48 protein-coding genes and 1 tRNA gene are annotated in these 49,351 nt (G+C 61.7%); 11 read left to right on the forward strand and 38 right to left on the reverse strand.

The annotated features are described in order from the left end of the window. Nucleotides 1–85: 85 nt before the first annotated feature. The gene (locus tag ABCN01_RS07845; protein ID WP_342996092.1) at nucleotides 86–2,989 is read right to left on the reverse strand and encodes an ATP-dependent helicase; all 2,904 of its coding nucleotides are present in this window, start codon (nucleotides 2,987–2,989) and stop codon (nucleotides 86–88) included. Nucleotides 2,990–3,321: 332 nt separating this feature from the next. Next, nucleotides 3,322–4,296: an undecaprenyl-diphosphate phosphatase gene (locus tag ABCN01_RS07850; protein WP_342996093.1), complete on the reverse strand. Its 975-nt coding sequence runs from the start codon at nucleotides 4,294–4,296 to the stop codon at nucleotides 3,322–3,324. A 247-nt stretch (nucleotides 4,297–4,543) separates the two neighbouring features. On the opposite strand from ABCN01_RS07850, the gene ABCN01_RS07855 reads away from it, so the two are divergent. Next, on the forward strand, nucleotides 4,544–4,981 hold the full coding sequence (locus ABCN01_RS07855; protein ID WP_006235921.1) for a universal stress protein: 438 nt from the start codon (nucleotides 4,544–4,546) through the stop codon (nucleotides 4,979–4,981). A gap of 201 nt (nucleotides 4,982–5,182) precedes the next feature. On the opposite strand, the gene ABCN01_RS07860 is transcribed toward ABCN01_RS07855, so the two are convergent. The 4 genes from ABCN01_RS07860 to ABCN01_RS07875 form a co-directional block, all read right to left on the reverse strand. Continuing rightward, entirely contained in the window at nucleotides 5,183–6,226 is a 1,044-nt protein-coding gene (locus tag ABCN01_RS07860) for a sensor histidine kinase (RefSeq protein WP_342996094.1), read from the reverse strand. Nucleotides 6,227–6,235: 9 nt separating this feature from the next. Continuing rightward, entirely contained in the window at nucleotides 6,236–6,907 is a 672-nt protein-coding gene (locus ABCN01_RS07865; RefSeq protein ID WP_342996095.1) for a response regulator transcription factor, read from the reverse strand. Nucleotides 6,908–7,076: 169 nt separating this feature from the next. After that, complete coding sequence (locus ABCN01_RS07870; protein WP_342996096.1) at nucleotides 7,077–8,207, reverse strand: aminotransferase; 1,131 nt, start codon at nucleotides 8,205–8,207, stop codon at nucleotides 7,077–7,079. A 24-nt stretch (nucleotides 8,208–8,231) separates the two neighbouring features. After that, nucleotides 8,232–9,263: an ornithine cyclodeaminase family protein gene (locus ABCN01_RS07875; protein WP_342996097.1), complete on the reverse strand. Its 1,032-nt coding sequence runs from the start codon at nucleotides 9,261–9,263 to the stop codon at nucleotides 8,232–8,234. A gap of 217 nt (nucleotides 9,264–9,480) precedes the next feature. Between ABCN01_RS07875 and ABCN01_RS07880 the strand changes: the two genes are divergently transcribed. Further along, the gene (locus ABCN01_RS07880; protein ID WP_342996098.1) at nucleotides 9,481–10,662 is read left to right on the forward strand and encodes a PucR family transcriptional regulator; all 1,182 of its coding nucleotides are present in this window, start codon (nucleotides 9,481–9,483) and stop codon (nucleotides 10,660–10,662) included. 18 nt (nucleotides 10,663–10,680) lie between these two features. Here the strand turns inward: ABCN01_RS07880 and ABCN01_RS07885 are convergent, their stop codons facing one another. Both ABCN01_RS07885 and purH read right to left on the reverse strand, forming a co-directional pair. Continuing rightward, nucleotides 10,681–11,415, reverse strand: coding sequence for a hypothetical protein (locus ABCN01_RS07885; RefSeq protein ID WP_342996100.1), 735 nt, complete (start codon nucleotides 11,413–11,415; stop codon nucleotides 10,681–10,683). Nucleotides 11,416–11,638: 223 nt separating this feature from the next. Further along, nucleotides 11,639–13,246 (reverse strand): bifunctional phosphoribosylaminoimidazolecarboxamide formyltransferase/IMP cyclohydrolase, encoded by a 1,608-nt coding sequence (gene purH, locus ABCN01_RS07890; RefSeq protein WP_342996101.1) that lies wholly within the window; start codon nucleotides 13,244–13,246, stop codon nucleotides 11,639–11,641. Between the two features lie 278 nt (nucleotides 13,247–13,524). Here purH and ABCN01_RS07895 point away from each other — a divergent pair, with 278 nt between their 5' ends. After that, the gene (locus ABCN01_RS07895) at nucleotides 13,525–14,166 is read left to right on the forward strand and encodes a GNAT family N-acetyltransferase (RefSeq protein ID WP_342996102.1); all 642 of its coding nucleotides are present in this window, start codon (nucleotides 13,525–13,527) and stop codon (nucleotides 14,164–14,166) included. Between the two features lie 139 nt (nucleotides 14,167–14,305). On the opposite strand, the gene ABCN01_RS07900 is transcribed toward ABCN01_RS07895, so the two are convergent. Beyond that, on the reverse strand, nucleotides 14,306–16,249 hold the full coding sequence (locus tag ABCN01_RS07900) for a DUF2207 family protein (protein WP_342996103.1): 1,944 nt from the start codon (nucleotides 16,247–16,249) through the stop codon (nucleotides 14,306–14,308). Between the two features lie 556 nt (nucleotides 16,250–16,805). On the opposite strand from ABCN01_RS07900, the gene gluQRS reads away from it, so the two are divergent. Continuing rightward, nucleotides 16,806–17,816, forward strand: a complete 1,011-nt coding sequence (gene gluQRS / locus ABCN01_RS07905) for a tRNA glutamyl-Q(34) synthetase GluQRS (RefSeq protein ID WP_342996104.1) — start codon at nucleotides 16,806–16,808, stop codon at nucleotides 17,814–17,816. A 15-nt stretch (nucleotides 17,817–17,831) separates the two neighbouring features. Here gluQRS and ABCN01_RS07910 read toward each other — a convergent pair whose 3' ends face one another. Beyond that, a complete protein-coding gene (locus ABCN01_RS07910) occupies nucleotides 17,832–18,557 on the reverse strand; it encodes a metallophosphoesterase family protein (protein ID WP_342996105.1) in 726 nt (241 codons plus the stop codon). 85 nt (nucleotides 18,558–18,642) lie between these two features. After that, nucleotides 18,643–18,882: a hypothetical protein gene (locus ABCN01_RS07915; protein ID WP_342996106.1), complete on the reverse strand. Its 240-nt coding sequence runs from the start codon at nucleotides 18,880–18,882 to the stop codon at nucleotides 18,643–18,645. A 553-nt stretch (nucleotides 18,883–19,435) separates the two neighbouring features. Here ABCN01_RS07915 and ABCN01_RS07920 point away from each other — a divergent pair. The 3 genes from ABCN01_RS07920 to ABCN01_RS07930 are packed head-to-tail and all read left to right on the forward strand — an operon-like array spanning nucleotide 19,436 to nucleotide 22,061. Then, on the forward strand, nucleotides 19,436–19,978 hold the full coding sequence (locus ABCN01_RS07920; RefSeq protein WP_022093856.1) for a UBA domain-containing protein: 543 nt from the start codon (nucleotides 19,436–19,438) through the stop codon (nucleotides 19,976–19,978). A gap of 18 nt (nucleotides 19,979–19,996) precedes the next feature. Then, a complete protein-coding gene (locus tag ABCN01_RS07925; protein ID WP_342996107.1) occupies nucleotides 19,997–20,782 on the forward strand; it encodes a response regulator transcription factor in 786 nt (261 codons plus the stop codon). Continuing rightward, a complete protein-coding gene (locus tag ABCN01_RS07930; protein WP_342996108.1) occupies nucleotides 20,766–22,061 on the forward strand; it encodes a sensor histidine kinase in 1,296 nt (431 codons plus the stop codon). The genes ABCN01_RS07925 and ABCN01_RS07930 overlap by 17 nt, the downstream gene beginning before the upstream one ends. A 75-nt stretch (nucleotides 22,062–22,136) precedes the next feature. Here ABCN01_RS07930 and ABCN01_RS07935 read toward each other — a convergent pair whose 3' ends face one another. Together ABCN01_RS07935 and ABCN01_RS07940 are read right to left on the reverse strand one after the other, a co-directional pair. Then, nucleotides 22,137–22,511 (reverse strand): VOC family protein, encoded by a 375-nt coding sequence (locus ABCN01_RS07935; protein WP_117802785.1) that lies wholly within the window; start codon nucleotides 22,509–22,511, stop codon nucleotides 22,137–22,139. 11 nt (nucleotides 22,512–22,522) lie between these two features. Then, nucleotides 22,523–22,810 (reverse strand): PTS sugar transporter subunit IIB, encoded by a 288-nt coding sequence (locus ABCN01_RS07940; protein ID WP_148332642.1) that lies wholly within the window; start codon nucleotides 22,808–22,810, stop codon nucleotides 22,523–22,525. Between the two features lie 163 nt (nucleotides 22,811–22,973). Here ABCN01_RS07940 and ABCN01_RS07945 point away from each other — a divergent pair, with 163 nt between their 5' ends. The 3 genes from ABCN01_RS07945 (at nucleotide 22,974) to ABCN01_RS07955 (ending at nucleotide 25,488) form a co-directional block, all read left to right on the forward strand. Next, the gene (locus ABCN01_RS07945; RefSeq protein ID WP_342996111.1) at nucleotides 22,974–23,597 is read left to right on the forward strand and encodes a hypothetical protein; all 624 of its coding nucleotides are present in this window, start codon (nucleotides 22,974–22,976) and stop codon (nucleotides 23,595–23,597) included. Nucleotides 23,598–23,628: 31 nt separating this feature from the next. Further along, nucleotides 23,629–23,713: transfer RNA gene (locus tag ABCN01_RS07950), tRNA-Leu, on the forward strand. Nucleotides 23,714–24,186: 473 nt separating this feature from the next. Next, on the forward strand, nucleotides 24,187–25,488 hold the full coding sequence (locus ABCN01_RS07955) for an ATP-binding protein (protein ID WP_343014247.1): 1,302 nt from the start codon (nucleotides 24,187–24,189) through the stop codon (nucleotides 25,486–25,488). Nucleotides 25,489–25,629: 141 nt separating this feature from the next. Here ABCN01_RS07955 and ABCN01_RS07960 read toward each other — a convergent pair whose 3' ends face one another. The 6 genes from ABCN01_RS07960 to larC2 all read right to left on the reverse strand — a co-directional run bounded on the left by ABCN01_RS07960 (nucleotide 25,630) and on the right by larC2 (nucleotide 31,049). Then, nucleotides 25,630–26,634: a Ppx/GppA phosphatase family protein gene (locus ABCN01_RS07960; RefSeq protein ID WP_342996113.1), complete on the reverse strand. Its 1,005-nt coding sequence runs from the start codon at nucleotides 26,632–26,634 to the stop codon at nucleotides 25,630–25,632. Between the two features lie 20 nt (nucleotides 26,635–26,654). Continuing rightward, nucleotides 26,655–27,416, reverse strand: a complete 762-nt coding sequence (locus tag ABCN01_RS07965; RefSeq protein WP_342996114.1) for a hypothetical protein — start codon at nucleotides 27,414–27,416, stop codon at nucleotides 26,655–26,657. Nucleotides 27,417–27,612: 196 nt separating this feature from the next. Continuing rightward, nucleotides 27,613–28,902, reverse strand: coding sequence for a phosphopyruvate hydratase (gene eno, locus ABCN01_RS07970; RefSeq protein WP_195503585.1), 1,290 nt, complete (start codon nucleotides 28,900–28,902; stop codon nucleotides 27,613–27,615). Between the two features lie 189 nt (nucleotides 28,903–29,091). After that, nucleotides 29,092–29,952, reverse strand: a complete 861-nt coding sequence (gene mazG, locus ABCN01_RS07975) for a nucleoside triphosphate pyrophosphohydrolase (RefSeq protein ID WP_342996116.1) — start codon at nucleotides 29,950–29,952, stop codon at nucleotides 29,092–29,094. A gap of 2 nt (nucleotides 29,953–29,954) precedes the next feature. Next, complete coding sequence (yfcE, locus tag ABCN01_RS07980; protein WP_117785984.1) at nucleotides 29,955–30,503, reverse strand: phosphodiesterase; 549 nt, start codon at nucleotides 30,501–30,503, stop codon at nucleotides 29,955–29,957. A 60-nt stretch (nucleotides 30,504–30,563) separates the two neighbouring features. Then, nucleotides 30,564–31,049 (reverse strand): nickel pincer cofactor biosynthesis protein LarC2, encoded by a 486-nt coding sequence (gene larC2, locus ABCN01_RS07985; protein WP_342996117.1) that lies wholly within the window; start codon nucleotides 31,047–31,049, stop codon nucleotides 30,564–30,566. Nucleotides 31,050–31,350: 301 nt separating this feature from the next. Here larC2 and ABCN01_RS07990 point away from each other — a divergent pair, with 301 nt between their 5' ends. Continuing rightward, the gene (locus tag ABCN01_RS07990) at nucleotides 31,351–32,262 is read left to right on the forward strand and encodes a PHP domain-containing protein (protein ID WP_342996118.1); all 912 of its coding nucleotides are present in this window, start codon (nucleotides 31,351–31,353) and stop codon (nucleotides 32,260–32,262) included. A 147-nt stretch (nucleotides 32,263–32,409) separates the two neighbouring features. Here the strand turns inward: ABCN01_RS07990 and hisE are convergent, their stop codons facing one another. The 19 genes from hisE to ABCN01_RS08085 all read right to left on the reverse strand — a co-directional run bounded on the left by hisE (nucleotide 32,410) and on the right by ABCN01_RS08085 (nucleotide 49,171). Further along, a complete protein-coding gene (gene hisE, locus ABCN01_RS07995) occupies nucleotides 32,410–32,727 on the reverse strand; it encodes a phosphoribosyl-ATP diphosphatase (protein WP_006235893.1) in 318 nt (105 codons plus the stop codon). Between the two features lie 46 nt (nucleotides 32,728–32,773). After that, the gene (gene hisI / locus ABCN01_RS08000; RefSeq protein WP_342996120.1) at nucleotides 32,774–33,103 is read right to left on the reverse strand and encodes a phosphoribosyl-AMP cyclohydrolase; all 330 of its coding nucleotides are present in this window, start codon (nucleotides 33,101–33,103) and stop codon (nucleotides 32,774–32,776) included. Continuing rightward, nucleotides 33,104–33,886, reverse strand: coding sequence for an imidazole glycerol phosphate synthase subunit HisF (hisF, locus tag ABCN01_RS08005; protein ID WP_342996121.1), 783 nt, complete (start codon nucleotides 33,884–33,886; stop codon nucleotides 33,104–33,106). Between the two features lie 3 nt (nucleotides 33,887–33,889). Then, nucleotides 33,890–34,633, reverse strand: a complete 744-nt coding sequence (locus ABCN01_RS08010) for a 1-(5-phosphoribosyl)-5-[(5-phosphoribosylamino)methylideneamino]imidazole-4-carboxamide isomerase (RefSeq protein ID WP_342996122.1) — start codon at nucleotides 34,631–34,633, stop codon at nucleotides 33,890–33,892. Continuing rightward, complete coding sequence (gene hisH / locus ABCN01_RS08015) at nucleotides 34,630–35,331, reverse strand: imidazole glycerol phosphate synthase subunit HisH (RefSeq protein ID WP_342996123.1); 702 nt, start codon at nucleotides 35,329–35,331, stop codon at nucleotides 34,630–34,632. The genes ABCN01_RS08010 and hisH overlap by 4 nt, the downstream gene beginning before the upstream one ends. 137 nt (nucleotides 35,332–35,468) lie before the next feature. Next, nucleotides 35,469–36,056: an imidazoleglycerol-phosphate dehydratase HisB gene (gene hisB / locus ABCN01_RS08020; protein WP_118385322.1), complete on the reverse strand. Its 588-nt coding sequence runs from the start codon at nucleotides 36,054–36,056 to the stop codon at nucleotides 35,469–35,471. Beyond that, nucleotides 36,057–37,172: a histidinol-phosphate transaminase gene (hisC, locus tag ABCN01_RS08025; protein WP_342996124.1), complete on the reverse strand. Its 1,116-nt coding sequence runs from the start codon at nucleotides 37,170–37,172 to the stop codon at nucleotides 36,057–36,059. Nucleotide 37,173: 1 nt separating this feature from the next. Beyond that, on the reverse strand, nucleotides 37,174–38,607 hold the full coding sequence (hisD, locus tag ABCN01_RS08030) for a histidinol dehydrogenase (protein WP_342996125.1): 1,434 nt from the start codon (nucleotides 38,605–38,607) through the stop codon (nucleotides 37,174–37,176). Between the two features lie 105 nt (nucleotides 38,608–38,712). Further along, the gene (hisG, locus tag ABCN01_RS08035) at nucleotides 38,713–40,428 is read right to left on the reverse strand and encodes an ATP phosphoribosyltransferase (protein WP_342996126.1); all 1,716 of its coding nucleotides are present in this window, start codon (nucleotides 40,426–40,428) and stop codon (nucleotides 38,713–38,715) included. Between the two features lie 262 nt (nucleotides 40,429–40,690). Beyond that, complete coding sequence (locus ABCN01_RS08040; protein WP_161144580.1) at nucleotides 40,691–41,752, reverse strand: SIS domain-containing protein; 1,062 nt, start codon at nucleotides 41,750–41,752, stop codon at nucleotides 40,691–40,693. A 267-nt stretch (nucleotides 41,753–42,019) separates the two neighbouring features. Further along, nucleotides 42,020–42,865 carry a sugar phosphate isomerase/epimerase family protein gene (locus tag ABCN01_RS08045; protein WP_117770651.1) on the reverse strand — a complete coding sequence of 282 codons (846 nt, stop codon included), beginning with the start codon at nucleotides 42,863–42,865 and terminating at the stop codon, nucleotides 42,020–42,022. 113 nt (nucleotides 42,866–42,978) lie between these two features. Further along, entirely contained in the window at nucleotides 42,979–43,812 is an 834-nt protein-coding gene (locus ABCN01_RS08050; protein WP_006235883.1) for a PTS system mannose/fructose/sorbose family transporter subunit IID, read from the reverse strand. Beyond that, nucleotides 43,793–44,566, reverse strand: a complete 774-nt coding sequence (locus ABCN01_RS08055) for a PTS mannose/fructose/sorbose/N-acetylgalactosamine transporter subunit IIC (RefSeq protein WP_006235882.1) — start codon at nucleotides 44,564–44,566, stop codon at nucleotides 43,793–43,795. Before ABCN01_RS08055 ends, ABCN01_RS08050 begins: the two co-directional genes overlap by 20 nt. A gap of 294 nt (nucleotides 44,567–44,860) precedes the next feature. Then, nucleotides 44,861–45,343: a PTS sugar transporter subunit IIB gene (locus tag ABCN01_RS08060; RefSeq protein ID WP_055252644.1), complete on the reverse strand. Its 483-nt coding sequence runs from the start codon at nucleotides 45,341–45,343 to the stop codon at nucleotides 44,861–44,863. Nucleotides 45,344–45,400: 57 nt separating this feature from the next. After that, nucleotides 45,401–45,820, reverse strand: a complete 420-nt coding sequence (locus tag ABCN01_RS08065) for a PTS sugar transporter subunit IIA (RefSeq protein WP_342996128.1) — start codon at nucleotides 45,818–45,820, stop codon at nucleotides 45,401–45,403. A 21-nt stretch (nucleotides 45,821–45,841) separates the two neighbouring features. After that, nucleotides 45,842–46,903 (reverse strand): SIS domain-containing protein, encoded by a 1,062-nt coding sequence (locus ABCN01_RS08070; protein WP_117770657.1) that lies wholly within the window; start codon nucleotides 46,901–46,903, stop codon nucleotides 45,842–45,844. Between the two features lie 275 nt (nucleotides 46,904–47,178). After that, nucleotides 47,179–47,892: a GntR family transcriptional regulator gene (locus ABCN01_RS08075; protein ID WP_006235877.1), complete on the reverse strand. Its 714-nt coding sequence runs from the start codon at nucleotides 47,890–47,892 to the stop codon at nucleotides 47,179–47,181. Beyond that, complete coding sequence (locus ABCN01_RS08080) at nucleotides 47,877–48,644, reverse strand: GntR family transcriptional regulator (protein ID WP_342996129.1); 768 nt, start codon at nucleotides 48,642–48,644, stop codon at nucleotides 47,877–47,879. The genes ABCN01_RS08075 and ABCN01_RS08080 overlap by 16 nt, the downstream gene beginning before the upstream one ends. Nucleotides 48,645–48,679: 35 nt before the next feature. Then, nucleotides 48,680–49,171, reverse strand: a complete 492-nt coding sequence (locus tag ABCN01_RS08085) for a hypothetical protein (protein ID WP_161144583.1) — start codon at nucleotides 49,169–49,171, stop codon at nucleotides 48,680–48,682. Nucleotides 49,172–49,351 lie beyond the last annotated feature (180 nt).

Genomic DNA, 49,351 nt, shown 5'->3' on the forward strand with positions numbered 1-49,351 from the left:
GGAGAGCACTTAATGTGCTCTCCGTGCGAGCAGGACTGTCCGAGCAGGCGACCAAAGCCCCCGGCGCGCCCGGTCAACCTCGCAGTTAGGCATTCAGCTTGACGATCGGAGCGAATCCTTTCATCAGCTTTTTGGTCTGGCCGGTCTTTTCGAATTGAACCTCGATCATGTCTCCGGCGACCGAGATCACGGTGCCCGTGCCAAAGGTCTTGTGGCTCACGGTATCGCCCGCGGAAAAGTCCTGCGATGCGCTGGCGCGATCGACCTTGCGCTCCACCGTCGGCGACACCTTGGATGACGGCTTTTTGGCTCGCGGCGCGCCCGAGCCAAAGGTCGAGGCAACACGGCCGGCGTCGGGCGAAACCCCACGATGGCGCTCGGTGCCATAAGTGCTGCCGCCAAAGAAGTCATCGAAGCTCGATCCGCTACGCGATCCAGAGCCGCCGGTCGAGCGCGTATGCGAGCCAAACACCTTGCCGCCATACATGTCCGAGCCCATACCCGAGCCAAACGTGCCGTGACGGTCGCCGCGCTTCTCCCAGCCCGTGCCCTCAAAACCGGCAGAACCGATACCGCTAAACTCGATGTCCTCAAACGGAATCTCGTTGAGGAAGCGCGAGCGCGGGTTGGCAGAGGTCGAGCCGTAGGTGCGACGCGTGGCCGCATAGGTCAGGAACAGGCGCTTACGGGCGCGCGTGATGGCGACGTAGGCTAGGCGACGCTCCTCCTCGAGCTTGCCCGGATCATCGCTGCCGCCAAAGTCATGCACGTGCGGGAAGATACCCTCCTCCATGCCGGCCACGAAAACCGCCGGGAACTCCAGGCCCTTGGCGGAGTGGATGGTCATCATAGTGATGGCATGCGTCTCGCCGGCCAGGGAATCCAAGTCGGAGCGCAGGGCCAGCCACTCCATGAGTGCCGGCAGCGCCTTGCAGGTGAGCGGGCCGTAGGTGCGCTCGATCTCGTCGGCATGCACGGCGCCCGCCGGCATCTCCGTCGGCGCGGCATACGCGTTGCCCGCGATGGCGGCGGCCAGAGCATCCTGCGGAGACAGCGCCGGAGCGGCCAAGCTATCGAGCGGATTGGAACCTGCGGCATCGCGCGCGCCGACGAGTGCCTCAAACGAAAACGCGGGCGCAGACGGGCCGGGCTCGGGCGCAGGCGCGCTCACCACAACGGGCTCGGGCTCAACGTCGGCGGGCACATCGGCAACACCAGCAGCGCGCAGCTCTTCTAAGCTCTCGAGCGTACCCTCGATATCCTCGTGCGTCTCCTCAAATTCGGCGGCGACGCCCAGGAATTCCTGGATGTTCTCGGCGCGGCTCTCGGACTCCATGGTGCCTTCGGCGCGAAAAGCCTGCAGCAGGCCCGTCTTATCGACAATCATCTCGACGACGTCCTTGAGCTCGCCGTCCATGCGACGGCCCTCGCGCACCAGCGACACAAAGCTCGACAGGCCGTTACGCACCTTGGCGCTAAACATGCCCGTCTCGGCTGTTGCGATCTCGCAGGCCTGGAAGAACGAGCAACGGTTGTCGCGCGCCAGCTGCTCGATCTTTTGGATCGAGGTGGAGCCGATGCCGCGACGCGGCGTGTTGATGACGCGCTTGACGCTCATCTCGTCTGCCGGGTTCACGATCATCTTAAGGTAGGCCATGACGTCGCGGATCTCGGCACGGTCGAAGAATCGCGTGCCGCCCACGATCTTGTAGGGCACGCCTGCGCGCAGGAACATATCTTCGAGGATACGCGACTGGGCGTTGGTGCGGTAGAACACGGCGATATCGTCGTAGCTCGTGCCTTTGGCATGCAGTTTTTCGATCTCGCCGGCAATCCAGCGGCCCTCGTCGCGCTCGTCGCTTGCCTGGAAGGCCTGGATCTTCTCGCCATCGCCCTCGGCCGTAAACAGACGCTTGTCCTTGCGCTGCGAGTTGTGGCGCACCACGGCGTTGGCGGCGCTCAGGATATGACCCGTAGAGCGGTAGTTCTGCTCCAGCTTGACGGTCTTGCAGTTTTTAAAGTCCTTCTCAAAGTCCAGGATATTGGTGATGTCGGCGCCGCGCCAGCTATAAATGGACTGGTCATCGTCGCCTACGACCATGAGGTTTTGGTACTTGGCGGCCAGCAGGTTGGCGATCTCGTACTGGACGTGGTTGGTGTCCTGATACTCGTCGACGCTAATGTAGCGGAAGCGCTCTTGGTACTTGTCGAGCACCTCGGGGCGGGTGCGCAGCAGCTCGAGCGTGCGCACGAGCAGGTCGTCGAAGTCCATCGCGTTGGCGGCGCGCAGGCGGCGTTCCAGCTCCAGGTAGACCTGAGCGGCCTTTTTGTCGTTGGGGCTGTCGGCGGATTTAAGCATGTCCTCGGGGCCGATCATGGCGTTTTTGGCCGAGCTGATCTTGCTGCGGATCATGTTGATGGGGAACTGCTTTTGCTCGATGCCGAGCGCCTGCATAATGTCGCGCACCATGCGCTTTGAGTCATCGTCATCGTAGATGGTGAACTGACCGGTGTAGCCCAGCAGGTCGGCGTCCTCGCGCAGCATGCGCACGCACATGGCATGGAAGGTGCACACCCACATGCCACGGGTGCCGCTGGGAATGAGTGCCGCCAGACGCTCGCGCATCTCTGCCGCGGCCTTGTTGGTAAACGTGATGGCAAGAACCTGCCAAGGTTTAACACCCAGGTCGCCGAGCATATGTGCGATGCGGAAGGTCAAGACGCGGGTCTTGCCCGAGCCGGCGCCGGCGAGCACCAGCAACGGGCCCTCGGTGGACAGGACCGCCTCGCGCTGGGCGGGATTAAGGCTGTCAATGTCGACGAGCGGCTTGGCGGGCTTGGGCGCCGGCGCGGGAGCGTCGTAAATGTCGAGCGGGACGAGCTCGGGCTCCGGCGCAGCATGGGCGGTGTATGCATCGAGCGGCACGGGTTCCGGCGCGGGCGGCACGGATACCGCGGCGTTCTTTTCCCAGGGCAAGGGCTGGGTCATGGGCGACTCCTCATCTGACGGACGGCGCGCCTGCGGGCGGCGCCATAGTTTGAGCCGTACCAGTATACCGAGCCGCGCGGACACCGACGCAAATCACACCACGACTCCGTGCGTCACCGTCAGGCCCGCCCCAGCGAATTTGGCGCAATGGGGTCAGGTTGGTCTGCACCAATCAATTGACAATCACGAAACCGCCGATGTCATGGCAGCAGCAGCGAGCGGTGGCCGGGGCGAACAAATTGGCATGAAAAGGGGCGGCATAGACCTTCTGGTCATGCCGCCCCCTTTGAATGACAAGTTGTCGCCCCGGCCGCCGCGCAGCGTCGACTAAGTTAGAGGCCGAGCATCGGCTCCAGGACAAAGAAGTACGCGAGCACCACGATGCCCAGGATGATGCGGTAGACGCCGAAGCACTTAAAGTCGTGACGGCGCACGAAGCCCATAAGCCACTTGATGGCAATGAGCGACACCACAAAGGCGACGACGCAGCCCACGCCCAGGATGGCGATTTCGTTGGTGCCGAAAGTACCGCCCTTAATAAAGTACTTGACCAGCTTGAGCGCGCTCGCGCCAAACATAACGGGAATAGCCAGGAAGAACGTGAACTTAGACGCCACCGAGCGCGTGCAGCCCAGCAGCAGGCCGCCGATGATCGTGGAGCCGGAGCGCGATGTGCCCGGAATCAGCGAAAGCACCTGGAAGCAACCGATACCCAGCGCGGTCTTCCAGCTCAGATCCTCGAGCGTAGTGATGGAGCCAAAGTCCAAGCTATCGTCATCGTCTGCGGCGGCAGTCGCAGCGGGCGCGGCAAAATGCGCACCGGCGGGACGTCCGCCCGCCACCACAGCACGCGAACCAAACGAACCGGCAAGAGCAGCCTGGTCGCGCTTGTTCGCGCGCCAGTTCTCGATCACGATAAACAGCACGCCGTACACAATGAGCGCCAACGCCACGACGGGAGCATTGTAGAAATGCTCCTCCATCCAGTCGTTAAGCGGCAGACCGATCGCCGCGGCGGGAATGCAGCCGAGCACAATCTTGCCCCATAGCACCCAGGTGTCGCGACGGCCCTCCTTGCCCTTGCTGGGCGAGAACGGGTTGAGCTCATGGAAGAACAGGACGCAGACGGCCAAAATGGCGCCAAGCTGAATCACGACCAGGAACATGTTCCAGAACGTCTCGCTCACGTTCATCTTAACGAACTCGTCCACCAAGATCATGTGACCGGTCGACGAAACGGGCAGCCATTCGGTGATGCCCTCGACCAGGCCCATGAAGGCAGATTTTAGAAGCTCGATGATATCCAAAGGGACCCCCTCGTTAGACACCCGCCGATATTGTTCTGCGGACGGTGCGGGCGATGTCCCATTATCAACCGTTCAGGCGCGTCTGCGCCTACCCTTACCAAAAAACTCGTCCGTTCACAGAATTGCGAGCGGTCAAACCGAAATCCTTGGGTATAACTGCAACAAGATAAAGTGTCCGGCGGCCAACGCGCCCGCGCCCGCCCGATGCACGAGCCCCGCGCCCGTGCGATAGACCAAGGAGGAAACCATGAACGAGGGCTACACCAAGGTATTTGTTTCACTCGACGGTACTGAGCAGCAGGATTTTGTGCTCGCACGCGCCATCAAGGTCGCCGCGAACAACGGCGCCAAGCTAATCATCGGCCACGTTATCGATTCCACGGCGCTCGAGAGCGCCGGTTCCTATCCGGTTGATCTGGTCAACGGCCTAGAGGAGGCATTTAAGAACTCCATCGCCAAGCAGCTCGAAGAGGCCAAGGCCAATCCCGACATTCCCGAGGTCGAGGTCATGATTCGCGCCGGCCGCATTCGCGAGACGCTCAAGGACGAGATGCTCGACGTGGTCAAGCCCGACCTGGTGCTCTGCGGCGCCCGCGGCCTGTCCTCGATCAAGTATGCGCTGCTGGGTTCGATTTCGACGTTCCTGCTGCGCAACACGGACTGCGACATCTTGGTCGTGAAGTAGGTTCCTTCCCGCCGGCGCAAGGCCTGCGGGGTTATCACGCCGACGTCCTCGCCGCTTCGCGGCTGCGGGATGTCGGCTTAGATAACCCCTCCCGGCCTTGCGCCTTCGTCACCGCACCTCAGCGAGTTGGCTGATAAAAGATGGCGTGCCGCCCCGTTTGGGGCGGCACGTTTTTGTTTGGGCGGACGTCTGCCGCGTGCGTTACTCGAAGTATTGGAATTTGTTGGTCGAGAAGGCGAACGTTACGACGAAGCCTTCGCCGGGCTCGGATGCCGCGGTGACGTCGATGCCCATCTTGGAGCACAGGCGCGCCACCAGATAGAGACCGATGCCCGTTGCGCGCTTGGTGGTGCGGCCGTTGTCGCCGGTAAAGCCCTTCTCGAACACGCGCGGCAGGTCTGCCGCACACACGCCACAGCCGTTGTCGGCAACGGTAAGCTCGATGCGCTCGCTTGCCAGACCCTCGTCCAGCAACGCACCCGAAAACACGATCTTTGCGCCGTCCTCACGCGCATATTTAATGCTGTTCTGAATGAGCTGGCCCAGAATAAACTCGAGCCACTTCTCGTCGGTAAAGACCTCAAAGTCGAGGTTCTCGCACACCGGCGCCACGTGTGCCGCGATGAGCTCACGCGCATTGGCCTTGATTGCGCCCGTCACCAGAGCCTTGAGGTTCCAACGTCGAATCAGGTAATCGCGCTCCACAACCTCCGAGCGCGCATAGTAGAGCGCCTGGTCGATATAGCGCTCCACGCGGGCAAGTTCGCGTGCCAGGTCGTCCACGCGCGACAGGTCGTCTTCGCCGCTGTCTAGGTTTTCCAAAATCAGGTGAGCCGCCGCCAGGGGCAGCTTGGCCTCGTGGACCCAGCTCTCGATATAGTCGCGATAGTCATCGGTCTGACGCCGGCCTTCGGCAACCTCGTCGCAAGCGGCTTTACCCACGCGACGCAAGACCTCGTACTCGAGCTCGCCCTCGGCATAGGTCGGGCATTGCACCATCTCCTGCACCCATGCGGGACTCTCGAGCTCCTCTGCCGCACGCTCCAGCTGACGCAAAAAACGACGGCGACGCGCATACTCGATCACGATGCCGAGCATACCAAAGATAAAGGACACGCCGACCGCCACGACCACAATAGAGACGGGTGCACCGGCGACCGTCAGCACAAAGCAGCTCAGCAGCACGCCGCACGCCCACACGGCGACGGGAAGTAGCGCGTCTTTAAAGAACTTGGCAAATGACATAGCCGGCCCCTAGACCGAATAGCCCTGACCGCGGTGCGTGGTCAAATACCCCTTGATGCCGATTTTTTCGAGCGTAGTACGCAGGCGGTTGATGTTGACGGTGAGCGTGTTGTCGTCCACGAAGGCGTCGGAGTCCCACAGGTCCTGCATGATGGCCGAGCGCGAAACGATCTTGCCCGCGCGGCTCAGAAGCAGTGAGAGGATACGCAGCTCGTTTTTGGTGAGCTCGGTGCTAGTGCCGGTTTGCGTGTTGGTGACCATTGAGCGGGCGAGGTCGAGCTCCAGCCCCTTGTGGACAAGCGTGCTGCGCTCGCCTGCCACCGCGGTGCGACGCAGCAGTGCGTTGATGCGCGCCACGAGCACACGGGCGCTGTAGGGCTTGGGAACAAAGTCGTCCGCGCCGAGCGTCATGGCCATGACCTCGTCGATCTCGGTCGTGCGCGACGTGAGAACGATGATGGGGACCTCGGATTCGCGACGGACCTCATGGCAGATGTGCTGGCCGTCTTTGACAGGGAGCGTGAGATCGAGCAGCACCAGGTCGGGCGCGGCGGCGAGAATATCGCGCGAGACATGCTCAAACGATTCGCAGGCCTCGATTTCAAACCCAGCGCGGGCAAGGATGTCGACAAGCTCACGACGAATGGGCTCGTCGTCCTCAACGACATAGATCAGCGCCATGTGTCCTCCCATTTCGCGTAACTTGCACCTTCCACACCATTATGCCCACGGCGTCGCAGCGATACGACCCCGTGGGCACCTAATATGACAAAAGTGTTCGGTAGCCTTGAGAAAAAATAGGGGGCCTCGGTCCTAAATCGATCGACCCCATCACTTCGCCCTCGAGCCTCTACTCGAGCGTACGCATGTACGCAGAGATGGCATCCAGGCCCTTCTGCAGGTCGTCGGTGTTATCGGAATATGCATAGCCGATGCGCATGCTCTTGGGCTCCTCGAAGCAATCGCCCGGGGTGACGAGCGCGCCGGACTTCTTAATCATGTCGATGCAGAACGTCCTGGAGTCGATGTCGTAGTCGTAATACACGAGCGCGGTGGTACCCGCCTCGGGCTTGACAAACGACAGGTGCGGCTCGCTCTCGACCCACTTCTCCAGAACAGCAAGGTTCTGACGGACGATGCGACGGCTGCGCTCAAGGATCACGGAAGCGTTGCCCAGAATCAGCTCCGCCACCGTCTCGCTGAATATGCCGGCGGAAATCAGGTTGTAGTCGCGATGCGAGAGCAGCGCGCGACGAAGTTCCGAGCTCTTGGTGACCGCCCAGCCCAGACGCAGGCCGGCAAACGACCAGACCTTGGACATGGATGCGGTGACGACGGCCTTGTCGTACAGGTCGATCACGGACTCGCAGTACTCATCCGTCTGAGTAAGCAGACGGTAGACCTCGTCGCAGAGCAGCCACGCGTCGTGTTTGCGCGCAACCTCGACAATCGCCTTGAGCGTATCGGTGTCGAGCAGGGCGCCCGTGGGGTTGTCCGGGTTATTGATGCAGATGAGCTTGGTATCGTCGGTCACCAGGGCATCGAGCGCGTCGACGTCGACGTGATAGCCGTTCTTGCGATCGAGCTGAAGGATATCGACCTTCGCACCGCACATCTCGGGAATCGAGTAAAGCTGCTGGTAGGTGGGCTTGACGGAGACTACATGATCGCCCGGTTCGACGAGCGTGGAAATAACCAGGGAGTTGGCACCGGTCGCGCCGTGCGTGGGCACGATATGCCCGGGCTCGACCGTCTTATAGAGACGCGCGACCCCCTCGAGGAAGCCGGGCTGCCCCTCGATGTCTCCGTAGGTGAATCGGCGCGAGCACAGGCTGTCGAGCCACACCTTCTTGTCGGTGTTCGTAAGCTCGAACAGCTGGTCGAGCGTGAGGGAGTAGACGCACGTCTCCGCAACGTTGTGGGTGCACTTGGTCTCCCACTCGTTCATCCACTGCTCGACGGCGAAATCCTTGATCTGCATTGCCGTTTCCTTTCCTTGACTTTCTTACAGTTCCACCACGGTGCCCAGCCCCGCCTCGACGGCGCGGTCGTAGGCGATTTTCGATGCCGAAAGGTCCTGAACGGCGATGCCCGACGTATCGAACACCGTCACCTGCTCGTCATCCGAACGACCCGTAGCCGTGCCGGCGATGACTTCGCCGAGCTCCGCTTTGATGCCCTCGGGCGTGATGGCACCCTCGGCAACCGGAATCTCCAGCTCACCGGACGCGACCGATTGCTCGCGGTCGTCGACGTAAACAGCGGAACGGGCGACAAGCGCCGAGGCGAGCTCCTGCTTGCCGGGCATGTCGGCACCGACGCAGGAGATATGCGTACCGGGGCGCACCCATGCATCGGGGATGATGGGCTTGGTCGCCGGCGTGATCGTCACGATGATGTCGGCCTCTGCCGCGGCACCTTGGCCGTCGGCCGTCGCCTCGATGGAATAGGTGGATGCCTCGCGAGCATGCTCGCAGGCGCCCAAGATATGGGCGACCTCGTCTCGCATGCGCTCGACGCGGGCCTCGGGCGCGGCATCGGAAACCGGATCCCACACCCTGACCTCGCTCACTTTGGGACAGGCGGCGAGCACGCCTGCCACCATATAGGTGCTCATATGGCCGGCACCCGCAACAAGCAGTTTCGACGCATCCGCCCGAGCCAGCCACTTGGCACCGAGCGCAGCGGCGGCACCGGTGCGAAGCCCAGTGACGGCGGAGGCATTAAGCAGCGCCAGCGGCTCGCCCGTCGCGTTGTCGCACAGCAACGTGGTGCCAAAGATCTCGGGCAGTCCCTTTTTGGGATTCTGAGAGAACCAGGCAGTGAGCTTGAGACCGAAGAGGCCGCTTCCCGCCAACTCGCCCGAGCGGATATCCATATCGGCCACGCCGGGTTCGAACTGCTCATATACCATTGGCCACGCAACACCCTTGCCCGTTGCCTTCTGGCGATACGCATCCTCCACGGCAGCGATTGCATCCTCGATCGTCAGCACCCTGGAAACTTCCTCGGCCGAAAGCACCACCATATGCCCCATCATCGCTCCTCTCAGCGAAAGTTTTACGTTGCTTCACTGTACGGTTTAGTAACGATGCCGCCAAGGATCATTTCTTGTTGGAATCTACAACGATTCTCAATCTAATTTTTCGTTTTATCAGCATGTATTTGAACTATTTCTCGCATCAACAGCATACAGATGTGCGATTATCCTATTTATACCTGTACTTATTGTAGCTATTTACAAGGTGATGTTGATGCTATACACCATCTCGGACTTCTCACGGGAATATGAGGGGTCGGTCCGCCTAATCGCCGGCAGCGATGGCGTCTCGCGTGCCGTATCCGGCGTCGGGATCCTCGATTACGAACTCATGCCCGGCCTCAAGAACAAGTACCAGCGCGTCAACTTCAGCCCAGACGAGATCGTCCTCAGCACCTTCCTCTATGCGAAGGACGACCCGTACCTCATCACTGAAGCCGTGAAATACCTCGTCGCCAAGGGGACGAGCGGTCTTATCATCAAAAACGTCCTGCACATCCCGATTCCCGACCAAGCCATCCGCTATGCCAACGCGCGGCACTACCCGGTCTTTCTCACGACCGACGACTCGCTGTTCTTTGACAGCGTCATCTATGAAGTCAAACGGCATATCGAGCAGCTCGCGTCCATCGACTTCGCACAGCGCGAGATCGATGCCCTGAGGACAGACGTATCGCCTGAGTCCATCTGCCGACGCATCCGAGGCCTCAACCCGTCATTTCTGGACGAAGCGATCGCCCTGTTCACATCGTTTGCAGAGCCCCTCGACCCGCGTACGTTTTTGCAAATCGAACGTCTCTGTGCAAAATCGACCCTCGCCGGATGCCACAACATGCTGGCGCCCTATGACGGAGGTTTGCTATTCGTAGCGACAAGCGACTCGGAGCAGGCGCTCGATGTGGAGCGAATCGTACAGGCGCTCACGGAGCTCATCGAGGCTAGCAGTATCGATGGCGGAGCGGAAGGGCTCGGCATCAGCGATATTCTGTTTGGAGACGAGGCGGTGGCGCAGGCGATCTCGCAGGCGATTTACGCACAGCGCCTATCTTGTCAACGAGCCGAGGGTCCCGTCCGCTATACGCAGCTCGGCATCCTGAGAACCGTGATGCCTTTTGCGGAAACCCCGGAGATGCGATCGTTTTCGGAGGCGATTCTCTCGCCGATACGCGAGCACGACAGCGAGCATGGCAGTGAGTTGGAATCCACACTCGCCGCATTCATCGAGAACGACCGACGTATCGAGCAAACCGCCAAGCAGACGAGCCAGCACCCGAACACGATTCGATATCGCCTCGATAAGGTGACGGCTCTCACCGGACTGAGCTACAAATGCGCCCCGGAGATGGAGCAGTTGTCGCTCGCCTACGCCATCGAACGCGCTCGCTCGCTTCAGTAAGCCCACCCCGCCTTGAGGTTAGGAGCGGCGGGCGCGGAGCTTTTCGTAGCCTTCGGCAAAGAAGGCGACCGTGACAGCGTCGACCTCGGCGGCGTCCGTCTCGGTCGCGGGGACCACGCCGTGCTCGTCGCTCACCAGGAACAGCGCGCCCTTAAGCTGCGCGGGAATGTCTACGCGCGTGACCGGGATGCCCTTGGTCTGGGCCAGCTGCTCGATGAGCGTCGCCGTGCCACACAGGCACTCGTCCGCCGGCGCCACAAAGGCAAGTTCGCCGTTGTTGACGGCGGCGAGCAGCTCGGGCGCCACGCCAGTTTCGTCAGCCTCGGAGCGGGCCTCGGCGGAGCGGGCGCGCAGCGCCTTGGCCGACGTATCGGCCAGCGGCTCGTACTCCCCCACCGTCATGGCGGCGTTGCCGTTAATGTCGATCACCAGCATGAGCACGCCGTCGCGTGCGGTGTAATCGCCCTCGGCAAGCGACCACTCAACGTGCTGTTTGGCCCAGCTGAGCATGTTATGGGTAAGCGGCTCGCCCTGCACCAGGCGCTCGGACAGCGCGCGGATGTGGCGGTTGAGCATGGGCACCTTTTTGTTGGACATGCGCCAACGGCAGACAAGCGCGGGCTTGTCGAGCGTAAACTTCTCGACCGCCTCCTGATTAGCGCAAAAGTCCTCGTACGCACGCTGATCCTCGGCATTGCCAAACAGCTCGGCATCATCAATCTGGGGCATGGTCATACCTTTCGTGTTAGTCATTCCGTCCTCTTATACCAAAAAGACGGCCCTCCAAACGGAGCAGCCGTCTTTTGCGGAGATTATTTTGACGATATGGTCAGGCGACCGATCAGCTTAATGGGATAGAACAACATTCCATTAAGGGTTTTCCAAGTGCCCGAGATTGCCCCGAAAGAGGAGCGCCGCGTACTAAATGTACGCAAGCGACGGTTTGAGGGGCAAGATCGGGTGCTTGGGAAAGCCTCTAGTGCCTAAAATGCCTGGCCCCCGTGAAGACCATCGCAATACCATGCTCGTTGCAGGCCTGGACGCTCTCGTCGTCGCGCTTGGAGCCGCCGGGCTGGATGATACAGGTCACGCCGTGCGCGGCAAGCACGTCGACGTTGTCGCGGAACGGGAAGAACGCGTCGCTTGCACAGGCAAAGCCGCCCTTCTCCACGCCCTCGCGCTCGCAGAAGTCCTCGGCGCGCTCGCAGGCAAGCAGTGCAGAGTCAACGCGGTTGGGCTGACCCGGGCCCATGCCAATGCCGGCCTTACCCTTGGAGACCAAGATGGCGTTGGACTTGACGCCCTTACAGACCTTCCAGGCAAACTCGAGCTCGGCCATCTCGGCGTCGGTGGGCTTGCGGTCGGTGGGGAACGTGAAGGTCGCGGGATCCTCGGTCACGTGGTCGACTTCCTGTACCAGCATGCCGCCGTCGACGGAGCGCAGCTCCACCTGGGCGCCGTGGTCCACGCCGCCGGTAGCCAGCACGCGCAGGTTGGGGCGCTTGGCCATGCGCTCGAGCGCCTCGGCAGTGTAGCTCGGGGCGATGATAACCTCGACGAACTGCTTGTTCTGATCGGCAAAGTGCTCAACCAGCTCAAAGGGAACCTCGCGGTTGCAAGCGATGATGCCGCCGAAGGCGCTCTTGGGATCGCAGGCGAAAGCGCGGTCGTAGGCGGCCGTGATGTCCTCGGCCACGGCGGAGCCGCAGGGGTTCTGGTGCTTGAGGATCACGCAGGCCGGCTCGTCGAACTCGCGGACCAGGTTCCAAGCGGCGTCGGCATCCAGATAGTTGTTGTAGCTGAGCGGCTTGCCCTGGATCTGCTCGGAGCCCACGAGCGGGAACTGCGAGCTCGCGGTGTTCTCGCAGCCCTCGGCAAAGCGATAGACCGTGGCCTTCTGCTGCGGGTTCTCGCCATAGCGCAGGTCGTCGACCTTCTCCAGCGAGATCTCGAGCTTGGCAGAGGTGTCCGCCACGTCGCTTGCCTGAGCGGCAAGCCAGCGGGAGATGGCCGTGTCGTAGGCGGCGGTGGTCTGGTAGACCTTCACCTGCAGGCGACGACGGGTGGAAAGCGTGGTGCAACCGCCGGTCTCGCGCATCTCGGCCAGAACGGCGTCGTAGTCGGCCGGGTCGGAGATGACGGTAACGCTCGTGGCGTTCTTGGCGGCAGAGCGCAGCATGGAGGGGCCACCGATGTCGATGTGCTCGATGGCATCCGCGAAGGTGACCTCGGGGTTGGCGACGGTCTTCTCGAACTCGTACAGGTTGACGACGACCAGGTCGATCAGCTTAATGCCGTGCTGAGCCGCCTCCTGCATGTGCTGCTCGGAATCGCGGCGGGCCAGCAGCGCGCCGTGGACCTTGGGGTGCAGGGTCTTAACGCGGCCGTCCATCATCTCGGGATAGCCAGTGAACTCCTCGATGGGGGTTACGGGAACGCCCGCGTCCTCGATGGCACGAGCCGTGCCGCCCGTAGAGATGATCTCGACGCCAAAGTCATCGACCAGCGTCCGTGCGAAATCGACGACGCCCGTCTTATCGGTAACCGAGATCAACGCGCGTGCGATCTTCACATCAGATCCCATGCAGTCCTCCTGTCTGGTACGCCGCCGTGCTCTGTGAGTCGGTGATACGTCGATCTGCAGCGCTCGCGCAGCGGCATTGAAAATACTGATTTAATGTAGCGCATCGAGCGCATCGATGCACCCCGCAACGCACGCATGTGCAGAAAAAGTTTGCGAGCGGAGGGGGGTGAGCACGGCACCGGGCACGGTGAGTTCATGGAACACAGGGGCACCATAATTAGATGCCAATAGCGTGGTAGAACTGTGCTCAATATGCATCCGCGAAAGAAAGAGGCACCATGGTCTCGCGGGTTCTCTACCGACCGTTTGATACCGAAGACTTCGACGCCATCGCGCTGATTCTGCAGCAGCTTTGGCATAACAATTCGGATAACGATGAGTACAACCGCCTTGAGGCCGCGTGCGACCTCGCCTATTGCCTTTCGTCGTCGACGTTTTCGCAGGTTGCCGTAATCGACGGTCAGGCACGTGGCATTGCGCTCGCGCGTGCGGGGCAGAGTTCCGGCGCCACCGTCAAGGAACATTGGATGGATACCGAACGCGCGTTGCTATCGCAGATGCGCGAGCTGGAGCCCGATGCCTGCGCCGAGTACCTCTCATTTGTGCGCGCAACCATCCGAACCAACAACCGCCTACTCGAGAGCAGCCCGCTGCCGCACGACAACGAGGTCACGCTGCTTGCCGTTGATCGCGACGTCCACGGCCTGGGCGTTGGCTCGGTGTTGCTCGACGCCGCAATCTCGCATCTGTCCTCGTGCGGGGCGACCAGCGCACACCTGTACACCGACTCCAACTGTTCGTGGAAGTTCTACGAGTTGCACGGCTTTAAGCGCACCGCCACGCACCGCGCCAACCGCGAAGAGCGCCGTCACGACATGCCGCGCGAAAGCTTCCTCTACGAACTTGACCTAACGGCCTAGGCCCAGCAGCCATACCTAGTCATTTAGGAACGTCCCCAGTGACTAGTCGTTGGGGACAGTCTTCGTAGGTAGCGCATGAAAAAGGGATGGGCTTCCCCCGACGGCTGTCGAGAAAAGCCCATCCCATAATTTAGGACCGCTAGAACGTTCCGCCGCCGCCTCCGCCGACGCCGCCGCCTCCGCCGCCCGAGAAGCCGCCGCCACCGCCGCCGCTCGAGCTATCGGAACTCGAAGCCAGCTCACGGATGCTCTCGTGATACACGTCATCGAATGAATCGAGCGGGGACTCGGTACCGTAATGATGGTAGTACCACCAGTAACAGGGGTAATTGTCGTAGAAACCGTCGGCCTCGCGCACCTCGGGAGGAACAGCCTCGGCAAGCTGACGCAGGACTTCCTTCGAAACGCCCAGCGCCGCACCCATCACCAGAAGTTTATTCCACAGGACCAGATCGCCGGGGACGGCTTCCTTTAGACGCGTGAAGTCCTCAAGCCAATGCTTAAGCGCCTTGCAGCGAGCCGCCACCTCGGCACCCTCCGGCGTAAAGCGGCGGAACGTAAGGCCCACGCCAATACCCACCAGTACAATCGGCACCGAGATAACCGCAGCGATAATGTTCGCCTGTGCGCCGTCGGTAAAGAAAATGGATCCCACGGGAACAAAGGCGATCAGAATACCAAGAACCAGGCAAAACACCATTGCGACAATGCCGTCCGAGGCAACGTACTCGCTATCGGCCAGCTTGCCCTTAACGGTGTTCTGATAGTCCTCGAGCTTGTCGCCCACGGGCGTAGCGTGCTGCTTGACGTAGTGCTGCAGCTCGTCGAACGTGCGCGAACGATCACCGTTCTCGTCGGGCTTAGCACCGGCAAAGAAGACCTTGAGCACCATGTGGTCAATGCCCTTGGTCGACTTCCAGCCCGCATCACTCACCGTCACGCGATACGTCTGCTCTTCTTTTTCACGCCCCAACAGACCCTTCTTGGCCTTGGTCACGGTCGCCTGCTCCAGCTTGATCACACGGTCGTCGGTGAGCTTCATGAGCGTGGCGATATATGCCTGATCGGGCACCTCGTTCCAGCTCATGAGGGCCGAAAGCACGGCGGGATGGTCGGCCGAAGGCACATCGCGGAAATACTCGTCCTGGAAAAGCGGCTTGGGCTTGCGCTTACGCAGCTTGAGCACAACAATTGTGCCGGTAAAGGCCACCGCCGCGACAACACTTAGCACGGCAAGTGCATTGGCGATCATGTGAGCGTGAGCACGTCGGGCGTTAGCTTCGTCGGCCCATTCTTTCTCTTCGCTCAGGATCGTTGACATGCGCTCTTCGCCCGAGGCGGCAAGCTGCGGTACCCAGTCGCTGGGGAAGGCGATACGTGCCTCGGCAAATTCGCCCTGATGCACGCAGGGAATGGTGTAGGTGACCATGGGTTCGTCCGCATCGAGCGATACGTCGCCCGTCAGCGGGCCGTGGCCCCATGCGCGGAAGTTATCGCCCTTGACGGCCGCCGTCCCGGCAGCGGCATTTGCAAAGCGCACTTCCATCTCAACATCGTCGGAATCCGCGGACCAGCCGTCGCCAACGAACTTCCAGTAGAGCTCGGCGGTATCGGCCCAGTTCATAACCGCACCGGTCATGGTGTAGCTCACGTAATAGATCACGCTGTCGCCGCTCTCGTGGGGGCTGAACACCTTGATCTTTACGCCGTCACCAGTCTGCTCGACCGTGTAGACGCCAGAGTCACCCTTGTTCGCGCTATCGACTTTGTTGAACGCGGTGTCATCTTCCTCGACGCTCAACACATTGACGCCCGCCGCGCCGCCCTGCTGATTAGAGCCTGTATTGATCTCCCAAAACACGCCGTTGATGTCGTCATCGAAATCAAACTGGCGTCCCTCGACAACGGTCAGCGAGCCGTCGGCCTCAACCGTGGCGCCGATATAGGTTTGGGTCATGGAGTAGCCGTCGGCGTGCGCGGCGACAGGCAGTAGCAACAACGCGAGCGCGACGAGCACGCAGACGGAAGCGAATCGCGCAAACAGGCAGCGCTGCCGACTGACTTTGGCGACGAGGGTGTTCATAGGCACATCCTTTATCTGTGGTACCGACAGCGTTATTGTCCCACGTTTGCGAGCGTACGACACGACCGTCTAGGCAAGCGGAACGTCAAATGGGACAAAAGTCCCACCCTCGGCCGGCACCTAGAAAATGATCTATTGGGGACGGAGGAAAACGGATCATTGGGCTGAACCGACGGACAGCAACAAATTTGTCGTTTAGGACGCTCTTTGGCCGAATCCCGCGCCAACAATAGATACCACTTCACAGCTCCGTCACAGGTGTAGCGGCTTTGTGTGGGCGCGGCATGCGCTGATTGAGCCACCAGTCGAGGGGCATAAAGCAGTTGAGCGAAAACGGTTTGCCCCTTTGCCGTCCGCTCGAGGATCATGTCCCCCTTTTCCGCGGAAACCCCGGCAGTTGCGAAGAGCTGCCGGGGTTTCTGTTGTCTAGGGTGCCAAGTTGATAGACAGGAATCAAAGCACCGAGCCTGCGGCCCACCATACGCAATGCGGGGCCTCGACAACTTGCGGACCACAATGACGCCTCCCCATCGCGCCCCGCGCTATACTCGTCCGCATGGATATCAAAACACGCAACATAGCAACGCCCGCCGCGGATGCGCCAACGACGCAACCCGTCTCCGTTCCTGCGCCCGTCGTGGGGCGCTTTGCCCCGTCGCCATCGGGCCGCATGCACCTGGGCAACGTGTTCAGTTGCCTGTGCGCGTGGCTTTCGGCCCGCAGCCAAGGCGGCAGCATTGTGTTGCGCATCGAGGACCTGGACGATCGCTGCAAGCGCCCGGAACTTGCCGCTCAACTGATTGACGACCTAGCCTGGCTGGGACTCGAGTGGGACGAAGGCCCCTACTACCAGCACGATCGCCTCGACCTGTACGAGAGCGCCTTGCGCCAGCTGCAAAACGCCGGCCTCACCTACCCCTGTTTTTGCACGCGCGCCGAGCTCCACGCCGCAAGCGCGCCGCACGCCAGCGACGGCACGCCCATCTACCGCGGCGCCTGCCGAGGTCTTTCTGCCGAGGAGGTTGCACGCCGCAGCATCCTGCGCGCTCCGGCCACGCGCCTGCGCGTGCCCGCCGTCGACGACCTCGCAGACGATGTGGTCGAATTCGTGGACCGCACGTACGGGGCCCAATGCGAGGCACTCGCCACCGAGTGCGGCGACTTTTTGGTGCGCCGCAGCGACGGCGTGTTTGCCTACCAGCTGGCTGTGGTGGTCGATGACGCCGCCATGGGTGTTACCGAGATCGTACGCGGATGCGACCTGCTGGGCTCCACGCCGCGCCAAATCTACCTGCAGCGTCTGCTGGGATTGCCCACGCCGCACTACGCGCACATTCCGCTGCTCATGTCGCCGGACGGCCGCCGCCTTTCCAAGCGCGATCGCGATCTGGACCTGGGCGAGCTCCGCGCCCGCTTTGGCACACCCGAGGCACTGCTGGGCTGGCTCGCCGGGCAAACAGGCATCGCGCCGGACACCACGCCGCGTTCCGCCGAGCAACTGGTAGAGCACTTTAGCTGGGACGTCATCCGCGCGCACCGGGAGAACATCACCGTAACGACCGAGTAGCCGCTCACTCCACCCCTACGCAACATCCCAGGGCTGGAGCTCGTCACCCAGGCGAATGATGCAGTCGTAGAGCACGGTATGGCGCTCGGCAGGGTTGGCATCCCGATGAAAATGGCCGTAGTACCAGCGCTTGTAGTCCAAGCGATCTTCCAGCTCATCGAAAAATGCCGTAAGTCGGTCAACACCGGGGCAATTCCAGCCGGGTGCCGGATAAAGCGTGGGCGAAAGCATGCGCGTAGAACAGGTGTGGGTGATTACGTAGTCGACCTTCCAGCCCACGCTGTCGAGCTTCGTCCGTGCCTCCTCAAAGTTGCGCTCGTCCGGCAGCTCCTGCGGCCACCAGCTGGAATACGGGATGCGGTATTCCCTATCCACGCTCGTGGCGCCACCCATGGTAAAGATCGTTGAGCCGTCGAGCTCGAAAGCCTCGCCGCGCGTCAGGCGCCGTATGGGAGAGGTGTCCGACAGACGCTGCGTCAGCCCACCGTGCCACAGCTCCATGGGACGCTCCGCCCAGTGATCGAAACGCTCGTGGTTACCGTCGACGAACAGCACGGTATAGGGGCGCGACTCCAGCCAAGCGATGTCGGCACATTCCTCGGCAGAGAAACCCCACGGAAAGCCAAAGTCGCCCGCGACAATCAGATAGTCGTCGCCCGTCAGACTATCCCCAAGGTCCCAGTCGCGCAGCTTTTGCATGTCGAGGCCACCGTGAATATCGCCCGTCACATAGACCGTCATCGGATCACCACTTCCCTGTAAGTCGCCAGCCCGCATTCTGCACGATCGCTAAGCTAACCGTTCCAGCCCTTCCATCCCTTAGGGCTTACCCCTCGTTCTTCCATCCAAACGGGTCAAGCACCCAAAAAACCAGATCAAGCACGCCGCCGGTCATCATGGCGCCGGCAAGGGCCATGCAAACGTGCAGAGAGACGGCACTTCGGAGCACGTCGAACGGCCCCAGAACAGCCAGCAGCGCGACCGCTGCGCCGGCAAGGCACAGCGCGAGGCACGGCCCCGCGTCCTTGACGCACTTCTTTGCGAGATGCCTGGTGTTGTCGCTCATCAAAATCGAACTCCTTAGAGGGTCATTGTTCAGATGCATGCCGCCGCGGCAGAGCAGGGCGGCAGGGTAAGTGTCACATGTCGTGCGGACATCAATGGAGAAACCGCCTGCTCGACCAACCTTTGACGCCGTTTTGCACCGGCACCACATCCCCCGTTATCGAGGTCTAATACTTTTCCCGAGAAGTGAACGGCTGTTTTTGGACCCCTGAAACATCCGCATTTTCCGGCGGCAAAATCGCAGGATTTCAGCGCCGAAACCGCAGGAAGCGGCACCTTTAAAGTGTCGATGCTTCGGGGGTCCGTTTTAGCTCGTTCACTTCTCGGGAAAAGCATTAGGCCTCGCTGCTAGCTATCCAAAAAGACACCCCTCCCTTCCCCACCGCCGCGCAAAAACTCATCCAACATTAATCTTGGCTCAAGAATCGCTTAATCTATAACCTGCACTATAGAGTTCGACCAAGGGCGGGGCGGCGCAACGCAGACCGCCGAACGCAACGCTCGCGCCCGGGCAGATTGCCCGGCGCCGCGCCCATCGAACGAAAGGATAGGTCATGGACGACCTCGAAAAAGTTGAAACCATCCGCACCAAGTGCAACGTAAGCTACACCGATGCCAAGGCCGCACTCGACGCCGCCGACGGCAACGTTTTGGACGCCATCATTTGGCTCGAGTCGCAGGGCAAGACCCAGACCACGTCGGCGCACGCCGCCACCGAGTCCGCGCCAGTCGACGAGCCCTCGGCCGAGATGGTCGCCGCGCAGGCCGCCTACGAAAAGTCGAGCGAAAAGACCGACTTCTCCAAGAAGATGGACAGCGTGTGGGAGTACCTCAAAAAGTTATTCCGCCTGAGCCTGGACACCAAGTTTATCGCCACGCGCCGCGATGCGATCATCCTCAACATCCCCATTCTGATCCCCATCGTCGCGCTGTTTGCCTGGGGCGCCACGATATGGCTGATGCTGATTGGCCTGTTCTTTGGCATGCGCTACCGCATCGACAGCGACGGCGACGTGCCCGGCAGCATCAACAACCTTATGAATCACGCTGCCGATGCCGCGGACGACATCAAACAAAATCTGAACGACGACAAGTAATCGCAGACGGGGGTACGCATGGCACGGATTCTGATCGTAGAGGACGAGGAGAAAATCGCTCGCTTTGTGACGCTCGAACTGGAGCACGAGGGCTACCAGGTGGAGCACGCCGCCGACGGCCGCACCGCCGTAGACCTGGCGCTGAAGCGCGACTACGATCTGATTCTGCTCGATGTGCTGCTGCCGCAGCTCAACGGCATGGAGGTCCTGCGGCGTGTCCGCAAGCACAAGGACGTGCCGGTGATCATGGTCACCGCGCGCGATGCCGTGATGGATAAGGTTGCCGGGCTCGATGCCGGCGCCGACGATTACCTGACCAAGCCGTTTGCGATCGAGGAGCTGTTCGCACGGATCCGCGTGGCGCTGAAGCGCTCTGAGGCCGTGCGGGCGGCTTCGGGCGTTGGCGGCGCCGGGGCCGGGGCGGGCATGGCGAGCAGCGTGGACGGGAGCGCCGCCGCGATGCCCCCGGTCAGCGACTCAACCCAAGTTTCCGCTTCGCCCTCCCCCACCACACTCACCGTTGACTCGGTTGTGCTCGACCCCGACCGCCGCGAAGTCACGGTCGGCGGCTCGCCCATCGTGCTGACTGCCCGCGAGTTCGACGTTCTCGCCCTGCTTATGGCGCATGCCGAGACTGTGCTCACGCGCGAGCGCATCGCGCACGAAGCGCTGGGCTACGAATACGTAGGCGACACCAACAACGTCGACGTACATATCGCGCACCTGCGTGCCAAGATCGAGGACGCCGGTGGCGCCCGCATCATCCAGACCGTGCGCGGGGTGGGCTATGTCTGCCGTGCGTAACGCCGAGGCCAAGCGCGTCACCTCCATCGCCCGCGCCATCAACTGGGGCTATATGTGGCGCCGCCTGATGAGCTACGTCTGGCTCGATCTGCTGCTGATGGTGATTGCGGCGGCGATCCTCGTCTATGGATACAACCAGACGCTGCCCGACAGCGCGTTTACCGCAGGCTGGATTCCCGGCGCCACCGTTCACGGCATGTCGCTGACGCCCGCACGCGGCTGGGACCCGGCCACGCTCACCTATACCGTCGAGCTTGCGCGTACCACCAAGACCTTCCCCCTCGCGCAGGACCTCGTCGCGCTATGGCCTCTCTACCTTGTCGTTGTGGGTTGGCAGGTCATCAGCGTGCTCAACATGCTCGGCGGCGCGAGGCGCGTGCGCCGTACCATGGCACCGCTCAACGATCTGGCCCTGCGCGTGGACGAACTCGGCCGCATGCAGCTCTCCGGCGGCAAGATGGAAACGCTGGAGCAGGCCATCGAGCGCGCAAGCGTCGACTCGCCGAGCGTCACTACCGGCGACGCCGACCTGGCAAGCATCGAGGTCGCACTCAACCGTCTGCTGCGTCAGATGCAAGAGGCCAAGCTGCAGCAGATGCGCTTTGTCAATGATGCAAGCCACGAGCTACGAACGCCCATCGCGGTGATTCAGGGCTACGTAAACATGCTCGACCGCTGGGGCAAAGACGATCCGGACGTGCTGGCGGAGTCCATCGCGTCCCTCAAGGCCGAAAGCGAGCACATGCAAGAGCTTGTGGAGCAGCTGCTGTTTTTGGCGCGCGGCGATGCCGGACGCACGGTCCTGCGGCGCGCAAATACTAACCTTGCCGCACTGGTCGGCGAGGTATGCGAGGAATCGCAGATGATCGATACCGAGCATACGTATCGGCTGACCTTTGACGCTGCGCTTGTCAGCGACCCGCGCTGCGACGCGCCCGTCGACGTGGCGCTCGTGAAGCAGGCTCTGCGCGTGATCGTGCAAAACGCCGTCAAGTACTCGGATGCGGGAACGACCGTCACATTTGGCGTAGCGCCGGATGCGGGCGCGGGCACGATCGACATAAGCGTTGAGGACGAGGGCATCGGCATGAACCAGGAATCCGCAGCTCACGCGTTTGAACGGTTCTACCGCGCCGACAATGCACGCGATGCCGGCGCACAGGGCTCGGGTCTGGGGCTTGCCATTGCCAAGTGGATCGTCGATAGCCATGGCGGCGTCATTGGCGTGACCTCAGTCGAGGGCGTCGGCAGCCGCTTTACGATTCGCCTGCCGCGCTAGGAAGCCCCTCGGCATAAATAAAGGGATAGGGCCACACGGCCCTATCCCTTTTTGCTAGCTATGGCAGCTTGTGCGCTACTCGCGGCACAGATGCACGGCGAAACCGGCGAACTCGCGCTTAAAGTACACGAGCTTGGTGCTACCGTCGGGCAGCAGCGCGCGCGACTCTTCGTTGACCTCGAGCCCGCGCTCGGCAAACCACTTCTCGGCCGCATCAATGTCGTTGACGGCAAAGCCGATGTGGCCCTTGGTGCCACGACCATTCTGCTTCATGACCTCGACCAGCGAATCGTTAAAGTACGAAACCGGGGTCTCGATAACGGGCAGACCCATCATCGTCGAGAACAGCTCCGCGATCTCCAGGGCGTCTGCCGGGTCGGTGGCGTTAATGCCCACATGGGCAACGCGCATGCCAAAGAGCTCGACCGGATTGGCGTTCTGTTCACTCATGCAGTCAGCGCCTACTGAGCCATGACGTCAAGAACGGCCTTCTCGGCAGCGACGCGGTTCATGCCGGTCATGAAGGGCACGCCGCTCACGTACGGGCAGGTAAGGCCCTCGGGGGCAACGGTGGTGGCGATCAGCAGATCGGCGCCCTCGTCGCAAACGTCCTTGGCCTCGGAGATGGCGCACTGCACGATCTCGTACTTGTCGGCGTAACCGTTGGCGTCGAGCATGGTGGCGACCTTCTGGGCAACGAGCGTGGAAGTAGCAGCGCCAGCACCGCAAGCCAAAACAATCTTCTTCATAGGTAATGTCTCCCTTCATGGTTTACTTTAGGTAAGTGTACCGCAGCGAGCGATGGCGCTCGGCCTCGATGCGCTTTTATGCCAGTTTGCTTGCACGCCGCGTATAATACATCTAGCACGTGTTGTCATACCGCTCGCTTTACGAGCGACTAAGGACTCTAAAATGCCCGATTCCCGCACCCTCTGGACCGCCGTCGTCATTATTTGTATCGCCATATCGGTGTTCTTTAGCGTAAAAAAACGCACCACGTTTAAGCGCCTGCAACAGCTTATGGCTGCCAAGCAGTGGGACGAGTTCGATCGTTTGCTCGATGGCAAACTCACCAGCATGCTGTACCCGCGCTATAACCGCGACTACCTGCGCCTGAACTCCTATCTGCTGCGCGAGGACCACAAGCGCGCCGACGAGATGTTCGATTTGCTGCTGGGACTCAATCTGCCCAAGATGCAGCGCGTCGACCTGGTGATTAAGGCCTTTAACTACTACGTTGGCCAGGAGGACCGCAAAAAGTCCAAGGAGCTGCTGCACGAGATCAAAGGCTTTGAGGGCGGCCAGGCCGAGGCAGTCGCACACGAATGCCAACTGATGTACGACACGATGATCCTCAAGCGCCACAACGACATTCCCGAGCTGGAGCGCATGCTCAAGGAGGCCGGTGACGACAAGATCAAGAGCTGCCGCTTGGAGTATCTGTTGGCTCTGCAGTACAAGAACAAGGGCGACGAAGCCAAGTTCCAGGAGTTCCTGGAGAAGTCGGGGCAACACTCGATGGCCGTCAACGCGTAACGGACGGCTTGTGCTAGACTTCTAGTCTCACGGGGGCGTGGCGGAATTGGCATACGCAGGAGACTTAAAATCTCTCGCCGCAAGGATTGTGGGTTCGAGTCCCACCGCCCCTACCATGTATTGCTTACGAGCTCGTCTCCCTTTGGGATTCGGGCTCGCTTCTTTTGGACGCCGGTGGGGCTCGAACCCGCGAGGGGGCGAGCGTTAAGCGGACGCGCAGCGTCCGTAGCGAGCCGGCGAGGGCGCCGACAGGCGGCCGAAGCCGGTGCGTATTTGCGCAGCAAATACGCAGACGTCCCACCGCCCCTACCATGTAGTGTTTACGAGCTCGTCTCCCTTTGGGATTCGGGCTCGCTTCTTTTACACGCCGGCGGGGCTCTAAGTTGCGGTGGAATAGTTCCTGTTTTGGCAGTTTACCAGCCCATTTAGGAACTATTCCACCGCGACTTAGGTTGGTGTTCCCACATTTTCCGATGGAAAAACGTGGTTGTCTCCCACATTTTCCGATGGAAAAACGTGGTTGTCTCCCACATTTTCCGATGGAAACTCCCAAATGGCCTTATACTAGCCGAGAGGGTTGGGAGGCAATATGCAGCGACAGCTTATGATTGAACTTATCGCTTGGAAATCAAGGGCGAATCGCAAACCTCTCTTGCTTAAGGGAGCCCGCCAGACAGGAAAGACTTGGCTTCTTAACGAATTCGCAAGCCAGCAGTATCGAAACGTCATTCGTTTTGACTTTATGCTCGAGCCGAGCACACGCTCGCTGTTCGATGGGAACCTCGACCCCAAGCGCATCATCTCCCAGATAGAACTCCTACGTGGCCAAACCGTAACGCCGGAAGACACGCTCATCATCTTCGACGAGATCCAAGAGGCGCCACGCGGGATCACCTCGCTCAAGTACTTCAACGAGCTTGCACCCGAATACCACATCGTAGCAGCCGGTTCCTATATGGGCCTCGCGCTCCGACGCGAAAACGAGTCATTTCCCGTCGGCAAGATCGACCAGCTCACCATGCGTCCCATGGGGTTTGCTGAGTTCGTTCGTGCCGTCGACGGCAACCCGCTCGCCGACGCCATCCTTGCCGCAGACATGAACCTTCTGGCAAACGTTACCGAAAAGCTCGAGCACTTGCTCAAGGAATACCTTGTTGTCGGCGGTATGCCCGAAGTTGTCTCCACTTTCGCCGAGACACGCGACTTCATCGAAGCCCGAAGGCTTCAACAGCAAATCATCGAGGCTTACGAATCCGATTTTGGCAAACATGCACCCGCCCGCATCGTCGAGCGCATGAGGTTGGTTTGGAAATCCCTTCCCGGCCAGCTTGCAAAGGAGAACAAGAAGTTTGTCTATGGCGCCCTTCGTCCCGGAGCGCGCGCACGCGATTTCGAGGAAAGCCTCCAGTGGCTCACGGACTACGGAATCGTTCATAAGGTGCCACGTGTTTCCGCTCTAAAGGCGCCGCTCTCGAGCTACGAAGACCTCTCGGGCTTCAAACTGTTCTGCATCGACACCGGCATCCTCGGAGCGCTCTCCGGTCTCTCTCCGGCCATCGTTCTTAACGGATCCGCTGTTTTTACCGAGTTCAAAGGTTCGCTGACCGAACAATACGTCGCGCAGGAGCTTTTGCTCCAGGACAAAACTCCCGCGTATTGGTCCTCTACCTCCGGCAATGCCGAAACCGACTTTGCCATCGACCATGCGGGAACCGTGCTTCCGCTTGAGGTCAAGGCGGCAGAGAACCTTAAAGCGAAGAGTCTGAAAATAGCCTGCGAAAAATTCAAACTCGAGCGTTGCGTGAGGAGCTCCCTGGCGGCATATAGAGACGAGGGCATGCTCATCAATATTCCGCTTTGGGAGATTGGGCAGATCGACAAGCTGGCATAGGCGCTGTGGGGACGCCCCGCAAGGACTGTCCCCAGGTGCCGGCAGAAAAGGAACGTCCCCAGGTGCCGGCTGTTGAGTTGCGGTGGAATAGGGACTGTTTGGTGCCCGAAAGGGCGATTTTAGTCCGTATTTCACCGCAACTTATTGGAGGGTGCTAAGGTTGGGGGTCCAGGCGATGGTGGGAGTCGCGCCGTCGAGAACCTCGTTGATGGTGGCGGCCATGCCGGCGAGGAGGCTGTTCTCGCTTACGGTGAGCGCATCGTAGCCACCGGCGCGCATGAGTTCGCGAATCACCACGGCACCAGCCAAGATCACGCTCGCGCGCTTGGGCTGCACGCCCGGCAACGCGGCAATGCCTGCAACGTCCAGCGTGGACATACGATCGATAGCGGCCGAGATCTGCTCCATCGAAAGCTCGCGCAGGTGCACAAAGCTCGAGTCGTACGGCTCCAGTTCGTGGACCAGCGCCACGAGCGTGGTGACGGTACCGCCCACCGCAACGAGGCGCTCGGCGCGCTCAAAGTCGCTGGGCAGGCCCCCAAAATAGGCGGAGAACTGCTCGCCCGCCCATGCGCCAGCGGCGGCAAGCTCGCCGTCCGCAGGCGGCAACGCGGAGAAGAAGCGCTCCGTCACACGACGGCAGCCAATGTCCAGCGAACGCGTTCCCTCCAGCGCAAAGACCCCGCGCTCCGGTGCGTACACACCCGTCGCGAGCTCCGTGGATCCGCCGCCCGAATCGGCAACAATGATGCGCTCGCCGGCAAAGTCGTGCGCCACGCCAAAAAACGTCAGGCGCGCCTCGACCTCGCCCGGAATCACCTGCGGTTCGAGCCCCAGCTCACGCAGACCGTCCAGCAGCAGTGCGGCATTGGATGCATCGCGCGCGGCGCTCGTGCATGTGGTGCAAATGCACGCGGCCCCAAAGGCACGCGCCTCGTCCACAAACATGCGGCATGCAGCGAGCACGCGCTCGACCGCCGCCTCGCAAAAGCGACCCGTCGCGTCCACACCCTCGCCCAGGTCGGTAATCTCGGTATGCTTGGACGATTCCACGATCGCCCCGCCCTCGACCTGCGCCAGCACCAGTCGCGACGACACCGTTCCCAGATCGATCGCCGCCACCTTATATCGTTTGCAATCTGCCATTGCGGGCTCCCCTCCGGGCGCTATTTGCCGTTGGACACGACCGTCTGGCCCTCGACACCGTTAAACCCAAACAGCATGTCGAGCGCCTGGATGTACCACGGGGCGTCCTTACCGACTTCTTCGATTTCCTTGGCAACTTCGCTGGCCTTCTTGGCGTTCGACGACTTCTTGCTCGAAGACGAATCCGAATCGTCGTCCAGGCCCTGCACTTCAATCCTCTTCTCGCCGGGCATCACCAGGCCCAGATCCTCGGACGCCGCATCCTTAATGCCCTCCTCCGAGAGCAGTTTGTCGACGCTTTTTTGCAGCTCATCATTGTATTGCTGACGAATCTCGACCTGCTTGGCCAAGATATCGCTCGAACGCTTTGCCACGTACAGATCGCGCACGGGGAAATACAGGCTCACGAGCACCAGGGCAACGACAATGCCGATGAATAGCCCTCGCTGAGGACCGTGGGTAAAGTCGTAGATCGCCTTGACCACCGCGTTGTCGTTGGCGTAGTGCATAAAGTCCGAGCCCGAAAAACGGTTCGAAGGCCTGCTCGACCTATCGTGCATTTGAGCCGACGAGCGCTGAGCATGCGACGAACGTGCCGGGCGCACTGGTCCATCTGTCGAAGTATTCACTTGAGCATTGGGGCGCGAGGTACTTGTCGGGCGCTGCATGGAGCGGTCGGCGCCGGCGTAGGCGGACCCACCGAGCTGCACCGTGCGCGCACGGCGAGGCGACGGCTCACGCGAACCGGCGGAATAGTACCTGTTGTCGTAAATCTGATCCATGTGCGCCTTGTGCGGTTGAGGTTTGTTTGCGCTAAGTATTCTAGTTATAGCACGAGCGCCCGCACCGCCTTCGCCAGCCTTTGCTCGACATAAAAAAGGCGCTGAGTCATATGGCCCAGCGCCCAATGGTGCTCAACAGCGCCCGGCTGGAGCAAGGCAAATCCGAGTCTTCCCCGCCCCCGCGACCTCCGCGTGCCTAGCGAATGTTGTAGAACGCGGCCTTGCCGGCGTAGCGCGCGCTGCCCTCGAGCTCGTCCTCGATGCGGATGAGCTGGTTGTACTTGGCGATACGGTCGCTACGGCACGGGGCGCCCGACTTGATCTGGCCGGCGTTGACGCCCACGACCAGGTCGGCGATCGTGGAGTCCTCGGTCTCGCCGGAGCGGTGGCTCACGATGCAGGCGTAACCGGCCTCCTTGGCGGTCTCGATGGCCTCGAGCGACTCGGTGAGCGTGCCGATCTGGTTGACCTTGACCAGGATCGCGTTGGCGGCACCCAACTCGATGCCCTTCTTGAGGCGCTCGGTGTTGGTGACGAACAGGTCGTCGCCCACCAGCTGCACCTTGTTGCCAATGCGACGGGTGAGCTCGACCCAGCCGTCCCAGTCCTCCTCGGCCATACCGTCCTCGATGGAGATGATGGGATAGGTGTCGACGAGCTTCTCCCAGTAATCGACCATCTGAGCGCTCGTATACTCAACGCCCTCGCCCTTGAGCTCGTACATGCCGGTCTCGGCGTTGTAGAACTCGGTCGAGGCCGGGTCCATGGCGTACATGAAGTCGACGCCGGGCTTAAAGCCAGCCTTCTCGACGGCCTTGGTGATGTACTCGAACGGCTCGGCATTGGTCTTAAGGTTGGGGGCAAAGCCGCCCTCGTCGCCCACGCCGCCGCCCAGGCCGGCCTCGTGCAGCACACCCTTGAGGGTGTGATAGACCTCGGCGCACCAACGCAGGCCCTCGGCAAAACTCGGGGCGCCCACCGGCATGATCATGAACTCCTGGAAGTCAACGTTGTTGTCGGCATGCACGCCGCCGTTGAGGATGTTCATCATGGGCGTGGGCAGCAGGTGAGCGTTGACGCCGCCCAGGTACTGGTACAGCGACAGGCCCGCCGACTCTGCCGCAGCGCGGGCAACGGCCAGCGACACGCCCAGAATCGCGTTGGCGCCGAGCTTGGTCTTGTTGGGCGTACCGTCCGCAGCGATCAACGCGGCATCGACAGCGCGCTGGTCGAAGGCGTCGAGGCCCACGACGGCGTTGGCACACTCGTTGTTGACGTGCTCGACGGCCTGCAAGACGCCCTTGCCCAGGTAGCGGCCCTTGTCGCCGTCGCGCAGCTCGCACGCCTCAAAGGCGCCAGTCGAAGCGCCCGAAGGCACCATCGCGCGGCCGAAGCTGCCGTCCTCGAGCACGACCTCGACCTCGACGGTGGGATTGCCGCGGCTGTCGAGAACCTCACGACCGTAGACGTCCAAAATATCGCTCATGTTGTCTCCCTCTCACTTGGAAACGTAGTGGATGCAAGCGACCGGCTGACCGTGCACCGTCGGTGCGCCTCCGTAAGTTAGCCATGTCGCACTTTTTGCATTATGCCCTAAGTTAGCCGAGGGATACACTTGATTTTCGAAAAATTTAGCGGGAACGATGAGGCGCGTCAGCCCGTCGTTCCCGCAGTCTTACTCCTCTGCCTTTGCTGCGTCCCACAGGTCGTTGAGCCCATGGGTCGAAAGCTCGGCAAGATCAACGTGGGCATCGGCCGCCATCTGTTCCATCGCAGCCCAGCGACGGCGAAACTTGGCCGTGCTCGCGCGCAGGGCGCTCTCGGCGTCGATACCCTCCTTACGCGCGACGTTGACCAGGGCAAAGAGCAGATCGCCAAACTCCATTTCGCGCTCGGGCGAGCCAGGGGCCTCGGCCTCAAACTCGGCACGCTCCTCGGCAACCTCGTCCCACACGTCCTGGACCGTCTCCCACTCAAAGCCCACCGCCGCTGCCTTGCGCGACACCTTCTGGGCCTGCATCAGCGCCGGCAGATGTGTGGGCACGCCGTCGAGCAGGCCCTCGGGCGCAGCCTCGCCTGCCGCCACGGCCTTGTCCTTGGCAGCCCTCTCGGCAAGCTTAACCTCGTCCCAAATCTTGAGTACCTCGTCGGAGCTGTCGGCATCCACATCGCCAAACACGTGCGGATGACGGCGAATGAGTTTGGCGTCGATATCGCGCGCCACGTCGGCCAGCGTAAACTCGCCGGCATCCGCCGCGATCTGCGCATGCAGCACGACCTGCATGAGCACGTCGCCCAGCTCCTCGCGTAGGTGAACTGCGTCGTCCGCCTCGATGCAGTCGAGTGCCTCGTAGGCCTCCTCGATCATATTCTTGCCGATGCTGCGGTGCGTCTGCTCACGGTCCCACGGGCAGCCGTCGGGCTGACGCAAGCGCCAGACGGTCTGCACCAGATGTTGTAGCTCGGCCGACGCGTCGACCAGCGTGGACAAATCGCGCGAGCCCTCGGCATTTTGCTGAGCCATGTGCTGCGCCATGGTTATTCCTCCTCCAGGATCACGTGGCGGAACGCGCCGCCCTCGTAGATGCCGTAGCTGTGCGTACCGTCCTTGGGAATGCTCACGCTACCGGGGTTGAAGAGCCACAGGCCCGGGTGCGCGGCGCTTTCCTCGTTGACCTTGATGTGCGTATGGCCGTAGACGAGCGCGGAGCCCTCGGGCAGCGCGGGCGCGTGGTCGACGCTGTTGTGCATGCCGGCGCCAAAGACATGGCCGTGCGTCAAGAACAGCTCGCGGCCGGTCTCGTCGAACAGCGTGGCGTAGTCGGCCATGACGGGGAAGTCGAGCACCATCTGATCGACCTCGGCATCGCAGTTGCCGCGCACCGCGATGATGCGGTCGGCCAGGGCGTTGAGCAGCGGGATCACGCGCTTGGGGGCGTAATCGCGCGGCAGGTCGTTGCGCGGACCGTGGTAGAGCAGGTCACCCAGCAGAACGATGCGGTCGGGCTGCTCGGATTCGATGGCGGCGACCAGGCGCTCAGTCCAATATGCCGAGCCATGGATGTCGGAGGCGATGAGGTATTTCATGGGGAGATCCTTTCGAATGGGGTTGATATGGCTGGGCGCAGGATGTCGCCACCAGCCGCGTTACTCAAATCGCAGTGCCGCGGCTTGCGCCGCCTGCATCACGCGCTGGAGCGGCACGTTATGCTCGCGAGCGAGACGGGCGCAGTCCTCGTACTCGGGCGCTGCGCGCTCGCTGCCGTCGGGCAGAGTCGCCACCTTAACGGATACCTCGCCCCAAGGCGTTGTCACCTGCTCGAATCGGCGCGGCAGGCAGACGCGTTCCATCACCTGGCGACGAACGGCGTTGGTCGTGGTCTCCAAAAAGATAATCGTTTGTAGGCGCTCGATATCCTCGTGCGAGCAGATCACCTGCAACTGCCATCCGGGGCGGCCCTTTTTGCAGTAAAGCGGCAACCAATGCACCTCGCGGGCGCCGGCCTTGCGCAGGCGGTCAGCGGCGTAGGCGAGCACCTCGGGCGACGCGTCGTCGATGTCGCATTCCAGCTTGACGATGGTTTCGGGTGCATCGGTCTCGCGGGACAGCGGGGATGTGCTATCGCATGGCATACGGTCCGGATCCTTTCCGCGCGGGCTCGTTTTGTTCACCCAAACGCTAGCACAACGGACGTGGCACAGGTGTGACTTTCGTCCGTCGCCGCCCTCGCCCCTATCCAAACATGTACATCAGCCTCCAAACATGTCATTTTCTGCAGCTTTTGGAGGCTGATGTACATGTTTTGAGAGCGCAAGCGAGGCCGCACCGCGCGTCGCGCAGCCTTTCCAATCGATTTCGAGCTCCGGCGTGCCCGGCGTGTTGAAAGCTGCACCATTACAATGGAGCGGATTCGTCAAATGCAAAGGAGTCGCCATGTCTGCCTGCCCGCTGGTCGATTGCCATACCCACACCTCGTTTTCGGACGGACATGCCTCGTTTGAGGACAACGTTCGCGCTGCCGCGGCCGCCGGCTGCCGGGTCATGGTCTCGACCGACCACCTCACCTTGCCCGCCAGCATGGATGCCAACTGCGAGGTGCAGGTTGTCGAGGGCGACTTGCCGGCACATCGTCTGGCCTTTGAGGACGCCCGCAAGCTCGCCGCGCAGATTGCGCCGGAGCTCAGCTTTATCTATGGCTTTGAATGCGATTGGTACGAGGGCTGCGAGTCTTTGGTTGGGCGCTGGTCCCGAGGCGCCGTCGTGCGCCTGGGCAGCGTGCACTGGATTGGCGACCCGGGAGATATCATGGCCGGTGCCGCGGGTACGGCGGGAACGGAAAACGTCGCGCGCCCCGATACACCCGATTCCCTTTGCGGCTGGATCGACGACGATACCAACATGCATGTTTGGGAAAACCTGGGCGTGCGCGGCGTGTGGGAGCGCTATGTCGACGACTGGTGCCGCGCCTGCGAAAGCTCGCTCAGCTTTGATGTGATGGCTCACCCTGACCTGGTCATGCGCTTTTCGAAGGAAGGCTTTACGCCCGACTTTGACCCCGCACCGTTTTGGCAGCAGATGGCCGAATGCGCCCACGATACGGGCCGCCGCATTGAGGTCTCGACCGCCGCACCGCGCAAGGGCCTCGACGACTACTATCCCACGACCGGATTGCTGCATTGCTTTGCCCACGCCGAGGTGCCGATAACTTTTGGCTCGGACGCACACCGCGCCTGCGACATCTGCTGGAACATCCGTGAGGCCCAGGCACACGCCTACGACTGCGGCTACCGAACCTTCGGCATCCCCCACCTCACCGGAGAATGGGAGTCCACGCCCCTCGCCTAACCATCCCTTCATAAGTTGCGGTGGAATAGGGATTGTTTTGCCTGATGAAGCGCTTAAACAGTCCCTATTTCACCGCAACTTCCATGACTCCGTTACACCAACAAAGACTGTCCCAAACGACTAGTCGTTTAAGAACGTCCCCAATGACTAGTGGCGGCGAGCGTTGAGTTCGCCGGCCAGCTCGTCGAGGGTGATACCGTAGCGTTCGAGCGTTACGAGCAGGTGGTAGACCAGGTCGCCGGCCTCGTAGCGGATGTGATCGTGGTCGTTATCCTTGCAGGCCATGATGACCTCGCTCGCCTCCTCGGCAAGCTTCTTGAGCAGCTCATCCTCGACGTCGGTCAACAGACGAGCGGTGTAGCTCTCCTGGGGCGACGCATCGCGACGACCGTGAATCACCTCGGCCAGACCCGTCAGCGTCTCGCCGATATTTCCATCCTGAACATTTGCGGTGCGCACACCCATAGTTCAATCCTTTCTGGTTGGCCGAGCGTCTAATCGAGCGCCCGCCCTACGCGAGTTTCTTAAAGAAGCAGGTACGGTTGCCGGTATGGCAGGCCGGACCCGGGGAGTCGACCTTGACCAACAGCGTATCGCTATCGCAGTCGGCCCAGAGTTCCTTGACCTCCTGCATGTTGCCGCTCGTCGCACCCTTGTTCCAGAGCTCCTGGCGACTACGGCTCCAAAACCACGTGGTCCCGGTCTTGAGCGTCAGCCCCACCGACTCCTCGTTCATCCAGGCAACCATAAGCACCTCGCCGGTGTCATACTGCTGGACCACACAAGGAATCAGCCCGTGGGCGTCGTATTTGAGCTCGGACGCAGTTGTCACTTGCTCCATTTAAAAATCCAATCTCACGGGAATTCCCTGCGATGCCATATACTCTTTGACTTCGCGAATGCTGAAGGTTCCAAAGTGAAAGACGCTTGCTGCCAGCACGGCGTCGGCTTCGCCATCGATCACGCCCTCGGCAAAATGCTCGAGCGTGCCCACACCGCCGCTCGCGATGACGGGAATCGGTACCGCGCGCGCCACGGCACGGGTGAGCGCCAGGTCAAAGCCGGCCTTGGTGCCGTCGCGATCCATGCTGGTGAGCAAGATCTCGCCGGCGCCGCGACGAGCCGCCTCCTCGGCCCACGTCACCGCATCGATACCCGTGGCGTTGCGGCCGCCCGCGGTAAAGACCTCCCACTTATCGGCGCCCGGCTCCCCGGGCAACCCCACGCGTTTGGCATCAATCGCCACGACCACGGCCTGGCTGCCAAACGCTGAGGCAGCTTGGCTGATCAGCGACGGGTCGCGCACAGCGGCGGAGTTGAGCGACACCTTATCGGCACCGGCGGCCACCATCGTTCGCATGCCCGCTAATTCGCGGAAGCCGCCGCCCACGGTGTAGGGAATGGCCAGCTCCTCGGCTGCGTGCGCCGCCATCTCGATGGTCGTCGCGCGGTTGTCGCTCGTCGCGGTAATATCCAGGAAAACGACCTCGTCCGCGCCCTCGCGGTCGTAGGCGCGGGCTAGCTCCACCGGGTCGCCCGCATCGCGCAGGCTCACAAAGTTGACGCCCTTGACCACGCGGCCGTCCTTGACGTCCAAGCAGGGAATCACGCGTTTGGTAAGCATGGGCTACTCCTCCCCTCGGGCGGCGGCCAGCGCCTGTGCCAGCGTAAAGTTGCCTTCATAGAGCGCGCGACCGGTAATGGCGCCTTCAATCGCGCCCTCACCCACCGCAGCTAGCGCGCGGATGTCGCCGAGCGTCGAGATGCCACCCGAAGCCACGACGGGAAAGCCCGCGATCTCGGCCACATGGCGATACGCCGCCACATCGATGCCCGTCTGCATGCCATCGCGCGCGATGTCGGTATACACCAGATGCTTAAAGCCCAGCTCGGAAAGCTGCGCCACCGCATCGTCGAGCGCCACGCCCGCGCCGTCACGCCAGCCGTTCACCTTGACCTGGCCGTCGCGTGCGGCGATGTCAGCCACCAACAGCTCGCCAAAGCCGCGAGCCGCCACCTCGGCAAAACCCGGCTCGGTCACGAGCACCGTGCCTAGTGCGATGCGACGCGCGCCGTAGCCGGCCAGCTCGTCGATGCGTGCAAGCGAGCGAACGCCGCCGCCCACGTCCACGGACAGGCCGTCGACGTCGCAGATGGCCCTGATCGCCGCCGAGTTGGCAGCGCACGCGTCCTCGTCCTCGCCAAAGGCAGCGGACAGGTCGACGACGTGCACCCAGCTCGCGCCCTGCTCGGCAAAGGAGCGGGCAACGGCCGCGGGGTCGTCGGAATATACCTTGCAGCGGCTCCGGTCGCCGCGCTCCAGGCGCACGACCTTGCCGCCGATCAAATCGATTGCGGGAAACAGAATCATCGGCCGGCCTCCTCGACGATGCTCACGAAGTTCCTAAGGATGCGCTGACCCAGCGCGGAGGATTTCTCGGGATGGAACTGGCAGCCCCACACGTTGCCATAGCGCACGATGCACGGGAAGCTCCGCGTGTAGTGCGTGCGCGCCAGAACGTCGGCGGCATCGGCGTCGTCGGCCACCGCATAGCTGTGGGTGAAGTACATGTTGGCACCCTCGGCAAAACCAGTAAGCAGCGGATCGGCCGCACCGGCGGGCGTCATGTGCACCTGGTCCCAGCCCACGTGCGGCACCTTCAGACGGCTCGACTCCAAGCGCGTACACGAACCGCGCATGATACCCAGGCCATCGACCCAGGGGCCGCCGGCCTGCTCGGGGGCGTTGCCGTCGGCGACCACGCTCTCGTCCGCGGGCACGCCCTCGTTGCCGCGCTCAAAAAACAGCTGAAGGCCCAGGCAGATGCCAAACAACGGAGTTCCAGCGGCAACGGCGCCGAGCACCGCGTCCGCCTCGCCGCTCTGGCGCATAAAAGCGATCGCGTCGTAGAACGCGCCCACGCCCGGGATGACCAGGCCGTCGGCGTTGCGGATCTGCTCCGGATCGTCCGATGTGCAGACGGCGGCACCGGCGCGCGCAAGCCCGCGCACGACGCTCGACAAGTTGCCCTTGTGGTAGTCGACCACCACGATCTTCGGTTCGCCCACGCGACCCTCCCTTTTCCCATTCAAAACCTGCCAAAAAGGGACAGGTTTATTTTGGTCGGTTAAACGTTCACCCACCACATGAGACAGCATTTCCGCAGATAAAACCTGCCAAAATAAACCTGTCCCTAATTGGTAGGTTACAGCGAGCCCTTGGTGCTGGGGATGCCCTGCACGCGGGGATCGAGCTCGCAGGCGTGGCGCATCGTGCGGCCCACGGCCTTAAAGGCGGCCTCGATAATGTGATGCGAGTTGCCGCCCGCCAGTTCGCGCACGTGCAGCGTGAGCTTGGCGTCGCGCGCAAAGGCGTAGAAGAACTCGACGGCCAGCTCGGTATCGAAGCTGCCCACGCGCTCGGTGGGCACGGGCAGCTCGCAGTAGGCCTGCCCGCGGCCCGAAATATCAACAGCAGCCATCACAAGCGTCTCGTCCATGGCGATCGCCGCGTCGGCAAAGCGCGTAATGCCCGCCTTGTCGCCCAGCGCCTGGCAGAACGCCTCGCCCAGCACAATACCCGTATCCTCGACGGTGTGGTGCGCGTCGACCTCAACGTCGCCCACCGCATGCACCGTCAGATCAAACAAACCATGGCGGCCAAAAGCGTTGAGCATGTGATCGAAAAACGGCACGCCGGTCGAGATATCGCACGCACCGGTTCCGTCCAGGTCGAGCTTGACGACAATATCGGTCTCGCCCGTCTTACGGGTTACCTCGGCATAACGGCCCATCTACATCTCCTCCTTCACCAGCGCGGCAAACGCCGCCAGCACCTCATCGTTTTCCTGCGGGGTACCCACGGTAATGCGCAGGCAGTCCGCGAGCCCCGGCGCATAGCTAAAATCGCGCACCAAAATCGAATACTCATCGCGCAGACGCTCGCGCACGCGCGTGGCATGCGGTGTGCGCACGAGCACAAAGTTCGCCGCACTCGGCCATGCCTCCACGGGCAGACCCTCGGCAGCCATCGCGCGCAGAGCGGCCAGCTCGCGCTCGCGCTCGGATGCGACCCGCGCCACCACGGGCGCGTAGGCATCACGGGCGCGCACGCAAGCAAGTGCTGCCGCCTGGCTCAGCACGTTGACCGAATAGATCTGGCGAATCGCCGCGAACACCTCGATGACCTCGGGCGCCGCGATCACATAGCCCAGACGCGTTCCGGCGGCGCCAAACGCCTTGGACAGCGTATGCAGAATCACCAGGTTGGAATGCTCGGCGATAAGTCCCTGCGCCGTGGTGGCCGCGCCAAACGAATCGTCGGCAAACTCAACGTAAGCCTCGTCGACCATGACCATGCCGGGACACGCATCGCACAGCGCCGCGACAAAGTCGAGCGGTGCCACGTCGCCCGTGGGATTGTTGGGCGAGGTCACGATTGCCAGGTTGCACTCGGGCGCGGCCGCGAGCACAGCAGCTTGGTCGAGCTCAAAGGTCGCCGGGTCGCGCCACACGTCGCGCACCTCGGTCTGGCAGAGCGACGCAAAGAACGCGTACTCGCTAAAGCACGGCGGGCAGTTGAGCAGGGTCCGCCCCGCGCCGCCAAACGCCAGCAGATAGTTATAGAGCAGCTCGTCGCCGCCGTTTCCCACGCAGATGTTCTCGCGCGTCACACCATGCCAGGCAGCAAGCTCGTCGCGCAGGTCGTTCGACATGGGATCGGGATAGCGGTTGAGCGGCGTAGCAGCCAGGGCGGCGTCGACCGCTTCGCGCACGCCGGCCGGCACGGGATAGGTGTTCTCGTTGGCCGAAAGGTTGATGCGCGTGGGCGTAAAGTTGGGATCGTAGGGCTCAATACCGGCCAGGTAGGGCTGGACGAGCTCCTTCATGCGGGGCGTGAGTTCAGCCATTTTAGGCCTCCTCGACGACCGCGCCAGCGGCACCGCCCGCCGCCGCCAGGTCCACGCCCTCAGCAACCGTCGCCACGGCGTCGCCCGGCCAGGCGACCTTGGTCAGGTCGGCCGCGGCCAGCGACTCGGCACTCACGGCATCCTCGCCCTGCTCCAGCACGCGGCGACGCAGAGCGGCGGATAGCGCGTGTGCCCACAGGCCCTCGGCCTCGGCCAGGCGCTGCGTCGCAGGAGCGTCCGAGAGCAGGCCCTCGGGCGTATAGCAAATGACGCTCGAGCGCTTGACGAACTCCTCCACCGAAAGCGGGTTGGAGAACATGGCCGTACCGCCGGTCGGCAGCGTGTGGTTGGGGCCGGCAACGTAATCGCCGAGCGGCTCGGAGCTCCAAGCGCCCACAAAGATGGCGCCGGCGTTGCGAATGCCGCCGAGCAGGCCCATAGCATCCTTGCAGTGCAGCTCAAGGTGCTCAGGCGCCACGGTGTTCACGGCCTCGACGGCGGCGGCCATATCGGCAGCCACCACGATGGTGCCCTCGTTGTCCAGCGAAGCACGGGTAATCTCGGCACGCGGCGACTGCGCCACCAGGATATCGATACCCGCCTCGACCTCACGCGCAAACCGCTCGTCGCAGGTCACCAGATAGCAAGCTGCCAGCGGATCGTGCTCGGCCTGGGCCATCAGGTCGGCCGCAACCACCATGGGCTTGGCCGTAGCATCGGCCAGCACGCAGACCTCGGACGGGCCGGCGACCATGTCGATGCCCACGTCGCCGGAGACGATCTGCTTGGCAGCGGCAACAAAAGCGTTGCCCGGACCGGTGATTTTGTCGACGCGCGGAATGGTCTCGGTACCGTACGCCAGCGCGGCCACGGCCTGAGCGCCGCCCACCATATAGATTTCGTCCACGCCGCCGAGCTTTGCCGCGGCAAGCGTGTAAGGGCTGATCAGGCCGTCTTTTTGCGGCGGCGTCACCATAACCACGCGCTTGACGCCGGCAACCTTGGCGGGAATGGCATTCATGAGCACCGTGGAGGGATACTGCGCGCGACCGCCCGGCACGTAGATGCCGGCCGCCGCGAGCGGGGTCACCTTAACGCCGAGCATCGTGCCGTCCGGGCGCGTGGTAAACCAGCTCTGCTCGACCTCGCGCTGGTGGAATTCGCGAATCTGGCGTGCAGCCTTTTCGAGCGCCGCGACAAAAGCGGGATCGAGGCCTTCGAGCGCGGCATCGATCTGCTCCTGCGGCAGACGGAAGCTCTGCAGCTCGACACCGTCAAAACGCTGACAGTAATCGCGCACCGCGGCATCGCCGTTGGCACGCACGTTGGCCACGATATCGCGGGCGGCGTCGACGATGTTTTGCGGCAGCACGCCCTTGCGGTTGAGCTGGTTGGTAACGAGGCGCTCACCGGGAGCAAGCTTGATGGTCTTCATATCGGTATCCCCTATCGGTCGAGGTTGTGTTCGAAAAACGAGAGGCCGGGCGGCGGCGCCAATCGGCCCGCAGCCCAGACGTTGGGACGCCCGTGCGTGCTCGCGCTATTGTGCCGAGCCCGCAACGGGCTCAAAACGCTTGTCCTTCACGGCCGCGGCCAGACGATCTGCCAGATTGCGTACGCGCGAATCCAGGCGCGCGGCACCTGGATTGACAAAGAAACGGGCCGTGCAGTCCATGATGCGACCGGTAATGACCAGGTCGTTGTCGCGTAGCGTGGCACCCGTGGCGGTAATGTCCACGATGCGATCGGTCATGCCGACGATGGGGCCCAGCTCGATGTTGCCGTGCAGCGAAACGATGTCGGCGTTCACGCCTCGCTCGGCATACCAGGCGCTCGCGATGTGCGGATACTTGGTGGCCACGCGAAGCGACCCGCGGCGAGCATAGTTGCGCTCGGCCTGACCGGCGCGCCGTGCGGGCTCCGCCTCGATAAAGGTGCACAGGCCATAGCCCAGGTCGACCAGCTGCAGCAGGTTGAGGTCTGCCTCGATGAGCGAGTCCCAGCCGCAGATGCCGCAATCGGCACCGCCGCAACCCACAAAGGCAGGCGCATCGCTGGGACGCACGATGACAAACTCGATATCGCCGGCCGTGCCCTCGCTGGCACGCGTGTCGCGACCGCGCACAATCAGGTGACGGCCGGGGTCACGCAGCTCAGAGACGTCCAAGCCCGCGGCCTCGAGCACGTCGAGCGTATCGGCCTTGAGCGAGCCCTTGGGCACGGCGATGCGCAGCGGACCCTCGGCGCCGCGACCCACGGCGTGATCGCCGTCGGAAGCGGCGTCCTCGGCCGAGGTGCGCGCGGCCTCCAGACGCTCGAGCGAAAAGGCAAAGCCCGCCGCCGGTACCTCGATGCCGTCGCCAAATGCGCCGGTAAAGATGGAGTCGTAGCGTCCGCCCGAACCGACCGGATCGGGCAGGCCGCCGGCATAGGCCTTAAAGACCAGACCCGTGTAGTAATCGAAAGAGTTCATGATGGAGAAGTCGAACGACAGCACCTGGGCGTCCTCGGGTGCCAGGCCCTCGACCAGGGCACGCAGCTCGCGCGTCAGCGGCGCGACGATACCGGCGGCCTCCAGCAGCGCGTCCACGCGGTCGAGCACCTCGGCACCGCCGTGCAGACGCGGCAGCTCGCTAATGGCGGCCTTGACGGCATCGGACTCGACGCTTGCCGCCACGCGGGCATCGAGGCCCACAAAGTCGTTGGCGTGCACGCAGCGCAGGGCCTCGGCGGCCAGCTTGCGATCCTCGCACGCCGCGAGCAGCTCCTTAAACGGACGCACGCTACCTGCGATAATGCGCGCATCGGGCAGTGCCAGCTTACGCACGGTCTCGGCCACGAGCGAGACGATCTCGACATCGCCCGCGGTATCGCCCGCACCGATAAGCTCAAAGCCCAGCTGCGTAAACTGACGCGAGCCACCGGCATTGCGCTGGCACTCGCGAACCACCGGCGCCTCGTAGCGCAGGCGCAGGGGCAGGTCGGCCGCGCGCATGCGGGTCGAAACCAAGCGTACGATAGGCAGCGTGTTGTCGGGACGGACCACCAGCAGGCGGCCGTCGTCATCAAAGAGCTTAAACGGCGTGTCCGCAATGCGGCCGCCCTCCTCGAGCGAGCCCTTGTCCTCGAGCAGCGGCGTCTCGACCGGAAGGTAATGATGCTCCCTGAAGCAGCCCTTCACCGTCAGCGCAATCTCCTCGCGCGCTTGAGCCTCCTCGGGCAATATGTCCCGGAATCCCCACGGTGTGGCCGTCATCTGGTGAGCCTCCTTATGCTGTGTTTCATATAGAGCAGAAGACCGGCATAGCTCCGCCGGTCTTCTGGGTACTTTAGCATACTAGAGTGCTTGCGGGGAAAATCCGCCGCAACCGCTCATAGCGTATTCATTTGGAAACATAGGGCGAGCGGTTAGCAGCAGTCTCTTGTCACAACGCAAAAAGGGCGCCCGCGCAAATGCGGACGCCCTTGTGCAGGGTCGAGATATCAACCAGCCAAGATATCGGACCCGTGACCAGCTCTTAGTAGTCGAACTGGTGGTAGTAGCGGCGGTACTTGAGGTTGTGCTTGGTGACCAGCTCGTAGTTGCGCGAGAGGCGGTCGGTGGTCAGCACGGACAGGATCCACGGCGACACGATGACGCGGAAGTCGTCGTCCAGGCCCGGGATCGCGTACTCGGCGGTGTCGATGATGACGTAGTCCTCGTCGCCGGTCACGCCGCTGGTGAGGAAGGCGCGGACGCGCTCGTCGAGGGCGCGGCACTCGTCCTCTCCCATGAACAGGAACACCGGGACGCCGGGCTCGAGCAGCTCGAGCGTGCCGTGGAAGAAGTCGTGCGAGGTGATGTGGCGGATGCGCTTCCACTGCATCTCCTCGAGCAGGCACATGGAGTACAGGATGGTCTCGCCCCACAGCGCGCCCGAGCCGATGAACATGGTGTAGTCGGCCAGCGCGTACTTCCTGGCGAGCTCCTCGGCGCGCGGCTCGAAGCGCTTGCGGATGTCGAGCATGTCCTTCCAGACGTCCTTCGTCTGCTCGATGAACAGGTCGAACTTGGGGAAGCAGCCGCGGCGGTTGAGCAGGCGCAGGCCGAAGCAGTCGGCGAGGTAGTAGCCCTTCTCGCAGCCGCCGGCGCCGTGGTCGGAGGCCATCATGACGCAGTTCTCGGCGCCCACGGCCTGCCCGATCTTGCCCTCGGGGTTGGTCATGGCGAAGACGCGCACGCCCATCTCCCTCATCTTGCCGACGGCCTCGAGCACCTCGGGGGTGGTGCCGGACTCGGAGGCGGTCAGCACGACGGACCTGTCGGTCATGCGCTTGTGGCCCATGACGTTCCACTCGGCGGCGTGGATCAGGTAGACCTCGAGGTCGCGGTCGCCGAACTTGTTCATGAGGTACTCGAGCTGCATGAACTCGTCCCAGGTGCCGCCGACGCCCATCAGGAAGACGGCGTCGTAGCCCTCCTCGTGCACGCGGTCGGCCAGGGCGGTCATCTTCTTGCCGGCCTCGTAGACGTTCCTGCCGTCCTCGAGGTAGCCCTCCTGGTCGAAGTGCATGATCTCGATCTTCTCGGTCTCCTTCATGTGTGTCCTCCCATCACATGTGCGCAATTCTATACATCGCGCTTCTTGCTGATACCAATTATAGCCATACGATTGCTTGTTATTTAATACCAATCCAAACTCACGGAGATTTGCGGCGAACGGTCGGTTTCCTCGCCCGAGTGGTATTACAACGCCAATAGTTGTCTATTTCGAGCGCTACTGCCGACGGGTTCCCCACAACTCGCCAGCTATAAAAGCGTTGCGCCAGACCCGCCCAAGCGTTTCCGGCGCAACCGCGCAGTTTAGTTATTCGGCTTCCATCTCCGCTGTCACACGGCGATACATCTCGATAACCTGAGTCGTCGCCTTGGACGGATCCTGATAGTAGCGGCCATCACACGTCTCGGCCGAGACATAGCCCGTATAGCCGTGGCGCATGAGTGCCTCGAGGTCGGCACGCATATCACGCTCGCCGTCGCCCCAGGCAAGATGCGTCGTGCCGCCGCCCACATCTACAAAGTGGGTGTGAACGATCTTGTCGCCCAAAACCTCAAAGTAGCCGTCGATCGTGTCGCCGGCAACTTCCATGGCGCCAAAGTCGATACAGGCCTTCAGGTTGGGACGATCGACCGCCTCGAGGATGCGCGCGACATCCTGTGCGGTGTTGACCAACACGGACTCCGACGGCTGCAGGGCCTCGAGCGCGACGCGAATACCGCGCGTATCGGCGTAGTCGCACACCGAGCGCAGCATGGCAACGCTGCGGGCCCAGGCGTCCTCAGCCGGCTCGTCCAGATAGGCCCAACCACTCGTCACCAGAATCTGCGGCACGCCCAACTCAACGGCAACGTCGATCACATTCTTAAAGTACGAGAGGATGCGTTTTTGGCCCGCCTCACCGCGCACCGCGACGTTCCACGGCTTGGGGTTGTTCTGCTCGGGGCACACGCACACGATCTTGATACCGTATTGGGCGGCAAGATCGCGAATCTTATCCACCGAATCGTGCTCATGGCAATCCACATACAGGTGCATCGAGCCGGTCCACAGCTCGATATTGCGATAGCCGGCCTCACCTGCAGCCTTAAAAAACGTCTCGATGCTGTAGTAACGATGGTTGATGTTCATGAGCGAAAGCTCGGGTACGACCATAGCCCTCCCCTTTCGTACGGAGTTTTAAAAAACAGGGGGCCGCCGCAGATGCGACAAGCCCCCCCAAAGATCGACGCAACCGTTAGACGCGATGGAAGCGCGATTCGAACATATTAGGCAAGCACGCCAAAGTAAGCGCCGATGATGCCCACGACCATGGTGCAGAGGATCAGGACCATCGGGTTGATCTTCTTGGAGAGCAGCCAGTAGTAGAGCCAGAAGGCGGCCATACCGAGCATACCGGGCATGATGCCGTCCAGGATGTCCTGGAGAGTTTGGGCGGAGTCGCCCTGACCAATGGCGATGGGCAACGAAGCCCAGAACATGTCCTTGCTCATGGCGCCGACGACCATAACGCCGACAATGCCGACGCAGGCCATGATCTTTTGCATCAGGCCGGTCTTCTGAGCCTCGTCGAGGAAGCCAATGCCTAGCTCATAACCCTTGATAGCGCCAAAGATACGAATCAGGAACGCCGGGATGTTGTAGACGAGCAGGAAGGCGATGGGGCCAAAGACGTTGCCGGCCTGGCACAGGCTGATGCCCACGGCAGCGGCGACGACGCGCAGGGTGGACAGGAAGAAGGAGTCACCCAGGCCGGAAAGCGGACCCATGAGGGCGGCCTTGATGTCGTTGACGCTCTCGGGCTCAACCTCGCCACGAGCGACCTTTTCTTCCATGGCCATCGCGATGCCACCCACGAAGGGAGCGAGCTGCGGGGTGATGTTGAAGAATGCGCTGTGACGGTGCAAGGCCTCGGCGTAATCATCGGGACGGCCGGCATAGATCTTCTTGAGCATGTTGGCGACCATCAGGCAGAAGGCAATGTTCATCTGCTTGTAGTAGGTCCAGGAGAATTCCATGCCCAGGGCGCCGGTGTTCACGGCGCTCTTAATGAGGTCGGAGCGAGTAATCTGGTTCTCGGAATTAGAAGTCATCGTCCTCATCCCCTTCCACAGAAAGCTGGGACTGGGCGCCACCAAGGCCCAGCAGGTCGTACTTGTCGATGCCGATGATGATTGCGATCAGGGCGACGCCGAGGACGGGCACGTTGGCATAGGAGCACAGCAGGAAGCCCAGGAAGTAGAACGGCACGAGCTGCTTGGTAAGCACCAGACGGCCGAGCATGGCGAAGCCCATGGCAGGCAGGATGTTGGCTGCGACGCCAAAGCCATCGAGGACGAACGTCGGGATGAAGTCGAGCAGGCCCTGAACGGCGTCGGCACCCAGATAGAAGGAGACCGAGCACAGGATAAAGGCCAGGACGACAATCACGAGACCGATAATCCAGTGCATAGCGTAGATACCCTTGAGGTTACCCTTGCTGGCAAAGACGTCGGCACGGTCGACCAGAAGGGGCATACCGGCATTGACGACGTTCTTAATGGCCAGGCACAGAGTGGCGATGGGCATCGCGAGCGCGATAGCGGCCTCGGTGCTCTGACCCAGCTGAATAGCGAAGGCGCAGGCGAGCACACCGCCAATACACTCATCGGGCGGCACGTAAGCGCCGATGGAGATTGAACCCATGAAGAGCAGCTCGAGGCTCGCACCGATGGCGAGGCCGGACTGCAGGTCCCCGAGGACTATGCCGACGAGCGGGCACAGAACGATCGGGCGGAACGCATAGAGCGTACCGAGCTGATAATCGAGCTTACCGAAGGCAGCGATAAGTCCGATGAGGATCGCTTGAACAAGCATTGTTCCTCCCTTTGATCCCTCTTGGATCCGCGCGGCGATTCCCGACTTGTCAGCGCGCCCTTTTCCATGCCGACAATCGCCCAGACAGATCCAGCTTGTACCGGTGTGCTGTTAACACCTAAACCGGTGCAAATGATTTGATACCAATTATATAGTCATGAGAAAACTATTTAATACCAATCGCTCAACGGGCGTGTACTCCCGGTGAACGGCAGATGGGGGTAACGGGTAAAGCGTTTATCCGGTACGCCCACGAATAGGGGCGGCGCCGTGCGCGCCGCCCGTGGTTCCCAATTAGAGGGCGCTTAGGGCATCGACCTTGGGGTCGTCGGCCAGAGCGCGAATCTCGACCTCGACACCGCGGCCGACGAGCTCGCGAATGTCCTCTTCCTCGGCAGCAGTCACAAAGATCTGGCGGGAGATCTTACGGGCATCGGGACGCTGCTCGTCCTTGGACTTGGTGTTGCCCAGGTTGATGGAGGTGATCTGCGGGCAGCCGTCGACAAGCTGCTTGGCCTCGGCGATGCTGGCGACGCAGATGATCATCTTGTACTTATCGGTAACACCGGAGTTGATGGCCTCGATGGCGTGCTCCATGTCCTTGATGACGAGCTTGACGTTGGCCGGCTTTCCCATCTTGAGCGTAGTCTTCCAGACGGGATCGTTGGCAACCTTGTCGCCAACGCAGAAGATGCAGTCAGAGCCCAAGCCCTGGACCCAAGAGACGGCCACCTGGCCATGAAGCAGACGATGGTCGACGCGAAGCAGTTGAATCATGATTGACCCCCAAAGGTCTCATGCCGGAAACCCGGCCCCATTAATAGCAGGCGGTGACTAGAACTCTTCCTCGTCATCCGCATCGGTCAGCAGGTCGTTGACAAACTTGACGCGCGTGTCGTCAGCCGCGAGGATCTCGCGGATAACCTGATCGGCGGGAGCCTCCTGGTCCGAAAAGAGCAGCTGGATCAGCAGCGGCAGATTCATGTTGGCAACCAGGTAGGTGTTGGGGCGCGTCTGGACGATCTTGGTGAACTCGTTGTTGACGCTGCCGCCAAACAGGTCGGTGCACACGATTACGTCGTCGGCGGGGTCGAAGGTCGCCAGGAGCTTGGCGGCCTCCTCGGCGACGTCGGCGCGGCCGTCGACAAACATCGACAGGTCGTGGACGTTATCGCGCGCGCCCGAGAGCAGCTCGGTGCTCTCCTTGATGCCGGTCGCAAAATGCGCGTGGCTGGCGAAGATGTATTGCCTCATTGCGGTTTCCCCCAAATGAAATTAGTAGTCGAACTGGTGGTAGTAGCGGCGGTACTTGAGGTTGTGCTTGGTGACCAGCTCGTAGTTGCGCGCGAGGCGGTCGGTGGTCAGCACGGACAGGATCCACGGCGACACGATGACGCGGAAGTCGTCGTCCAGGCCCGGGATCGCGTACTCGGCGGTGTCGATGATGACGTAGTCCTCGTCGCCGGTCACGCCGCTGGTGAGGAAGGCGCGGACGCGCTCGTCGAGGGCGCGGCACTCGTCCTCTCCCATGAACAGGAACACCGGGACGCCGGGCTCGAGCAGCTCGAGCGTGCCGTGGAAGAAGTCGTGCGAGGTGATGTGGCGGATGCGCTTCCACTGCATCTCCTCGAGCAGGCACATGGAGTACAGGATGGTCTCGCCCCACAGCGCGCCCGAGCCGATGAACATGGTGTAGTCGGCCAGCGCGTACTTCCTGGCGAGCTCCTCGGCGCGCGGCTCGAAGCGCTTGCGGATGTCGAGCATGTCCTTCCAGACGTCCTTCGTCTGCTCGATGAACAGGTCGAACTTGGGGAAGCAGCCGCGGCGGTTGAGCAGGCGCAGGCCGAAGCAGTCGGCGAGGTAGTAGCCCTTCTCGCAGCCGCCGGCGCCGTGGTCGGAGGCCATCATGACGCAGTTCTCGGCGCCCACGGCCTGCCCGATCTTGCCCTCGGGGTTGGTCATGGCGAAGACGCGCACGCCCATCTCCCTCATCTTGCCGACGGCCTCGAGCACCTCGGGGGTGGTGCCGGACTCGGAGGCGGTCAGCACGACGGACCTGTCGGTCATGCGCTTGTGGCCCATGACGTTCCACTCGGCGGCGTGGATCAGGTAGACCTCGAGGTCGCGGTCGCCGAACTTGTTCATGAGGTACTCGAGCTGCATGAACTCGTCCCAGGTGCCGCCGACGCCCATCAGGAAGACGGCGTCGTAGCCCTCCTCGTGCACGCGGTCGGCCAGGGCGGTCATCTTCTTGCCGGCCTCGTAGACGTTCCTGCCGTCCTCGAGGTAGCCCTCCTGGTCGAAGTGCATGATCTCGATCTTCTCGGTCTCCTTCATTCCCGCTCCTTTCACGAGCAGTTTGAATTGTCGCACGGAATGAACGGGCTTGCCGCCCCGTCGCACCGCTTAACCTTGTGGACATCTTGGCCCCAAGCTCAACAATTCAAAGGTTCTTAATACCAGTGAACGATTACAGGTTAGCCGTTTTTAATACCGATTTTATGATTTCATCCTCCCCTCTCGGTAGACGGTCAGTTTTTGCCGCTCATCGGTCAAGCGACATATATCCGTAAAAACGAGCGCCCCCGCCATGCGCAGGGACGCTCTAGACGCTAATAGTTGTAGGTATATCCGCCGGCATCGCCGCGGGTAAAAGACTTGGCATGCTCGATTGCCTGCCCACTCGAGTCATAGGTCAGGCCTTCCAGCACGAGCGCCAGATCGCCCGGCTCAAGATTGAGCAAACTCGCATCGCGTGCGCCCAGCGCCTCGATATCGAGTTTCTCTACCGACTGATCTGGCTTGCGTCCCAACATATCGTAGGTCTCGAACAGGCTGAAGACCGAAATGTCCACGTCTTCGATGCCCGGAAACAGCAGGCACGGAATCAGTGTCATCTCGATCGATACGGGCTCACCATCGATGCAGTTGAGGCGGCGCACCGAGTAAAGCAGATCGTCCTCGGCGATGCCAAACAAGTCGGCATAATACGGGCCGGCGTAGCGTTTGGAGCGCGCCAGGATGCGCACCGACGGCGTCGCGCCCGATGCCAGAACCGACTGACGGAAGCCGCCCTTGCGTTCGTGCTCGTCAAACCACTTGTGTCCCACAAAGGCGCCTTTGCCCTGCACGCGACGAATCTGGCCACTTTTGACCAGCTCGTCCATGGCGCTTCGGATTGTCAGGCGCGTCGTGCCAAACTCCTCGGCCAGCTCGTTTTCGGACGGAATCATCGAGCCCGTCGGGTAGTCGCCGCGCTCGATTCGCTCCGCAATGCAGCGGCGAATTTGTTTGTAAACCGGCAAGTCTTCTACTGCATCAGCCATTCGACACCCACCTTCGTCGCAACGCCGTCTGCCTCGCCGTTATCGGCAAAACGATACTTGGTCGGCAGAATCACGGACTTGCAATACTCGACAAAGCCATCGTTCTCGTCGCGCTCGTGCGAAGCCTTGTAAAACACCGGCGTGCCCTCCTGAGCATTCAGCAACTTGGCCTCGTCGACGTTCAGACGGCTGATGGAAATATGCTCCTTGCCGTGCGTCACATGGACATTCCCCTCTTTGAGCAAAACGTCGTAGAGGCTCTCCTGCTCAAAATCATGATCGGGAAGCGAGGGGCACAAAGACAGATTGACGTAAGCCGTCTCGATCGATGCCGGAGAACCGTTGACCACACGCACGCGCCGAATGCAGAAGAGCGGTGTACCCAGGTCGATCTGGGCTTTTTGGGCCAGATCGATATCGGCGTACACGACCTTGGACCAAACCAGGCGCGCGGTCGACTTTGAGCCAACCCTCTCCACCGCCTGCGTATAGTTCCATGTTTCCTGAAAGATGTTCAGCGGTTTGGGAGGACACACATAGGTGCCCGAACCGCGGCGGCTTTCCAAAGTTCCGCACGAAATAAGGCGCGTGATCGCAGCACGCAACGCCGTGCGCGACACGCCCAGCTCTTCACAGAGCACACGCTCGGCGGGCAGCCGGTCGCCACTCTGCAGGTCATAATGTTTGATATACCAAAGAATGCCCTCAAAGGCGCGATCTTTGGGCGGAATCGCATATGGTTCACTCGACATGGGCAAGGCTCCTCAACCGCTTGATGCTGCGGGCATCATTGCTCCGGACGCCCCATGGCGTCGAAGGCTTCTTTGATCTGCTCCGCAACGTTCCGATACGATCGATATAGGCCGGAGTCTCGCTTGACTTCGCCCGCGGTCACCGGAATCTCAAGCTTCGAAATCTCATCCTCGCCGGTTTGCACGGCAACGATGACACCCATACCAAGGCACATATTACGCTTGGCAGCGTTGTTTTTGGTAGCCTGAGCTGGATTAATCAAAATCTGCTGAGCTAGTTCGCGCTTGCTAACCTCCGGCACATCCTCGGGATTTCCGGTCTCGACAATCTCGCACTGCAGCACGTCCGCATAGTCAAAAATCTTCGGCTCGCCGCCGCGCTGATGCACGGCCCACTTGCGGCGCGTGGCATCCTGGTAGATGGCCGGCAAAAATGTAAACCGCGGCGGGTCCAAAATCGTATCCGTGATGGTAAACACATCGGGATCAAAGGCATCCTGCGGGTTTTTCTTCTTGAACAGCCCCATATCAGCCTCCCGTACTAGCATTAAACAACTCAAGCTGAATATAGCACCAATTTCAAGCCGCTGCCTTACCCTATCGGTGCGCGGCGTCTAAGGCTCGCCCAGCGGAAGAGTTAACGGACGAGGGCCGGGGTGCCTGCCTTGTTTTGAGAAGTGGGCTCCGCGAACTTCTCAAAACAAGGC

This window comes from Collinsella aerofaciens, assembly GCF_039062365.1.
GTDB lineage: Bacteria > Actinomycetota > Coriobacteriia > Coriobacteriales > Coriobacteriaceae > Collinsella.

Coding starts and splice junctions, on each gene's coding strand:
- ABCN01_RS07845 (WP_342996092.1), bottom strand. CDS start 2,989: ATGACCCAGCCCTTGCCCTGGGAAAAGAACGCCGCGGTATCCGTGCCG.
- ABCN01_RS07855 (WP_006235921.1), top strand. CDS start 4,544: ATGAACGAGGGCTACACCAAGGTATTTGTTTCACTCGACGGTACTGAG.
- ABCN01_RS07860 (WP_342996094.1), bottom strand. CDS start 6,226: ATGTCATTTGCCAAGTTCTTTAAAGACGCGCTACTTCCCGTCGCCGTG.
- ABCN01_RS07865 (WP_342996095.1), bottom strand. CDS start 6,907: ATGGCGCTGATCTATGTCGTTGAGGACGACGAGCCCATTCGTCGTGAG.
- ABCN01_RS07870 (WP_342996096.1), bottom strand. CDS start 8,207: ATGCAGATCAAGGATTTCGCCGTCGAGCAGTGGATGAACGAGTGGGAG.
- ABCN01_RS07875 (WP_342996097.1), bottom strand. CDS start 9,263: ATGGGGCATATGGTGGTGCTTTCGGCCGAGGAAGTTTCCAGGGTGCTG.
- ABCN01_RS07880 (WP_342996098.1), top strand. CDS start 9,481: ATGCTATACACCATCTCGGACTTCTCACGGGAATATGAGGGGTCGGTC.
- ABCN01_RS07885 (WP_342996100.1), bottom strand. CDS start 11,415: ATGACTAACACGAAAGGTATGACCATGCCCCAGATTGATGATGCCGAG.
- purH (WP_342996101.1), bottom strand. CDS start 13,246: ATGGGATCTGATGTGAAGATCGCACGCGCGTTGATCTCGGTTACCGAT.
- ABCN01_RS07895 (WP_342996102.1), top strand. CDS start 13,525: ATGGTCTCGCGGGTTCTCTACCGACCGTTTGATACCGAAGACTTCGAC.
- ABCN01_RS07900 (WP_342996103.1), bottom strand. CDS start 16,249: ATGAACACCCTCGTCGCCAAAGTCAGTCGGCAGCGCTGCCTGTTTGCG.
- gluQRS (WP_342996104.1), top strand. CDS start 16,806: ATGGATATCAAAACACGCAACATAGCAACGCCCGCCGCGGATGCGCCA.
- ABCN01_RS07910 (WP_342996105.1), bottom strand. CDS start 18,557: ATGACGGTCTATGTGACGGGCGATATTCACGGTGGCCTCGACATGCAA.
- ABCN01_RS07915 (WP_342996106.1), bottom strand. CDS start 18,882: ATGAGCGACAACACCAGGCATCTCGCAAAGAAGTGCGTCAAGGACGCG.
- ABCN01_RS07920 (WP_022093856.1), top strand. CDS start 19,436: ATGGACGACCTCGAAAAAGTTGAAACCATCCGCACCAAGTGCAACGTA.
- ABCN01_RS07925 (WP_342996107.1), top strand. CDS start 19,997: ATGGCACGGATTCTGATCGTAGAGGACGAGGAGAAAATCGCTCGCTTT.
- ABCN01_RS07930 (WP_342996108.1), top strand. CDS start 20,766: ATGTCTGCCGTGCGTAACGCCGAGGCCAAGCGCGTCACCTCCATCGCC.
- ABCN01_RS07935 (WP_117802785.1), bottom strand. CDS start 22,511: ATGAGTGAACAGAACGCCAATCCGGTCGAGCTCTTTGGCATGCGCGTT.
- ABCN01_RS07940 (WP_148332642.1), bottom strand. CDS start 22,810: ATGAAGAAGATTGTTTTGGCTTGCGGTGCTGGCGCTGCTACTTCCACG.
- ABCN01_RS07945 (WP_342996111.1), top strand. CDS start 22,974: ATGCCCGATTCCCGCACCCTCTGGACCGCCGTCGTCATTATTTGTATC.
- ABCN01_RS07955 (WP_343014247.1), top strand. CDS start 24,187: ATGCAGCGACAGCTTATGATTGAACTTATCGCTTGGAAATCAAGGGCG.
- ABCN01_RS07960 (WP_342996113.1), bottom strand. CDS start 26,634: ATGGCAGATTGCAAACGATATAAGGTGGCGGCGATCGATCTGGGAACG.
- ABCN01_RS07965 (WP_342996114.1), bottom strand. CDS start 27,416: ATGGATCAGATTTACGACAACAGGTACTATTCCGCCGGTTCGCGTGAG.
- eno (WP_195503585.1), bottom strand. CDS start 28,902: ATGAGCGATATTTTGGACGTCTACGGTCGTGAGGTTCTCGACAGCCGC.
- mazG (WP_342996116.1), bottom strand. CDS start 29,952: ATGGCGCAGCACATGGCTCAGCAAAATGCCGAGGGCTCGCGCGATTTG.
- yfcE (WP_117785984.1), bottom strand. CDS start 30,503: ATGAAATACCTCATCGCCTCCGACATCCATGGCTCGGCATATTGGACT.
- larC2 (WP_342996117.1), bottom strand. CDS start 31,049: ATGCCATGCGATAGCACATCCCCGCTGTCCCGCGAGACCGATGCACCC.
- ABCN01_RS07990 (WP_342996118.1), top strand. CDS start 31,351: ATGTCTGCCTGCCCGCTGGTCGATTGCCATACCCACACCTCGTTTTCG.
- hisE (WP_006235893.1), bottom strand. CDS start 32,727: ATGGGTGTGCGCACCGCAAATGTTCAGGATGGAAATATCGGCGAGACG.
- hisI (WP_342996120.1), bottom strand. CDS start 33,103: ATGGAGCAAGTGACAACTGCGTCCGAGCTCAAATACGACGCCCACGGG.
- hisF (WP_342996121.1), bottom strand. CDS start 33,886: ATGCTTACCAAACGCGTGATTCCCTGCTTGGACGTCAAGGACGGCCGC.
- ABCN01_RS08010 (WP_342996122.1), bottom strand. CDS start 34,633: ATGATTCTGTTTCCCGCAATCGATTTGATCGGCGGCAAGGTCGTGCGC.
- hisB (WP_118385322.1), bottom strand. CDS start 36,056: ATGGGCCGTTATGCCGAGGTAACCCGTAAGACGGGCGAGACCGATATT.
- hisC (WP_342996124.1), bottom strand. CDS start 37,172: ATGGCTGAACTCACGCCCCGCATGAAGGAGCTCGTCCAGCCCTACCTG.
- hisD (WP_342996125.1), bottom strand. CDS start 38,607: ATGAAGACCATCAAGCTTGCTCCCGGTGAGCGCCTCGTTACCAACCAG.
- hisG (WP_342996126.1), bottom strand. CDS start 40,428: ATGACGGCCACACCGTGGGGATTCCGGGACATATTGCCCGAGGAGGCT.
- ABCN01_RS08040 (WP_161144580.1), bottom strand. CDS start 41,752: ATGAAGGAGACCGAGAAGATCGAGATCATGCACTTCGACCAGGAGGGC.
- ABCN01_RS08045 (WP_117770651.1), bottom strand. CDS start 42,865: ATGGTCGTACCCGAGCTTTCGCTCATGAACATCAACCATCGTTACTAC.
- ABCN01_RS08050 (WP_006235883.1), bottom strand. CDS start 43,812: ATGAGGACGATGACTTCTAATTCCGAGAACCAGATTACTCGCTCCGAC.
- ABCN01_RS08055 (WP_006235882.1), bottom strand. CDS start 44,566: ATGCTTGTTCAAGCGATCCTCATCGGACTTATCGCTGCCTTCGGTAAG.
- ABCN01_RS08060 (WP_055252644.1), bottom strand. CDS start 45,343: ATGATTCAACTGCTTCGCGTCGACCATCGTCTGCTTCATGGCCAGGTG.
- ABCN01_RS08065 (WP_342996128.1), bottom strand. CDS start 45,820: ATGAGGCAATACATCTTCGCCAGCCACGCGCATTTTGCGACCGGCATC.
- ABCN01_RS08070 (WP_117770657.1), bottom strand. CDS start 46,903: ATGAAGGAGACCGAGAAGATCGAGATCATGCACTTCGACCAGGAGGGC.
- ABCN01_RS08075 (WP_006235877.1), bottom strand. CDS start 47,892: ATGGCTGATGCAGTAGAAGACTTGCCGGTTTACAAACAAATTCGCCGC.
- ABCN01_RS08080 (WP_342996129.1), bottom strand. CDS start 48,644: ATGTCGAGTGAACCATATGCGATTCCGCCCAAAGATCGCGCCTTTGAG.
- ABCN01_RS08085 (WP_161144583.1), bottom strand. CDS start 49,171: ATGGGGCTGTTCAAGAAGAAAAACCCGCAGGATGCCTTTGATCCCGAT.